51 protein-coding genes, 1 tRNA gene, 1 other RNA gene, 1 riboswitch and 2 other annotated features (2 of these 56 running past the window's edge) are annotated in these 57,671 nt (G+C 49.6%); of the genes, 50 read left to right on the top strand and 3 right to left on the bottom strand.

Annotated elements, in window-relative coordinates; translation table 11 throughout:
• From trmD to pgeF, 7 genes are all read left to right on the top strand, one after another.
• Positions 1-596, top strand: the 3' portion of a protein-coding gene (gene trmD, locus DW642_RS01570) for a tRNA (guanosine(37)-N1)-methyltransferase TrmD (protein ID WP_117509056.1). 529 nt of this gene lie to the left of the window's left edge; the window shows 596 of its 1,125 coding nt (coding positions 530-1,125); the start codon falls outside the window, past its left edge; it ends in the stop codon at positions 594-596.
• Positions 597-684: 88 nt separating this feature from the next.
• The gene (rplS, locus tag DW642_RS01565; protein WP_022461510.1) at positions 685-1,032 is read left to right on the top strand and encodes a 50S ribosomal protein L19; all 348 of its coding nucleotides are present in this window, start codon (positions 685-687) and stop codon (positions 1,030-1,032) included.
• 81 nt (positions 1,033-1,113) lie between these two features.
• Positions 1,114-1,674, top strand: a complete 561-nt coding sequence (lepB, locus tag DW642_RS01560; protein ID WP_055218369.1) for a signal peptidase I — start codon at positions 1,114-1,116, stop codon at positions 1,672-1,674.
• Between the two features lie 24 nt (positions 1,675-1,698).
• On the top strand, positions 1,699-2,541 hold the full coding sequence (gene ylqF / locus DW642_RS01555; protein ID WP_055226467.1) for a ribosome biogenesis GTPase YlqF: 843 nt from the start codon (positions 1,699-1,701) through the stop codon (positions 2,539-2,541).
• 36 nt (positions 2,542-2,577) lie between these two features.
• Positions 2,578-3,345, top strand: a complete 768-nt coding sequence (locus DW642_RS01550; protein ID WP_055266587.1) for a ribonuclease HII — start codon at positions 2,578-2,580, stop codon at positions 3,343-3,345.
• A 35-nt stretch (positions 3,346-3,380) separates the two neighbouring features.
• The gene (locus DW642_RS01545; protein WP_022461514.1) at positions 3,381-3,743 is read left to right on the top strand and encodes a YraN family protein; all 363 of its coding nucleotides are present in this window, start codon (positions 3,381-3,383) and stop codon (positions 3,741-3,743) included.
• Positions 3,744-3,756: 13 nt separating this feature from the next.
• Entirely contained in the window at positions 3,757-4,611 is an 855-nt protein-coding gene (gene pgeF / locus DW642_RS01540; protein WP_055226466.1) for a peptidoglycan editing factor PgeF, read from the top strand.
• A 97-nt stretch (positions 4,612-4,708) separates the two neighbouring features.
• Here the strand turns inward: pgeF and DW642_RS01535 are convergent, their stop codons facing one another.
• A complete protein-coding gene (locus DW642_RS01535) occupies positions 4,709-5,872 on the bottom strand; it encodes a ribose-phosphate pyrophosphokinase (RefSeq protein WP_117509055.1) in 1,164 nt (387 codons plus the stop codon).
• Between the two features lie 223 nt (positions 5,873-6,095).
• Between DW642_RS01535 and DW642_RS01530 the strand changes: the two genes are divergently transcribed.
• From DW642_RS01530 to DW642_RS01495, 8 genes are all read left to right on the top strand, one after another.
• Complete coding sequence (locus DW642_RS01530; protein ID WP_117509054.1) at positions 6,096-7,490, top strand: DUF512 domain-containing protein; 1,395 nt, start codon at positions 6,096-6,098, stop codon at positions 7,488-7,490.
• The gene (gene der, locus DW642_RS01525) at positions 7,444-8,772 is read left to right on the top strand and encodes a ribosome biogenesis GTPase Der (protein ID WP_022461518.1); all 1,329 of its coding nucleotides are present in this window, start codon (positions 7,444-7,446) and stop codon (positions 8,770-8,772) included. Before DW642_RS01530 ends, der begins: the two co-directional genes overlap by 47 nt.
• Positions 8,773-8,778: 6 nt before the next feature.
• Positions 8,779-9,426 carry a glycerol-3-phosphate 1-O-acyltransferase PlsY gene (plsY, locus tag DW642_RS01520; RefSeq protein ID WP_117509053.1) on the top strand — a complete coding sequence of 216 codons (648 nt, stop codon included), beginning with the start codon at positions 8,779-8,781 and terminating at the stop codon, positions 9,424-9,426.
• 3 nt (positions 9,427-9,429) lie between these two features.
• Entirely contained in the window at positions 9,430-10,443 is a 1,014-nt protein-coding gene (locus DW642_RS01515; RefSeq protein WP_022461520.1) for an NAD(P)H-dependent glycerol-3-phosphate dehydrogenase, read from the top strand.
• Positions 10,444-10,631: 188 nt separating this feature from the next.
• Positions 10,632-12,155, top strand: a complete 1,524-nt coding sequence (locus tag DW642_RS01510; RefSeq protein WP_117509052.1) for a 4Fe-4S dicluster domain-containing protein — start codon at positions 10,632-10,634, stop codon at positions 12,153-12,155.
• A gap of 25 nt (positions 12,156-12,180) precedes the next feature.
• On the top strand, positions 12,181-13,203 hold the full coding sequence (locus DW642_RS01505) for an ABC transporter substrate-binding protein (protein ID WP_022461522.1): 1,023 nt from the start codon (positions 12,181-12,183) through the stop codon (positions 13,201-13,203).
• On the top strand, positions 13,181-13,963 hold the full coding sequence (locus DW642_RS01500; protein WP_117509051.1) for an ABC transporter permease: 783 nt from the start codon (positions 13,181-13,183) through the stop codon (positions 13,961-13,963). Before DW642_RS01505 ends, DW642_RS01500 begins: the two co-directional genes overlap by 23 nt.
• Entirely contained in the window at positions 13,960-14,616 is a 657-nt protein-coding gene (locus DW642_RS01495; protein ID WP_070100780.1) for an ATP-binding cassette domain-containing protein, read from the top strand. The genes DW642_RS01500 and DW642_RS01495 overlap by 4 nt, the downstream gene beginning before the upstream one ends.
• A 48-nt stretch (positions 14,617-14,664) precedes the next feature.
• Here DW642_RS01495 and DW642_RS01490 read toward each other — a convergent pair whose 3' ends face one another.
• Positions 14,665-15,486 (bottom strand): aldo/keto reductase, encoded by an 822-nt coding sequence (locus tag DW642_RS01490; protein ID WP_117509050.1) that lies wholly within the window; start codon positions 15,484-15,486, stop codon positions 14,665-14,667.
• A 363-nt stretch (positions 15,487-15,849) separates the two neighbouring features.
• Here DW642_RS01490 and DW642_RS01485 point away from each other — a divergent pair, with 363 nt between their 5' ends.
• The 29 genes from DW642_RS01485 to ilvC all read left to right on the top strand — a co-directional run bounded on the left by DW642_RS01485 (position 15,850) and on the right by ilvC (position 51,437).
• The gene (locus DW642_RS01485; RefSeq protein ID WP_055218122.1) at positions 15,850-16,200 is read left to right on the top strand and encodes a hypothetical protein; all 351 of its coding nucleotides are present in this window, start codon (positions 15,850-15,852) and stop codon (positions 16,198-16,200) included.
• Positions 16,201-16,214: 14 nt separating this feature from the next.
• Positions 16,215-16,397, top strand: a complete 183-nt coding sequence (locus tag DW642_RS01480; RefSeq protein ID WP_117509049.1) for a CooT family nickel-binding protein — start codon at positions 16,215-16,217, stop codon at positions 16,395-16,397.
• A gap of 135 nt (positions 16,398-16,532) precedes the next feature.
• On the top strand, positions 16,533-17,465 hold the full coding sequence (locus tag DW642_RS01475) for a methylenetetrahydrofolate reductase (RefSeq protein WP_022462431.1): 933 nt from the start codon (positions 16,533-16,535) through the stop codon (positions 17,463-17,465).
• A gap of 38 nt (positions 17,466-17,503) precedes the next feature.
• Positions 17,504-18,274, top strand: a complete 771-nt coding sequence (locus DW642_RS01470) for an ATP-binding protein (RefSeq protein WP_022462430.1) — start codon at positions 17,504-17,506, stop codon at positions 18,272-18,274.
• 126 nt (positions 18,275-18,400) lie between these two features.
• On the top strand, positions 18,401-20,293 hold the full coding sequence (gene cooS / locus DW642_RS01465) for an anaerobic carbon-monoxide dehydrogenase catalytic subunit (protein WP_117509048.1): 1,893 nt from the start codon (positions 18,401-18,403) through the stop codon (positions 20,291-20,293).
• Positions 20,294-20,355: 62 nt separating this feature from the next.
• A complete protein-coding gene (locus DW642_RS01460) occupies positions 20,356-21,144 on the top strand; it encodes an ATP-binding protein (RefSeq protein ID WP_117509047.1) in 789 nt (262 codons plus the stop codon).
• Positions 21,145-21,159: 15 nt separating this feature from the next.
• Complete coding sequence (gene acsB, locus DW642_RS01455) at positions 21,160-23,289, top strand: acetyl-CoA decarbonylase/synthase complex subunit alpha/beta (protein WP_117509046.1); 2,130 nt, start codon at positions 21,160-21,162, stop codon at positions 23,287-23,289.
• A 297-nt stretch (positions 23,290-23,586) separates the two neighbouring features.
• Positions 23,587-24,528, top strand: coding sequence for an acetyl-CoA decarbonylase/synthase complex subunit delta (gene acsD / locus DW642_RS01450; protein ID WP_117509163.1), 942 nt, complete (start codon positions 23,587-23,589; stop codon positions 24,526-24,528).
• 37 nt (positions 24,529-24,565) lie between these two features.
• The gene (gene acsC, locus DW642_RS01445; protein WP_117509045.1) at positions 24,566-25,921 is read left to right on the top strand and encodes an acetyl-CoA decarbonylase/synthase complex subunit gamma; all 1,356 of its coding nucleotides are present in this window, start codon (positions 24,566-24,568) and stop codon (positions 25,919-25,921) included.
• 94 nt (positions 25,922-26,015) lie between these two features.
• On the top strand, positions 26,016-26,801 hold the full coding sequence (gene acsE, locus DW642_RS01440) for a carbon monoxide dehydrogenase/acetyl-CoA synthase methytransferase subunit (RefSeq protein WP_022462424.1): 786 nt from the start codon (positions 26,016-26,018) through the stop codon (positions 26,799-26,801).
• A 139-nt stretch (positions 26,802-26,940) separates the two neighbouring features.
• Positions 26,941-28,866: a corrinoid activation/regeneration protein AcsV gene (gene acsV / locus DW642_RS01435; RefSeq protein WP_117509044.1), complete on the top strand. Its 1,926-nt coding sequence runs from the start codon at positions 26,941-26,943 to the stop codon at positions 28,864-28,866.
• Between the two features lie 94 nt (positions 28,867-28,960).
• Positions 28,961-29,632, top strand: a complete 672-nt coding sequence (locus DW642_RS01430; RefSeq protein ID WP_117509043.1) for a DUF3786 domain-containing protein — start codon at positions 28,961-28,963, stop codon at positions 29,630-29,632.
• Positions 29,633-29,693: 61 nt separating this feature from the next.
• A complete protein-coding gene (locus DW642_RS01425; RefSeq protein WP_117509042.1) occupies positions 29,694-30,326 on the top strand; it encodes a cyclodeaminase/cyclohydrolase family protein in 633 nt (210 codons plus the stop codon).
• Between the two features lie 87 nt (positions 30,327-30,413).
• Complete coding sequence (locus tag DW642_RS01420) at positions 30,414-31,265, top strand: bifunctional 5,10-methylenetetrahydrofolate dehydrogenase/5,10-methenyltetrahydrofolate cyclohydrolase (RefSeq protein ID WP_117509041.1); 852 nt, start codon at positions 30,414-30,416, stop codon at positions 31,263-31,265.
• 171 nt (positions 31,266-31,436) lie between these two features.
• Positions 31,437-32,906, top strand: coding sequence for a stage IV sporulation protein A (gene spoIVA / locus DW642_RS01415; protein WP_022461834.1), 1,470 nt, complete (start codon positions 31,437-31,439; stop codon positions 32,904-32,906).
• 104 nt (positions 32,907-33,010) lie between these two features.
• Positions 33,011-33,205, top strand: a non-coding RNA gene (gene ssrS / locus DW642_RS01410) — 6S RNA.
• A 70-nt stretch (positions 33,206-33,275) separates the two neighbouring features.
• On the top strand, positions 33,276-34,319 hold the full coding sequence (locus DW642_RS01405; RefSeq protein ID WP_117509040.1) for an aldose epimerase family protein: 1,044 nt from the start codon (positions 33,276-33,278) through the stop codon (positions 34,317-34,319).
• Between the two features lie 575 nt (positions 34,320-34,894).
• Positions 34,895-35,095: riboswitch (cobalamin riboswitch) on the bottom strand.
• A 122-nt stretch (positions 35,096-35,217) separates the two neighbouring features.
• On the top strand, positions 35,218-36,636 hold the full coding sequence (locus DW642_RS01400) for a SpoIID/LytB domain-containing protein (RefSeq protein ID WP_158554952.1): 1,419 nt from the start codon (positions 35,218-35,220) through the stop codon (positions 36,634-36,636).
• Between the two features lie 78 nt (positions 36,637-36,714).
• Positions 36,715-37,692: a LacI family DNA-binding transcriptional regulator gene (locus DW642_RS01395; protein ID WP_022461831.1), complete on the top strand. Its 978-nt coding sequence runs from the start codon at positions 36,715-36,717 to the stop codon at positions 37,690-37,692.
• Between the two features lie 252 nt (positions 37,693-37,944).
• The gene (locus DW642_RS01390) at positions 37,945-39,789 is read left to right on the top strand and encodes an alpha-amylase family protein (RefSeq protein WP_117509038.1); all 1,845 of its coding nucleotides are present in this window, start codon (positions 37,945-37,947) and stop codon (positions 39,787-39,789) included.
• Between the two features lie 113 nt (positions 39,790-39,902).
• Entirely contained in the window at positions 39,903-40,772 is an 870-nt protein-coding gene (locus tag DW642_RS01385; protein WP_055226442.1) for a YihY/virulence factor BrkB family protein, read from the top strand.
• A gap of 72 nt (positions 40,773-40,844) precedes the next feature.
• Positions 40,845-41,097: a binding site (T-box leader), on the top strand.
• Positions 41,098-41,261: 164 nt separating this feature from the next.
• The gene (gene pheS, locus DW642_RS01380; RefSeq protein ID WP_022461828.1) at positions 41,262-42,308 is read left to right on the top strand and encodes a phenylalanine--tRNA ligase subunit alpha; all 1,047 of its coding nucleotides are present in this window, start codon (positions 41,262-41,264) and stop codon (positions 42,306-42,308) included.
• A gap of 31 nt (positions 42,309-42,339) precedes the next feature.
• Complete coding sequence (pheT, locus tag DW642_RS01375; RefSeq protein ID WP_117509037.1) at positions 42,340-44,784, top strand: phenylalanine--tRNA ligase subunit beta; 2,445 nt, start codon at positions 42,340-42,342, stop codon at positions 44,782-44,784.
• Positions 44,785-44,789: 5 nt separating this feature from the next.
• The gene (locus DW642_RS01370) at positions 44,790-45,437 is read left to right on the top strand and encodes a histidine phosphatase family protein (protein WP_117509036.1); all 648 of its coding nucleotides are present in this window, start codon (positions 44,790-44,792) and stop codon (positions 45,435-45,437) included.
• Between the two features lie 318 nt (positions 45,438-45,755).
• Positions 45,756-46,781, top strand: a complete 1,026-nt coding sequence (locus DW642_RS01365; RefSeq protein ID WP_117509035.1) for an aldo/keto reductase — start codon at positions 45,756-45,758, stop codon at positions 46,779-46,781.
• Positions 46,778-47,722, top strand: coding sequence for an AEC family transporter (locus DW642_RS01360; protein ID WP_022462279.1), 945 nt, complete (start codon positions 46,778-46,780; stop codon positions 47,720-47,722). The genes DW642_RS01365 and DW642_RS01360 overlap by 4 nt, the downstream gene beginning before the upstream one ends.
• 107 nt (positions 47,723-47,829) lie before the next feature.
• Positions 47,830-49,632 (top strand): glycoside hydrolase family 2 protein, encoded by a 1,803-nt coding sequence (locus DW642_RS01355; RefSeq protein WP_117509034.1) that lies wholly within the window; start codon positions 47,830-47,832, stop codon positions 49,630-49,632.
• Positions 49,633-49,753: 121 nt separating this feature from the next.
• Positions 49,754-50,260 (top strand): acetolactate synthase small subunit, encoded by a 507-nt coding sequence (ilvN, locus tag DW642_RS01350; RefSeq protein ID WP_055226439.1) that lies wholly within the window; start codon positions 49,754-49,756, stop codon positions 50,258-50,260.
• A 157-nt stretch (positions 50,261-50,417) separates the two neighbouring features.
• Positions 50,418-51,437: a ketol-acid reductoisomerase gene (ilvC, locus tag DW642_RS01345; RefSeq protein WP_055226438.1), complete on the top strand. Its 1,020-nt coding sequence runs from the start codon at positions 50,418-50,420 to the stop codon at positions 51,435-51,437.
• Between the two features lie 157 nt (positions 51,438-51,594).
• Here the strand turns inward: ilvC and DW642_RS01340 are convergent, their stop codons facing one another.
• Entirely contained in the window at positions 51,595-51,951 is a 357-nt protein-coding gene (locus DW642_RS01340; RefSeq protein WP_022462283.1) for a sporulation initiation factor Spo0A C-terminal domain-containing protein, read from the bottom strand.
• Between the two features lie 265 nt (positions 51,952-52,216).
• Here DW642_RS01340 and DW642_RS01335 point away from each other — a divergent pair.
• The 6 genes from DW642_RS01335 to thrC all read left to right on the top strand — a co-directional run.
• Positions 52,217-52,290 (top strand) — tRNA-Pro (locus tag DW642_RS01335).
• Between the two features lie 95 nt (positions 52,291-52,385).
• Entirely contained in the window at positions 52,386-53,414 is a 1,029-nt protein-coding gene (locus DW642_RS01330) for a LacI family DNA-binding transcriptional regulator (RefSeq protein ID WP_117509033.1), read from the top strand.
• Between the two features lie 300 nt (positions 53,415-53,714).
• Positions 53,715-54,176, top strand: coding sequence for an extracellular solute-binding protein (locus tag DW642_RS01325; RefSeq protein ID WP_158554951.1), 462 nt, complete (start codon positions 53,715-53,717; stop codon positions 54,174-54,176).
• A gap of 125 nt (positions 54,177-54,301) precedes the next feature.
• Positions 54,302-54,565: a binding site (T-box leader), on the top strand.
• A gap of 100 nt (positions 54,566-54,665) precedes the next feature.
• A complete protein-coding gene (locus tag DW642_RS01320) occupies positions 54,666-56,327 on the top strand; it encodes a 2-isopropylmalate synthase (RefSeq protein WP_199596428.1) in 1,662 nt (553 codons plus the stop codon).
• 15 nt (positions 56,328-56,342) lie between these two features.
• The gene (locus DW642_RS01315; protein WP_117509030.1) at positions 56,343-56,945 is read left to right on the top strand and encodes a hypothetical protein; all 603 of its coding nucleotides are present in this window, start codon (positions 56,343-56,345) and stop codon (positions 56,943-56,945) included.
• A 209-nt stretch (positions 56,946-57,154) separates the two neighbouring features.
• On the top strand, positions 57,155-57,671 hold the 5' end (the start) of the coding sequence (gene thrC / locus DW642_RS01310; protein WP_055266623.1) for a threonine synthase. It continues 968 nt past the right edge of the window; only the first 517 of its 1,485 coding nucleotides appear in the window; it begins with the start codon at positions 57,155-57,157; its stop codon lies off the right edge, out of view.

Raw genomic sequence — 57,671 nt, 5'->3', positions numbered from 1 at the left:
AGTATCCGCATTACACAAGACCGGAGACATGGCACGAGAAAAAAGTTCCGGAGGTGCTTCTTTCCGGTGACCACAAAAAGATCGAAGCGTGGCGTCATGAGGCATCCCTGGTGCGGACAGCCGAGCGGCGGCCGGACCTTCTGGAAAATGCATTCCAGATTTCCTGCGCATGCAATGAAAAAGAGGAATCGTCTGCCTGGGCGCACGATCTTTTGGCAGGCATGACACGCTATGGTGTAAGCCTTGATCTCGGACGAAAGAAGATCCGGAAACAGAAAAATCTGTTTGATGACCATGATCTGCTGATTCTGCAGCTTCCGGGAACGCTTGAGGAGGGCATGAAAGCAAAGAGCGAATATATCCGCAGCTTTGCCGGAAAAGAGACACCGCTGGTGTTTTTATGCCCGGACGGATTCTCAGAAGAGGAAGAAAAACTCGAAGAGCAGCTGGAAAAAAACGGTTTCCGTCTGGTCGCACGGCTTACCGGCATACCGTCCGCGGACGGCCTGCAGCGGTTTTCTTTCGCGCTTCGCAGTCTGCTGTACAGCGGCGAATGGAAAGTGAAAAAAATACTTGCATCTGCGGATGCATTATAGTATAATATATCTTGTTGTGAGTAAAGAGATGGTCCGCTGTTGCAAAAAGGCATTAAGAACATCCAGGGTAAAAAAAGGAGATAAAGAAATGAACGACATTATTAAGAAAATCGAAGATGCACAGTTAAAAGCAGAAGCACCGGAGTTCCGCGTTGGTGATACCGTTAAAGTTTACGGTAAAATCAAAGAGGGTAACCGCGAGCGTATCCAGGTATTCGAAGGCGTTGTCCTGAAAAGACAGGGCGGCGGAAGCAAAGAGACCTTCACTGTTCGTAAGAGCTCTAACGGCGTAGGCGTTGAGAAAACATGGCCGGTACACTCTCCGAATGTTGAGAAAGTAGAAGTTATCAGACGTGGTAAAGTAAGACGTGCGAAACTGAACTACTTAAGAGACCGTGTTGGTAAAGCAGCGAAAGTGAAAGAGCTGGTAAAATAATAAGTCGTTAAAAGGATGGCCGGAGGAACATGAGTAATTGTGTTTCTCCGGTTTTGTCTTACGGAGAATTACACTATGGGTATGAATACCAGATATGTAAAAGAATATTTCTACAAGAAAAAGATCCGTTCCATGTTTGTATGGAATCTGGAAATCATCGCAGCGATTCTTCTTGCGGCGGCATTTTCCTGGTTTTTCTGCAGAAGTGTCGTGGTGCAGGAGGGCTCGATGGAGCCGACTCTCGTGCCGGGGGAGCGTGTGCTGATGGACTCCGCCTGGTACCGCTTAAGTTCTCCGAAACGCGGGGATATCATCGCGTTCCGGACGAGTGAGGACAAGAAGGCGAGCATCCACATCAAGCGTGTGATTGCGCTGCCGGGCGAGACGGTACAGATCAAAGACGGACAGATCCTCATCAACGGGGAAGTCTATAATGAAAAAGATGAATTTCCGGCCATCACAAACGCGGGACTTGCCTCCGAGCCGATCACGGTCGGGAAGGGACAGTACTTTGTGCTCGGCGACAACCGGAACAACAGCGAGGACAGCCGCCACAACGGCATGGGACTCGTGGATTCGGACCGCATTGTCGGAAAGCTCTGGTTTACGATTTCGCCGTGGAAGAAAATCGGTTTCGTGTAAACGCAGCATAGAAGGAGAAGAAACATGAATTATCAGTGGTACCCGGGTCATATGACGAAGGCCCGCAGACAGATGCAGGAAGACTTAAAGCTCATCGACCTGATGATTGAGCTGGTCGATGCGAGAGTTCCTGCAGCGAGCCGCAACCCGGATATAGATGAACTTGGAAAGAACAAAGCACGGCTGATCCTGCTGAACAAATCGGACCTTGCCGATGAGCGCGGAAACGATGCCTGGATGGAATATTTCAAGGGAAAGGGATATTCTGTTGTGAAGGTCAATTCCCGTTCCGGAGCCGGCATGAAAGCGATCAACAGCGCCGTACAGGAGGCCTGCAAAGAGAAAATCGAGCGCGACCGCAAACGCGGCATCCTGAACCGTCCGGTCCGCGCGATGGTTGTCGGTATTCCGAACGTCGGAAAATCGACATTTATCAATGCGTATGCGGGCAGAGCCTGTGCGAAAACCGGAAACAAACCGGGCGTCACGAAGGGAAAACAATGGATCCGTCTGAGCAAACAGCTGGAGCTTCTGGACACACCTGGTATCCTGTGGCCGAAGTTTGAGGACCAGCAGGTGGGACTGCATCTTGCGATGATCGGTTCCATCAACGATGAGATCCTGAACGTGGAGGAGCTGGCGCTGTCCGTCATCGATTATCTGACGGCAGAGTATCCGGGAACGCTGGAGAAACGCTTTGGCTTTGAAGGCATGACGGATCGTGTGGAAATCCTGGGTGAGATTGCGCGTGTGCGCGGCTGCCTGAAAAAGGGAAATGAGCTCGATTACGAAAAAGCAGCACGGCTTCTGATGGATGATTTCCGGAGCGGAAAGCTCGGCAGAATCACGCTGGAAAAACCGGAATAAATGGATTTATCAAAATAAAAAATGCGGAGAACAACGATGACAGAGAAAAAACAATCGATATCCGCCATACGGGAAATTTTTGCGGCAGCTTCGGAGACGGAGCTGCCCGCCCTTTATCTGGAATATGAAGAGGATTCCCGTGCCGGCGTACAAAATCTGATTCAAAAATACCAGAAACAGGAAGAGGCCTTAAAAAAAGAGCGCGAGCGCACGGAACAGATGAAGATCTACGAACACAAATATGAGGATCTTGGCTGGATCTGCGGCATCGACGAGGTCGGAAGAGGCCCTCTGGCGGGCCCTGTGGTCGCAGGTGCGGTCATTCTGCCGCGTGACAGTAAAATCCTGTATCTGAACGATTCCAAGCAGCTGACGGCCAAAAAACGCGACGAGCTGTACGATGTGATCATGCGCGAGGCAGTGGCCGTCGGCATCGGCTATGCCTCCCCGGCGCGGATCGACGAGATCAATATTTTACAGGCAACGTACGAGGCGATGCGGGAGGCGATCAGCAAGCTTTCCGTGAAGCCGGATGTACTCTTAAACGATGCGGTGAAAATCCCGCAGGTGGACATCCGCCAGGTGCCGATCATCAAGGGAGATGCCAAGAGTGTTTCGATTGCGGCGGCAAGTATTGTTGCGAAGGTGACAAGGGACCGCCTGATGGAAGAGTACGACAAGGTGCTTCCGGGCTACGGTTTTGCATCGAACAAGGGCTACGGTTCGGCAGAGCATATCGCTGCTTTAAAAGAAATCGGCCCGTCACCGATCCACCGGCAGTCGTTTATCGGCCATTTCGTGTAAAGGCACTGCATCAAAAAAAGGAGAGGGTATCGCATTTGAACCAGCGGGAAGTAGGAACGAGACAGGAGAGCCGTGCGGCAGAATATCTGGAAAGCCTGGGATATCACATCCTAGTGCGGAATTTCCGGTGCCGCTTCGGTGAGATCGACCTGATCGCAAAACAGGACGACACATACATTTTTATCGAAGTAAAATACCGCACCGGCCGGACAGCCGGAGACCCGACAAGCGCCGTGGATGGAAAGAAACAGAAGAAAATTTCAAAAACAGCAGATTACTACCGCATGCTCCACCAGATCCCGATGGATGTGCCCTGCCGTTTCGACGTCGTGGCAGAGACACCGGAGGAGATCCGCGTCTATGCGAACGCGTTTTATTATCAGGGGAGCGGCTGGTAGGAAGGGAGTTTTTATGATACCAATTCAATGGAAACAAAACGATAAAAAAACGATGCATGTCAACGAGGCGGAAAACGGCGTGGTCTATCTGACCTGGCCGGCGATTGAGAAAATTGAGGGCATCCGCCATGCATTTTCCACACGGATCGGCGGGGTGAGTAAGGAACATCTTTCCAGCATGAATCTCAGCTTTTCGCGCGGCGACGATCCGGCGAATGTGCGGGAGAATTACAGAAGATTCTGTGAGGCGGCGGGGTTTGAAGTGGAAAACATTGTTACCTCCGATCAGGCACACACAACGAAGGTCCGTTATGTGACGAAAGCAGACTGCGGCAGCGGCGTGACAAGAGACCGCGATTTTCATGATATTGACGGTATGATCACTGACGAGCCGGGCGTCGTACTTGCGACATTCTATGCGGACTGCGTGCCGCTCTACTTTGTCGACCCGGTGCACCGTGCAATTGGACTTTCACATTCCGGCTGGCGTGGAACGGTCCACAAGATGGGACAGGCAACGCTCGATGCGATGCACGAACGGTTTGGAACAGAAGCAAAAGATGTGATCGCAGCCGTCGGCCCGTCGATCTGCCAGGACTGCTACGAGGTGAGCGGTGACGTGATCGAAGAGTTCCGGGCAGCATTCCCGGAAACACTGCATGAGAAACTGTTCTACGGAAAACCAGATGGAAAATACCAGTTAAATCTCTGGGAGGCGAATCATCAGATCCTTCTTGCAGCAGGAGTGCCGGAGAAGCAGATTCATCTGCCGAACCTCTGCACCTGCTGCAACCCGGATTTCCTGTATTCCCACCGTGCATCGAAGGGAAAAAGAGGAAACCTCGCGGCATTCCTTTCCTTGGTCTGAAAACAGGATCGAAAACAGAATAGAAAGCATCAAAAAACGGACCTGGAAAAAACAGATCCGTTTTTTTGCTGTATGCATCCGGCGGACACAAAATCGATTATCTGTGTTTTGCCAGCAGCTTATTGATTTTCTCTGTCGTAGACTGTACTTTTGCAACGGATACGTCGTGGTTAAGCGTATCGATGATGCTTGCCATATATTTGCTCATCTCAGCCGGCTCATACCAAGGACGGGAAACGAGTTCCGGTGTACGGTAGGTCAGGTCGGTGGTGATGACTTTGCTGATATAGCCTTTCTCATAGTAAGCATCGAATTTCTCCAGACCATCGGTGAAGAGGCCGAAGGTGGTGCAGACAAAGACGTGGTCAGCGCCGCGCTCTTTGACCTGTTTTGCAACGTCGAGCATACTCTCACCGGAGGAGATCATATCGTCGATGATGACAACATCTTTTCCTGCTACGGAATCGCCGAGAAACTCATGTGCCACGATCGGGTTCTTTCCGTTTACGATGGTGGAGTAATCTCTTCTCTTATAGAACATACCCATATCGACGCCGAGCACGTTGGAGAAGTATACGGCACGCGCCATCGCTCCCTCGTCCGGGCTGATGATCATCAGATGATCGTTGTCGATCGTCAGATCCGGAACGGAACGAAGAAGGGCTTTTAAAAACTGGTAGGTTGGCATGAAGTTGTCAAAGCCGCCGAGCGGAATTGCGTTCATGACACGAGGATCGTGTGCGTCGAAGGTGATAAAGTTGGAAACACCCATGTTCATCAGCTCCTGCAGAGCAAGTGCGCAGTCGAGAGACTCACGTTTGGTGCGCTTATGCTGTCTTCCTTCATAAATGAAAGGCATGATTACGTTGATCCGGTGTGCTTTTCCTGTTGCAGCAGCGATGATACGTTTCAGATCCTGATAATGGTCATCCGGTGACATGTGGTTCTCGTAGCCGCAGACCTTGTAGGTGATGCTGTAGTTGCAGACATCAACCAGGATGTAAAGATCGGCACCGCGGACGGATTCGTTGATCTTTCCTTTTGCTTCGCCGGAACCGAAACGCGGGCACTCGCAGTCAATCAGAAAAGAATCCTCGGAATATCCGGAAAAGGAAACCCCGTTGCGGCGCTCGGCGAGCTCTTTACGGAACTGAACCAGATACGCATCAACTTTTTTTGCCATTTCCATACTGCCCGGCAGAGCTGCGAGCTTTAACGGAGCAACCGGAATGGAATTTTCAAGTAAATCTAAATTAGCCATACAAACCTCCAGTAATCGACATTTTTTACAAACCATTTACTTCCTATTTATATCATCTTGGGAAAGGGCGCGTCAAGCAAAAAACGAAAGAATCCTTGCTTTTTGTGCAGGTTGTTGTTATTATAATGGATGAATGTCCGGAAGGTATGCAAAAAAAGCACGCTTTTTACTGGGCAAAGAGAAGTTATAAAGAAGTAAATGGAAAGGCCAAAACGTAAGATCTGTGAAAAACAAGACGAAACACATTATCAAGACAATAGAACCGGGCAGTATTGCCGAAGAACTGGAACTCGAACCGGGAGATGAACTGCTCCGCGTGAACGGGGAAATTATCGAGGACGTCTTCGATTACCACTTCCAGACCAACGACACGTATCTGGAACTCACGATCCGGAAAAAGGACGGCGAGGAATGGGACCTGGAAATCGAAAAAGAGTATGACGAGGAAATCGGCATCACATTCGAGAACGAGTTCATGGATCAGTACCGTTCCTGCAGCAACAACTGCATTTTCTGCTTCATCGATCAGATGCCGCCGGGAATGCGTCCCACCTTGTATTTTAAGGATGACGATTCGCGTCTGTCCTTCCTGCAGGGAAATTATATTACACTGACCAACATGAGCGACCACGATATCGACCGGATTATCCGCTACCATCTGGCACCGATCAATATTTCGTTCCAGACAACGAACCCCGAGCTCCGCTGCAAAATGCTGCACAACCGTTTTGCGGGCAATATCTTTCCGAAGGTCCAGCGCCTTTACGAGGCGGGAATCGAGATGAATGGACAGATTGTGCTCTGCAAGGGATACAACGACGGCGCAGAGCTGGAGCGCAGTATTTCGGATCTGTCAAAATATCTGCCGCATCTGAAAAGTGTTTCGGTTGTCCCGGTCGGACTTTCGAAGTACCGCGACGGACTGGCGCCTCTGGAACCGTTTACCAGGGAGGATGCAAAAGAAGTTCTTGCCACGATTCACAAATGGCAGAAAAAGCTGTATGAACAGTGGGGACTTCACTTTATCCATGCTGGTGATGAATGGTATCTGCTGGCGGGAGAGCCGATCCCGGAGGAGGAAAATTACGATGGCTATATCCAGCTGGAAAACGGAGTGGGAATGCTCCGGCTTCTGGAGGACGAGGTTGCGGAAGAACTTTCGAAACGAGAAGGGGACGACCGTCACCGCCATGTAACGATTGCGACCGGAAAAGCTGCGGCGCCGTCGTTGGAAAAACACATGCAGAAAATTCGTGAAAAATATCCGAATGTACAGGCGGAGGTTATCACGATTATCAACTATTTCTTTGGAGAATCCATTACCGTATCCGGTCTGATTACCGGAAAGGATCTGATGGAGCAGTTAGAGGGAAGAGATCTTGGCGACTGCCTGCTGCTTCCGTGCAACATGCTCCGTTCGGGAAAAAACGTCTTTCTCGATGATGTGACGGTGGAAGAGGTGGAAGAGCGCCTGAAAACACCGGTACAGATTATCGATGAGCCGGGCAGCGACCTGGTGAAAGCCGTTGTGGAGGAAAACCAGGAGACGATACACAGAAGGAGAACAATGTATGAGCAAGCCGATTGTAGCAATTGTGGGCCGGCCAAACGTGGGTAAATCCACCCTGTTTAATGTATTAGCCGGAGACAATATTTCGATTGTAAAAGACACACCGGGTGTAACCCGTGACCGTATTTATGCCGACGTGGAGTGGCTGAACCACAAATTTACGCTGGTAGACACCGGCGGTATTGAGCCGGAATCCAAAGATATCATTCTCTCCCAGATGAGAGACCAGGCGCAGATCGCCATTGATACCGCAAATGTCATCATCTTCATCACTGACGTCCGTCAGGGCCTTGTAGATGCCGATGCAAAAGTAGCTGATATGCTCAGAAGAAGCCGCAAGCCGGTTGTGCTGGTGGTCAACAAAGTCGACAACTTCGACCGTCAGATGATGGATGTTTATGAATTCTATAACCTCGGCATCGGAGAGCCGCACGCCATTTCCGCATCCGGAAAGCTCGGCATCGGCGATATGCTCGATGAGGTGACAGGATACTTTGATCCGGAGATGGAAAACGAGGAGGAGAGCGAGATTCCGCGCATCGCCATTGTCGGAAAACCGAACGTCGGAAAATCCTCCCTGGTCAACAAACTGCTGGGCTCGAACCGTGTCATCGTATCCGATATCGCCGGAACGACGCGCGATGCGATCGATACCACGATCATGCACAATGGAAATGAATATATTTTCATCGATACCGCAGGTCTTCGAAAGAAAAACAAGATCAAAGAGGAGCTGGAGCGGTACAGCATCATCCGTACAGTATCTGCCGTAGAGCGCGCAGATGTCGTCGTTCTTCTGATCGATGCAACCGAGGGTGTCACCGAGCAGGATGCCAAAATTGCCGGTATCGCCCATGAGCGTGGAAAAGGTATGATCATTGCGGTAAATAAATGGGATGCCTTGGAAAAAGATGACAAGACGATCTACCGCTTTACCGAAAAAGTAAGAAATACATTGGCTTACATGCCGTACGCAGAGCTTCTTTTCATCTCTGCGAAGACAGGACAGCGTCTTCCGAAGCTGTTCGAGACGATCGACATGGTTCTGCAGTACCAGAACCTGCGCGTACAGACCGGTGTCCTGAACGAGATTCTGACCGAGGCAATGGCAATGCAGCAGCCGCCGTCAGACCGTGGAAAACGACTGAAAATCTACTACATGACACAGGTTTCGGTCAAACCGCCGACATTTGTTATTTTCGTCAACGACAAAGAACTGATGCATTTCTCCTATGTTCGATATCTGGAGAATAAAATCAGAGAGTCGTTCGGCTTCCGCGGCACACCGCTGAAATTCATCATCAGAGAACGAAAAGAGAAGGAGCAGTAAAGAGTTATGGTACGGATCATATGCCTTTTGATCGGATACGCATTTGGCCTTTTTCAGACCTCATATATTTATGGAAGGACGAAGGGAATTGATATCCGGGAACACGGCAGCGGAAACGCAGGAACGACCAACGCGCTCCGGACTTTAGGGAAAAAAGCAGGCGCCATCACGCTTGCCGGCGACTGCATCAAATGCATTCTGGCGGTCCTGACGGTACGCCTGATCTTCGGTGCATCGCACCCGGAAATGCTGAAACTGCTGACGGTGTATGCTGCGGCTGGAACGATTCTCGGCCACAACTTCCCGTTTTACTTAGGCTTCCGCGGCGGAAAAGGAATCGCTGCGACCGCGGGTCTGATTATCTCGTTTGACTGGAGAATCACGCTGGTCTGTGCAGCGCTGTTTTTCCTGAATCTTGCAGTAACACACTATGTTTCCCTCGGTTCCATGATGGTTTACGTTGTCTTTTTTGCGATGGCCGTTATCATGGGACAGGCGGGCTGCTTTGCGCTGGAACCGCCGTATCTCTATGAGATGTACGTGGTGATCGCACTTCTTGCCGTGCTTGCCTTCTGGGAGCACCGTGCAAACATCAAGCGCCTCATCGCGGGAACAGAGCGGAAAACGTATTTATCCAAAAAGTCGGAGAAATAAAATATGGCAAAGATTAGTATCATCGGAGCAGGAAGCTGGGGAACCGCCCTCGGCCTCCTGCTCTGCAACAACGGGCATGACGTGACGATCTGCTCGGAAAATGAAAAGGAAATTGAGAGCTTAAAGGAACACAGAGAGCATCTGACGAAGCTTCCGGGCGTAAAACTGCCGGATGAAATGAAGTTCACCTGCGATGTGCGCGGCTCCCTTTCAGGACAGGACATCCTTGTGATGGCAAAAGCATCCCCGTACGTGCGAACCACATGTAAAAAGTATGCGGCGGATATTCCGGACGGCCAGCTCATCGTCAATGTGGCAAAAGGCGTGGAAGCCGATACCCTGATGACGATGTCTCAGATCATCGAGGAGGAAGTGCCGGGAGCGAATGTCGTTGTTCTCTCCGGACCGAGCCACGCAGAGGAAGTCGGCCGTGGCCTGCCGACCACGATCGTTGTCGGCGCGCATGACCGCGAGAGCGCACTGTATGTGCAGAATGTGTTCATGAGTCCGGTCTTCCGCGTTTACACAAGCCCGGACATCACGGGAATTGAACTTGGCGGAGCTCTGAAAAATGTCATCGCACTGGCAGCCGGAACGGCGGATGGTCTTGGCTACGGCGACAATACGAAAGCGGCTCTGATTACCCGCGGGATCGCGGAAATTGCACGGCTCGGTACGGCGATGGGTGCCCATGCGGAAACCTTCTACGGTCTTTCCGGTATCGGCGACCTGATTGTAACGTGTGCTTCCGTTCACAGCCGGAACCGGAAAGCCGGATACCTGATCGGCCAGGGCAGAACGATGCAGCAGGCGATGGATGAGGTTCAGATGATCGTCGAGGGCGTCTATTCCGCAAAAGCGGGTCTTACCCTGTCGAAAAAATTCGGAATCGAAACGCCGATCATTCAGGCAGTCAATCAGGTTCTGTTTGAAAACAAAAACCCGAAACAGGCTGTGGATGAACTGATGCAGCGTATGAAAAAAGACGAACTCGCCCCGGATCTCTGGGAGCGGTAAAAATAAGAAACCTGTCACTTCTGTGAAATGATACAGAGACGGCAGGTTCTTTTTTTGTGCAGACCGAAATTTTTCAGCAAAAATACGGGAAAAAGATGACAATACTTTCGAAATCAAGTATAGTAATAGAAAGCGGAATAATTTTAACTGAAAAGATGCGGAGGAAAATACAGCAGGAGGAAGAAAGAATGAGAGGAGTAGAAACAAGAATTCAGGAAATCCGCCATGCCATTTTTACGGAAGTTGCAAAAATGGCGTATGACGTGGACTCCCCGGTGGAAAAGACGATCGAGGAAATTCCTTACCGTGTAATTCCCGGTGAGGTCGGAAATTTTAGAAATGATGTGTTTCTGGAGCGGGCGATTGTAGGAGAGCGGCTTCGCCTTGCAATGGGACTTCCGTGCAGAAGCGCGGCAGAGCACGCCCCGATCTCGGACAATATCAAACTGGCGGACCAGGCGGAGACGTATTATACACCGCCGCTCATTAATGTCATCAAATTTGCATGCAACGCCTGTCATGAAAAACGGGTTCTGATCACGGAGGGATGTCAGGGGTGTCTTGCACATCCGTGCGTGGAAGTCTGTCCGAAAAAGGCCATTACGCTGGACCGCACCAATGGACGATCCTATATTGATCAGGATAAATGCGTCAAATGTGGTCAATGTGCCAAGGTATGCGGATACCAGGCTATTATCATTCAGGAGCGTCCGTGTGCGAGAGCCTGCGGAATGGATGCCATCGGTTCAGATGAGAACGGAAAAGCGGATATCGATTACGAGAAATGTGTATCCTGCGGCCAGTGTCTCGTCAACTGCCCGTTCGGCGCTATTTCGGACAAATCCCAGATCTTCCAGGTAATCCGTGCGATCCAGTCGGGAGAGCGCGTCTATGCAGCGCTGGCACCGGCGTTTGTCGGCCAGTTCGGACCGAAAGTAACGCCTGGAAAACTGCGTGCGGCGATGAAAAAGCTCGGTTTTGCGGATGTCTTTGAAGTTGCGATCGGAGCGGATCTCTGTGCGGCACAGGAGGCAGAGGATTTTGTGAACGAAGTTCCGGAGAAACTGCCGTTTATGGCGACATCCTGCTGTCCGGCCTGGTCTGTAATGGCGAAGAAACTGTTCCCGGATTACGCAAACTGTATCTCGATGGCACTGACTCCGATGACGCTGACGGCGCGTCTGATCAAGAAACACAATCCGAATGCGAAGGTTGTCTTTGTCGGACCGTGTGCGGCGAAAAAACTGGAGGCCATGCGCCAGTCTGTCCGCAGTGAGGTGGACTTCGTTCTGACGTTTGAAGAGATGTCGGGCATTTTCGATGCGCGCCAGGTAGATGTGAGTGCACTTGAGGAAGATCCGGACGGCGTCAGCGATGCATCGGTGGACGGAAGAAACTTTGCTGTCTCCGGCGGCGTTGCAAAATCTGTGGAAAATGTAATCCGTGAAAAATACCCGGACCGCGAAATCAAGATGGCAAATGCAGAAGGTCTGAAGGAATGCCGGAAACTGCTGACAATGGCGAAGGCCGGAAAGTACAACGGTTATCTTCTCGAAGGCATGGCCTGTCCGGGCGGATGCGTGGCAGGAGCCGGCACGATGCAGTCAATCAAAAAGTCGCAGGCGGCAGTCAACAAATATGCGGCGCAGGCAAAACACAAGATTTCCAGCCAGACAGAATATGTAAAAGAACTGGACAAGCTGGTAGACTAAAAAGAACAGCAAGGTGGAGACAAAAGTGAAAAAGAAAAGAAAGATGGGCTTTGCGGCAGCGATTCTTGCAATGGTACTTCTGTTTGCAGGATGCGGCCAGACAGAGACAAAGACGGAGAGCAGCACAGCGGCATCGGAAACAGAAGATGAGACACTGGTCCATGTGCTTGCATTAAAAGGACCGACCAGCATGGGAATGGTAAAAATGATGAGCGATAACGACAGCAAAGAATCACCTGCGGACACGTTTGAACTTGCCGCTGCCCCGGATGAGGTCAGCGCAAAACTGGTACAGGGAGAGGTGGATATCGCCGCGGTTCCGGCGAACCTTGCAAGCGTACTCTACAACAAGACAAACGGCGGCGTGCAGGTGCTCGCAGTCAATACGCTCGGTGTCCTTTATATCGTCGAGGACGGCGATACCGTACATTCCATTGCGGATCTGAAAGGCAGAACCATTTATGCGGGCGGCAAAGGTGCAACTCCGGAGTATGCTTTGAATTATATCCTCGAAAAGAACGGCCTCGTACCGGGTGAGGACGTAACGATCGAGTGGAAGAGCGAACACGCCGAGTGCGTGGCAGCACTTGCAGAAGATGCCGATGGAATCGCCATGCTGCCGCAGCCGTTTGTAACGACGGCACAGACGAAAAAAGAAACGCTGCGCACCGCACTTGACCTGACCGAAGAATGGAACAAAATCCAGGAGTCCGAAGGAACGGCGAGCACACTGGTGACAGGTGTTACCGTTGTGCGCACTGCCTTTGCCAAGGAGCATCCGGAAGCAGTTGCAGACTTCATGGAAGCTTACCAGGCATCCGTATCCTACGTAACCGAAAACACGGATGAGGCGGCAAAACTGATCGGGGATTATGACATTGTTCCGGAGGCAGTCGCAAAGAAAGCGCTTCCGGCATGCAACATTGTCTGCATCACCGGTGATGAGATGAAAGAGAAGCTTTCCGGTTATCTCGGTGTACTCAAAGACCAGAACCCGGAGGCAGTCGGAGGAGAACTTCCAGGAGATGACTTCTATTATTCCGAATAAAAACAAAAAAGAGAAACAGAGAAAAACGAAGCGCTGGCCGATCGTGTTCTGGCTTATGATCTGGCAGGCGGTAAGCGTTTTTGTCGGGCAGGAGATCCTTCTGGCATCTCCTGCTGCTGTTTTGAAACGCCTTTTTACGCTTGTAACAGAACAGGTCTTCTGGCAGTCCCTGCTGTTTTCCGGAGCACGCATCGGAGCCGGATTCCTTCTTGGTGCGGCGGCGGGAATTGCAGGAGCTGCACTTGCCGGTCGGTTTTCCATTGCAGAAGAACTCCTGACGCCGCTGGTTGCAGCAGTGAAAGCAGTGCCGGTCGCTTCTTTTGTGATTCTGATCCTGATCTGGGTTTCTTCGAAGAATCTTTCGGTTGTGATTTCGTTTCTGATGGTATTTCCGATCCTGTATACAAACACGCGGAACGGCCTACGGGAACTGGACACAGCGCTTTTGGAGATGACAGACGTTTTTCAGGTTCCGCGGCCGGTGCGGCTGCGCTGGGTGATCCTGCCGCAGCTGTACCCATATATCCGGACGGGATGTTCACTTTCCCTCGGCCTTTGCTGGAAGGCCGGAACGGCAGCAGAAGTAATCGGCATTCCGAACCGATCCATCGGAGAGCATCTGTATCAGGCAAAAATATATCTCGACACACCGGGACTCTTTGCCTGGACGGCAGCGATCGTGTACGCCAGCTTCTGTCTCGAAAAAGCTGTTTTAAAAGGAATGGATCTTGCAGAAAAAAGGATGCTGGTGATGAAATGAGAGAAGATACGATTGAAATCTGCCATCTGAAAAAAGCGTATGGAGAACACGTTATTTTTTCGAATCTTACGATGGAACTGAAAAAAGGAGCAGTGACCTGTCTGATGGCTCCTTCCGGGGCTGGAAAGACAACCCTGCTGCGGATTCTGGCAGGCCTGGAGCAGGCGGACGGCGGAAAAATCGGGGGACTGGAAGCCTTAAGAAAAAGTATGGTTTTTCAGGAACCGCGGCTGGCAGAAGAACTGACAGCTGCAGCCAATATCCAGCTCGCGGTAAGGCGCCGCATGTTTGGAAAAGAAAAAAGAAGCTCCCGTCATCTTGTGGAGGAGATGGAGGAACTCGGCCTTTCGGGCTGTGAAAACCAGGCTGTATCGGAACTGTCGGGCGGCATGCGCCAGCGGGTGGCGGTTCTGCGGGCCATGCGCATGGACGCAGATTTCCTCCTTTTGGATGAGCCGTTCCGGGGACTGGATGCGGGGACGAAAAAGAAAACGATGAACTATATCCGCAGAAAAGGAAAAGAAAAAACGATGCTTCTGGTCACGCATGATTTAGAAGAAGCCGAAGCAATGGGGGACTGGATCTGCACCTGCAGCAGACTGGATGGTATCCTCGAAATAAAGAGAAACAGAAAAAGCAGCACAGAAATCTGAAACGGAAAGAAACAGATTTTCTGTGCTGCTTTTGCTGTGAATCCGCAGTTACAGCAGGTCATCCGGTATGGAAGCAGAGCGGAGCTGTTCGTCCATCGTGTCGATGAGCGCCATGTCGGCTTCAGAAAGTTCGAAGTCGAAGACATCCGCGTTGGCAAAAATGCGGTCCGGCTGTGTCGATTTCGGGATGACACTGATGCCCTGCTGGACGAGGTAGCGGAGGCCGATCTGTGCTTCAGTGCGTACATACTTTTCTGCCAGCTGCTGCATAATCTCACGGTTCAGATAAAGACCTCTTGCGAGCGGCGCATACGCTTGAACGGCGATTCCATGTGAACGGCAGAAAGCGATGAGCGGTTTCCGGTTCCAGAGCGGATGGCATTCGATCTGGTTGACGGCCGGGATGACGCCGGAAAATTCAAAGAGGGCGGTAAGGTGCGGCTCCTCGAAGTTGCTGACGCCGATCGATTTTGCACGCCCGGATTCGCGGATTTTTTCGAGTGCGCGCCACGTCTCCGGGTAGCAGCCCGGCACCGGCCAGTGAATCAGGTAAAGATCAACGTAGTCGAGACGGAGACGGTCGAGGCTGCGGTTGAAGGCACCTTCGATATCACCGACCCGCTGCGCGGTATTCCATACCTTTGTGGTAATAAAAAAATTTTCCCGCGGAATTCCGCTTGCGCGGATCCCGCGGCCGATGCTGTCCTCGTTTTTATAGGAGGAGGCGGTATCGATCAGACGGTAGCCGTATTTTGCCGCGGTGACAATTGCTTTTTCTGCCTCTTTTTCTGTCGATTTGTAAGTGCCAAGCCCCAGAAGCGGCATCGCTCTGCCGTCGTTCAATGTGATGGTTGGAATAGAAAGTGCCATAAAAACCCTCCGTATCTTGAATCAAAAAAAGATTCTGCCGTATTTCTCTCATAATTATGTTTAGTATAACATGAAAATTTAAAGAAATCAGACCAAATATATTAAAAAAGTTTAACACAATCGGGAAATGAAAAAAAATAACAAGCCACGCAAGAAAAAAGAAGGATGCCAGGACGGCCAGTACGGCGAATTGTACAGAAATTTTGTGGAGGCTGTATTGATTTTGTGCATGAAATAGAGTATAATAAACTTGAATTGATATTTATTTATCATTCCCTGTACAATCTGCAGGATGTTTCAGGAAAACAAAAGCGGACGAAACGGACGGCAGAGGAAAATACCAGGGACAGAGGAGGCCATATTATGCATTTATTATATGACGAGAATGGAAATCCCATTCCGCACGGAGCTCACGACGAGCACCATCATCACCATGACCATCATCACGAGGGAGAAGACTGCGGACATGCCTGCAATGCATGCGGTTCCGAAGAAAAATGCAAGGACGAGAATCTTGCCCTTTTAACCTATATGCTGCAGCACAATGAACATCACGCAGCAGAACTCGACGAGATGGCCGACAAACTGGAAAAAGCCGGAATGGCGGACGCCGCAAAACAGATCAGGGAGGGAGTATCCGATTTCCAGAAAGGCAATATGCGCCTGTCCCTTGCACTGACGCTTGTAAAAGAGCATTTGAAAGAAGTTAAGTAGAGGAGGCGTAAGCTATGTGCCTTGCAACGGTATACAAAAATCCGGAAAACACAGTTGTCTGTAAAAATGTAAGCCGCATCGATGTCGATGGAGAATACGTTCTCATCCGTGACATCCTGGGCGAAGAGATCAGACTGCAGGGTAAGATCAAAATGGTAGATCTTGCAAACAGCATCGTAGAGCTGGACTGTGAATGATAATTGGTTGACGGAACCAGTTATTCTATAAAAGCGGTTTTAAGACCCCGGGGTCTGCGAATCGGAACAAACAGAACAGGCGAACCGGGACTTAGAATAGGAATATATCATATTAAAGCGGAGGTAAATTGAATTATGAAACTTTCAGAAGAGATGAAAAACAAGACCCTTCTGTCTTTTGAGCTGTTCCCGCCAAAGACAGAGAAGGGACTGCAGAATCTGCCGGGTACCATCGACCACCTGATGAAATATAACCCGTCTTACATTTCCTGTACATACGGAGCAGGCGGCGGAAACGTCGGAGCAAACCGTGAAGTATGTCAGATGATCAAAAATGCCGGAACCACACCGGTTACTCATTTCACCGTTATCAAAAACACAAAAGAAGGAATTAAAGAACAGCTGGATCAGTATCTGGCTGACGGCGTAGACCACATGCTGGCACTGCGCGGTGATATTCCGCTTGGCGAGACCACAACCTGCGGTGACTTTGACTACGCTACGGATCTTGTAAAATTCGTACGTGATACCTACGGCGACAAATTTGAAATCGCTGTTGCAGGTTCACCGGAAGGCCACATCTCCTGCAGAAGTCTGGAGTCTGATATCGCAGTTCTGAAACAGAAACAGGACAACGGAGCTGACTACATCATGACACAGCTCTGCTGGGATATGGAGCAGTTCAAATACTGGCTCGATGCAATCCGTAAAGCAGGAATCACCATGCCGGTAGACGTTGGAGTTATGCCGATCCTGGATCAGGCAGCTACCATCAACATGGCACTTTCCAGAAACGGCTGTGTGATGGACAGAGAGCTTTCCAGAATGATCTCCAGACACTGGCTGTTCCCGAACCCATTTGCAGCAAAAGATGCAGAGGGCAAACCGTTCGACGTATTCTACGACAAGAAAGTTGCAGAGTTCAAAGAAGAGGGTATCGAATATACCGTAAAACAGATTGATGCATACCGTGCACTCGGTGTCAATGGAATTCATCTGTATGCACTGAATAAATGGAAAGACGTATCTGAAATCATCGACAGATCCGGCCTTTGCACACTGGTTTAATGAATTAATTACTTGAATTTGGGAGGCATCCGATTTTTATGGCACACGTAATAGCTGTCGCCGGAAAAGGCGGCGTTGGAAAAACAACATTATGCGGCTTGCTGATCCAGTATCTCTGCGAGTCAGGAAAAGGTCCTGTTCTTGCGGTTGATGCGGACGCAAACTCAAACCTGAATGAGGTACTCGGTGTAGAAGTAGAAGCTACCCTTGGAGATATCCGGGAGGAGATTGCCCGTGCAGAGATGGCATCCAAAAACCCGATTCCGGCAGGTATGAGCAAGGCAGATTATGCGGAATTTAAATTTGCAGGCGCTCTGACTGAGGAAGATGATTTTGACCTGCTTGTGATGGGAAGAACACAGGGAAAAGGCTGCTACTGCTTCGTCAATGGACTTCTGCAGAATCAGCTTGCAAAGCTGTATCCGAATTACCCCTTCATGGTTGTGGATAACGAGGCAGGCATGGAGCATATCAGCCGTGGTATACTTCCGGGAATGGATACAGCTATTTTGGTCAGTGACTGCTCAAGAAGAGGAGTACAGGCCGCTGCGAGAATCGCGGAGCTGATCAAAGAATGCGATATGAAGCCGAAGCAGGTAGGACTGATCGTAAACCGTGCGCCGAATGGCGTGTTAAATGAGGGAACCCGTGAGGAGATTGAAAAACAGGGATTAACTCTCCTTGGCGTTGTTCCGCACGATGATCAGGTTTATGAATATGACTGTGACGGAAAACCAACCGTACGTCTGCCGGAAGACTCTCCGGTACGCGCGGCATTAAAGAAAATCGTAGAAAACCTTGATTTATAAAAACAGAGAATCTGCCCTCCGCTTTGTACACGCTGCAGACGGAGGGATATTTCAAAAGTAAAATATCCCCCATGGGAGGATGTTTTTACCATAAAAATATTAAAATACAATCTTGAGGAGGACAAGATGAGCGAATTCAAATTAACAAGCGTAGAAGAATTCGAACAGGCCACGAATGAGCTCCTGGAAAATGGTGCAAAGGTTGGCGCTGACGCATGGCAGTTTCGTGTAAAAAACCAGACCCCGCACTGTAAATTCGGTGAGCAGGGAACCTGCTGCCGTATCTGTACGATGGGACCTTGCCGTATTACACCAAAGGCACCGAGAGGAATCTGCGGATGCGATGTACACGGTATTGTAGGACGTAACTTCCTGCGCTTTACAGCAGGCGGTTCCGCAACACATTCCGATCATGGCCGTGAGATCTGCCACACACTGCATGAGGCTGATCCAAACGGAAACTACAAAGTAAAAGATCCGGAGAAACTGATCCGTATCGCAAAAGAGTGGGGCGTAGAGACAGAAGGAAAAGATATTTACGATCTGGCACATGAGATGTCCGAGCTGGCTCTGATGGAGTATGGTAAACCGTTTGGAACACAGAGATTCCTGAAACGTGCTCCGCAGCACACACAGGAAATCTGGGAGAGAGAAGAAATCGCACCGCGTGCGATTGACCGTGAGGTTGCATGTTCTCTTCATATGACTCATATGGGATGTTCTTCCCTTCCGGAAGCACTCGTTCGCCAGTCCCTTCGTTCCGGACTTTCCGATGGATGGGGCGGCTCCATGATGGGTACCGAGTTCTCTGACGTACTGTTCGGAACTCCAAAGCCGATCGAAACCGAGGCAAACCTTGGTGTTATGAAAGAAGATGAAGTAAATATCATCGTTCATGGCCATGATCCGTCACTTTCCGAGATGATCTGCGAATACGCAGACGATCCGGAGATGATCGCATATGCAAAAGAAATGGGAGCAAAGGGAATCAACGTGGCAGGTGTCTGCTGTACTTCCAATGAAGTAGCAATGCGCCGCGGCGTGCCGATGGCAGGTAACTTCCTGCAGCAGGAAAACGTGGTACTGACCGGTGCCTGCGAGGCCATCGTTGTTGACGTACAGTGTATTTTCCCGGCCCTTGGACCTTTAAGCAAATGTTTCCATACTAAATTCGTTACCACCAGCCCGATTGCGCAGATGCCGGATGCAGAATACATTCGTTTCAACGCAAAAACAGCAGGTGAGAATGCAAAAGCCATCGTAAAAATGGCAATTGAAAACTTTAAAAACCGGAAACCGGAGCTGGTACATATCCCGCATATGAAGCAGAAAGCAACCGTTGGATACTCTTTTGAGTCCATCATCAAGACTCTGGATAAAGTAACCAATTCCCAGGTTGACCAGACCGGAACTCTGATGCCGCTGTGGCAGTGTGTGGCATCCGGCGTTATCCGCGGTGCAGTTGCCATGGTAGGATGCAACAACCCGAAAGTCCGTCCGGACACCGCTCACATCGAGCTGATGAAGAAGCTGATCGCGCACGACGTTATCATCGTTGCTTCCGGATGCTCTGCACAGGCAGCAGCAAGAGCAGGTCTGATGGACAAACGTGCTAAAGATCTCTGCGGTGCAGGTCTGAAACGTGTCTGCGAGCTGGCTGATATCCCGCCGGTACTCCACATGGGATCCTGCGTTGATATCTCCCGTATGATGGTTCTTGTAGCAGAACTTGCTAAAATCGGTAATGTCAATATTTCCCAGCTTCCGGTTGTCGGATGTGCTCCGGAGTGGATGTCTGAGAAAGCAGTTTCCATCGGAAACTATGTTGTAGCAACCGGTATCGATACTTACCTTGGCGTAGAGCCGTACGTATCCGGATCCACTGAGGTAACAGGACTCCTGACCAACGGTGTCCGCGACTGGGTTGAGGCAGCTTACACAGTAGAAAAAGACATCGACAAGCTGGGCGATGCAATGCTCGCACGAATCGAAGAGAAACGTGCCGCACTCGGCGTATAAAAAGGACAGGGCGGTCCCTGACGTAAAAAGAGACCGCCCTTTTTGAAGTGAAAAGGTGTAAAATGAAAATAGCAGTAACTGGAAAGGGCGGCGTAGGAAAAACAACCATCGCAGCCACCCTTGCAAGACTTTATGCAGAAGAAGGCCATCCGGTTCTGGCTGCAGATGTCGATCCGGATGCCAATCTGGGCCTTGCGCTTGGATTTCCGGAAGAAATCCTCGATTCGATCATTCCGATTACCAAAATGAGAAAACTGATCGAAGAGCGCACCGAGGCAAGTGCAGACAACCGGTTTTACAAGATAAATCCGAGAGTAAGTGATATCCCCGATAAATACAGCAAAGAGTACAATGGAGTCAAACTCCTGACGCTTGGCACCGTGGAGACGGCCGGAAGCGGCTGTGTCTGCCCGGAGCATGTGATGCTGCGGAGAATCATCAACAGCCTGGTCCTTCACAGAGGGGATGTTGTCATCCTCGACATGGAAGCAGGCCTTGAGCATCTGGGAAGAGGAACGACGGAGGGCATGGATATGTTCATCGTAGTCATCGAGCCGGGTGCAAGAAGTATTCAGACCTATAAGAATGTCAAACGTCTGGCCGAAGAGCTTGGCGTTCATCAGGTTCATGTCGTGGCAAACAAAGTACGCGACGAAAAAGATGAGGCATTCATACAGGACCGTATCCCCCCGGAGGATCTTCTGGGCATGGTCCACTACAACCCGGAAATTATGGAAGCGGACAGGGAAGGTTCGTCTCCATATGATTACAGCGCGGCTGCAGTAGAAGAGATACGGAAAATAAAAACAAAAATCGATAAGTCAAACATGCCTGGCATGGAAAAAGTGTGATAGGAGGAAAAACACATGACATTATTCGAGAGAGTATTTGGCGGAAATGATGCAGTATACGGTCTTACCGAAGCTGCCATTGATGCCGCAATCGCAGCAAACGGAGAGGAAAAAGCAGTCAGCTTCCCGGACACTGCTTACGCACTTCCGTGTTACTATGCTGTAACAGGAGTAAAGGTTACCAACTTAAAAGAGATGAAAGAGGCTCTTGGCGTGGTAAAATCTCTGATGACAAGAGAAAATCAGCTGAATGATGTATTTATGTCCGGTGTTGCAACTGCACTCTGCGCAGAGTTCATCGAGGCAATTAAATACATCGACGGTGCAAAACCATATGATGAGCCGTGCTACGGCCATTTAAGCGATGCCATCATCCGTGAGCTTGGTGTGCCGCTTGTAACAGGCGATATCCCGGGCGTAGCTGTTATCCTTGGAAGCGCTCCGACCGCACAGGAAGGCGTGGATCTGGTTAAGAGCTATCAGGCACAGGGTATTCTTGTAACACTGGTTGGCGGAATCATTGATCAGTGTCAGGAATTAGGATACAAGACCGGCGCAAACGTACGTGTCATCCCGCTTGGAAAAGACGTAACATCTGTAATCCACGTTGTATCCGTAGCAATCCGTGCAGCCCTGATCTTCGGTAACGTAACTGCAGGCGATGCAGGCGCACTGATGACCTACACCAAAGACCGTGTACCGGCATTCGTAAATGCTTTTGCTCCTCTGGATGATGTGATCGTTGCATGCGGCGCTGGTGCGATTGCACTTGGTTTCCCGGTTATCACAAACGATGACAAAGACGTTCCGGCTATTCCGAAGAGTCTCATTATCCAGAAGGACGTTTCCAAATTCAACGCAACTTCTCTGGAAGCCCGCGACATCAAGATTAAAATTACAAACATCGATATCCCGGTTGCATTCGCATCTGCATTTGAGGGCGAAATCATCCGCCGCGGTGATATGCAGGTTGAGTTTGACGGTTCCCGTGTAGACTGCTGCGAGCTGGTTCAGACAAAAGATGCTTCCGAAGTAGAAGATCACAAGATCGAGCTGATCGGACCGGACATCGACGAGTTCGAGGTAGGTTCCAAGCACAGCATTGCATACGTTGTTGAGGTTGCCGGAAAGAGCATGCAGCCGGATTTCGAGCCTGTATTTGAGCGTAAATTCCACAGCTACCTGAACTGCATCGAAGGTGTGATGCATACCGGACAGCGTGATATGATCCGTATCCGTGTCAGCAAAGAAGCTTTCAACGCAGGCTTCCGTGCAAAACACTTCGGAGAAGTTCTGTACGCACAGGTGAAGAACGAGTTCGAGGCTGTTGTTGACAAATGTCAGGTTAAGATCTACACCAATCCGGAAGACTGTACCAAGATCCGTCACGAAATTGCAATTCCGGTATTCGACAAACGTGATGAGCGTCTGTCTACCATGACAGATGAATCCGTACCGGTATACTACAGCTGTATCATGTGCCAGGCATTCTCCCCGAGCCATGTATGTGTTGTTACACCAGAGCGTCTCGGACTTTGCGGTGCTGTTTCATGGCTGGATGCAAAAGCTACCAACGAGCTGGATCCGAACGGACCTTGCCAGGTTATCACAAAAGAAAAAGTAATCGATGAGAGAATCGGTGAGTACGAGGATGTTAACGAGGCTGTTCGTAAACTTTCCCAGGGCGCTCTTGATGATGTATCTTTGTACTCCATCATGGAAAAACCAATGACATCCTGCGGATGCTTCGAGTGTATCTGTGGTATCGAGCCGTTCTCCAACGGTGTCTGCATCGCAAACCGTGAGTACGCAGGCATGACTCCTCTGGGAATGACCTTCTCCGAGCTGGCTTCCATGACAGGCGGCGGTGTTCAGACTCCTGGATTCATGGGACACGGCAAACACTTTATCGCTTCCAAGAAATTTATGAAAGCAGAAGGCGGCGTTGCCCGTATCGTATGGATGCCGAAAGAGCTGAAAGAGCAGGTTGCAGAGAAACTGAATGAAACAGCAAAAGAGCTGTACGGTATCGACAACTTTACCGATATGATCGGTGACGAGACCATCGCAGAAGATCCGGAGACACTGGTTGCATTCCTGACCGAGAAAGGTCATCCGGCACTTGGCATGGATCCAATGATGTAATTCGTATTTTACAGGCTTATCCTGTGAAAGAATAAGCAGACCGGCATGGCTTGGGAGGGGATTCCAAAGCGGAGGAGGAAGCCCTTTCCGGCACATGCCGGCAGCTGTAAAGTGATTTTCTGGAAAAAAACGGCTGACGAAGAGAAAACGGATACTTTTTGTCAGAAAATCTTGGAAAATATCCTGGTAAATCTTGCATTCTCCGGGAAAAAACGTTAAAATAATAACAGGTGTGTCCATGAAGCGGAATCATGGAGATATGCCTGTATGGAATTTATTTTTAAGGAGGCTTTTTTTATGCCGTTTAATCGCAAACCACAAAAGTTTAATGCAGCAATTAAATCCGTTGTAATCGGCAGCGGAGACAAAACCGTAACTCTTGGCGGAGAAAACGTATTACCATTCTATGCTTTCGACGGTGAAATCAAAAACGGACCGAAGGTCGGCGTTGAAATCACAGACCTTGGTATGGAAGGAGAACCGGAAAGCGTAAAAGCATACTATGAAGGTGCAGCTACCATGGGCGAGATTGCAAAAAAAGCAGCAGCTATGGAAGGTGCAGATTTCCTCTGCCTTCGTCTGGCAGGCGGAGACCCGAACGGTCTGAACAAATCGGTAGAAGAACTCATTGAGACAGTCAAAGAGGTTGCTGATGCCGTTGACGTGCCGCTTGTTGTAGAAGGATGTAAAAACGTTGAGAAGGATTCCGAACTGCTCACAAAAGTAGCAGAGGTCCTTCAGGGAAGAAACGTTCTTGTTATGTCCGCAAGAGAAGAAGATTACAAGGCAGTTGGTGCAGCCGCAGGTCTGGCATACAGCCAGAAAGTCGGCGCTGAGTCCGCTGTAGATATCAACCTTGCAAAACAGCTGAATGTTGTTATGACCCAGCTTGGTGTCAGCGCGGACAGCATTGTTATGAACGTAGGTTCTGCAGCAGTCGGATACGGATATGAGTACGTAGTATCTACACTGGACCGTATCAAAGCAGCAGCATTATCCCAGGACGATAAAATGCTGCAGATGCCAATTATTACTCCAATCGCTTCTGAGACATGGAATGTAAAAGAGGCAATGGCAACAGAAGAGGAATCTCCGGAATGGGGAAATCAGGAAGTACGAGGAATCTCTATGGAGATTCAGACAGCAGCCGCATCTCTGGCTTCTGGTTCTGATGCAGTTATCCTCAAACATCCACAGTCTGTTGCAACCATTTCCAAAATGATTCAGGAACTGATGTAATCAGTACGTAAGGAAGAGATTAGGAGGATAAAGAATTATGGCATTATCAGGTATTCAGATTTTTAAAATGACCCCAAAGAAAAACTGTAAAGAGTGCGGATGTCCGACCTGTATGGCATTCTCCATGAAGGTTGCACAGGGCGCTATGGATATTTCAGCGTGCCCATATATGTCTGACGACGCTATGGCACAGCTTTCCGAAGCTACCGCACCGCCAATGAAGACCATCAAAGTCGGAACCGGCGACAGTGAGTACACCCTTGGCGGAGAGACGGTTCTCTATCGTCATGAGAAAACATTTGTAAGCAAAACCCGTTATGCAGTATCTCTCTGCAGCTGCATGTCTGACGAAGAGATCGACGCAAAACTGGAAGAAGACAAAAAAGTTGATTACGACCGTATCGGTGAGCGTATGTGCGCAGAGATGCTGTATGTAAACTATGCCGGAAATGGCGTAGACAAATACGTATCTCTTGTAACGAAAGCAGCAGCAACCGGAAAAGTTCTGGTACTTGGCTGTGAGGACGCAGAAGCTGCAAAAGCTGCTCTGGAAGTATGCAAAGCAGGCAAACCGATCCTGAATGGTGCAAATGCATCCAATTATGAAGAGATGAGCAAACTTGCCACAGAGGCAGGCGTTGTTCTCGGCGTAAGTGGCGCAAACATTGATGAGCTTCACGACACCGTAGAAGCAATCGAGAAACTCGGCAACAAGAACCTTGTTCTTGATACCACAGAAGCGACCATCAAAGAGACCTTTGCTACTACCGTACAGGTAAGACGTGCATCCTTAAAGGATACAGACCGTACCTTTGGTTATCCGTCTATTGTAAATCTGGCAAAAATTGCACAGGGCGACAGATATATGCAGCAGGCACTGCTTTCCCTGTTCACCATGAAATACGGTTCCATTATTGTTCTTGAGGAAATGGGATACGCAGAGGCACTTCCGGTATTCGGACTTCGCCAGAACGTATTTACCGATCCGCAGAAACCGATGAAAGTAGAGCCGGGCATCTACCCGCTGAACGGCGCAGATGAAAATTCGATCTGCCTGACCACAGTAGACTTTGCTCTGACCTATTTCCTGGTATCCGGAGAGCTCGAGAGATCCGGAGTTCCGGTAAACCTTGTAATCAACGACGCCGGCGGACTTTCTGTACTGACATCCTGGGCAGCAGGTAAATTCTCCGGTAACTCTATCTCCAAATTCTTCAAAGAGAATGTAGAAGATAAAGTAAAATCCAGAAAAGTTATCATTCCTGGTAAAGTAGCCGTATTAAAGGGCGACATTGAGTCCAAACTTCCTGGATGGGAAGTAATCGTTGCTCCGCTTGAGGCAGTTCAGCTTGTGAAATTCATGAAAGATCTGCAGGCAAACGGAGAACTGTAATACATAAAAATTCCGGGAGGAACTCCAGACAAGCGGAGTTCCTTCCGTGAAAAAAATAATTATGGGGGATTCCCAAAAGAAAAGGAGAAGAGATATGGCAAAATTTGTAACCATCGGCGAAAGACTTTCCGTTACAGCTCCTACTGTAAACAAAGCATTCGCAGCAAGAGATGAAGAGCCAATTTTAAAGAGAGCAAAACAGCAGCTGGATGCTGGTGCCGTTTACCTTGATGTAAACATCGGACCGGCTGAGAATGATGGAGAAGACATCATGAAATGGGCTGTTGAGCTGCTGCAGAGCAATTTTGACAATGTTCCGCTGGCTCTGGATACATCCAACAAAAAAGCAATTGAGGCTGGTATCTCTGTATACAACCGTTCCAAAGGAAAACCGATCGTAAACTCTGCAGATGCTGCAGGAAGAATCGAGTACGTTGACCTTGCGGCTGCAAACGATGCAATCGTTATTGCACTTTGCAACGGCGAAGGAATTGCAAAAGACAACGACGAGCGTATGATGTACTGCCAGACCCTTCTGGAAAGAGGTATGGAGCATGGTATGGAGCCGACCGATCTGTGGTTTGACCCGCTGTTTCTGGTTGTAAAAGGAATGCAGGACAAACAGATGGAAGTTCTTGAGTGCATCAAGATGTTCAGTGATATGGGACTGAATTCTACCGGCGGACTTTCCAACAACTCCAACGGTATGCCGAAAAACATCCGTCCGATCATGGATTCCGCACTTGTAGCTATGGCTATGATGCAGGGTCTGACCAGCGCCATCGTTAACCCGAATGACCTGAGACTGATGGAGACCATTAAATCCTGTGACGTATTCAAAGGCAACACTCTGTACGCAGATTCTTATCTGGAGCTTTAATCTTTAAATCTCGCAGGTTTTCCCCTGATGGTGCCGTAGCGTTTGCGAAAACCTGAGGCACCATCAGGGGTTTTTCTATCTAAAAGCGGAAAAATAAAAAAACAGCGGAGAATATATACGACTGGGGGATTTACAGATTATGGCAAAAGTAACCTTTCGATTTGAAGAGGGAGAACCGGTAGTCACCTACGCAACCGAGGGTGAGCGCCTTCTTGAAGTAGCGCAGAAGAGCAATGTGCCGATCGATGCACCGTGTTCCGGAAACGCATCGTGCGGTAAATGCCGCGTTCGTCTTGTGAGCGGTGAGCTGGATTCCAAAATAACCCGCCATATTTCTGAGGAAGAATATCAGAATGGCTGGAGACTGGCGTGCGTCAGCACCGTCAAAGGCGATGTTGAAGTGGAAGTGCCGGACATTGCATCCGCTTACCGGAGCCGCATGAAAGTGGCAGACCTTAGTTCACCGAGTGAAATTGCAATTTTTGAAGATACGAAAAAGAAAATTACAGACGCCGGTCTGGAGCTGAAAAACAGCATGCAGGTGATTACAATCTCAATGGAAGAGCCTACTCTGGATGATACGATGCCGGATAACGAGAGAGTAACCTGGGCTGTACAGGCAGCGACGGGGCTTGACCGGGTACGGATTCCGTACTCTGTACTGAAAAAAATGCCGGATGTCCTTCGGGAATCCCATTTTCAGGCACAGTGTGTCGTCCGGGTTACGCCAAATGACGTCTTTTTATACGATATGCTTCCAATGGAAGCAAAAGCAGTTGTCGGCGGTCTCGTTGTCGACATTGGAACAACGACAGTTTCTGCACTGATCGTGGATATGCTGAGCGGAGAAATCCTGGCAAAAGCCTCTTCCGGAAACGGACAGATCCGGTATGGTGCGGATGTTATCAACCGTATCATTGAATCCCAGAAACCGGGAGGCCATGAAAGACTGCAGAATGCAATCATCAAAGAAACCTTAAACCCGATGATCTCCAACATGTGCCGTGCAGCGAAAATCAGCAGTCAGCAGATTTACCGTGCGGCGATTGCCGGAAACACTACCATGGAGCATCTGATGATGGGCATCAATGCAGATCCGCTTCGGATGGAGCCGTATATTCCGGCCTTCTTTAAGACAAACTCACTGTTTGCATCGGATGTCAATCTTGCGATTCATCCGGACGCCCATATCATTCTGGCACCGAACATCGGAAGCTATGTGGGCGGAGATATTACTGCCGGCGCGTTGGTCAGCATGATCTGGAACCGGCCGGAGATGAGTCTTTTTATTGACCTTGGTACCAATGGCGAGCTTGCATTTGGAAACTCTGACTTTATGGTAAGCTGTGCCTGCTCGGCCGGACCGGCCTTTGAGGGCGGCGATATCAGCTGTGGCATGCGTGCGACCGACGGTGCGATTGAAAAATGTACGATTGATCCGGAGACGATGGAACCTTCGTACCATGTTATCGGAGATGAGGGTACGAAACCGATCGGCCTTTGCGGTTCCGGTATCATCGATGTGATTGCGGCGCTGTTCCGCGCGAAGATGGTCAATCCGAAGGGTAAATTTATCCGTGAGGGAAAACGGATCCGCCACGACAAATATGGCATGGGAAGCTATGTCATTGCGTTCGAGGAGGAGGCTGGAAGTGTCCGCGATGTTGAGATTACCGAGGTCGATATCGACAACTTTATCCGCGCCAAGGGCGCGATTTTCTCAGCGATCCGTACGATGCTGAACTATCTGGATATGGATGTTTCCATGATCGAGGAGGTTTACGTAGCGGGCGGTATCGGAAGCGGCATCAACATGAAAAATGCCGTTACCATCGGTATGTTCCCGGATATTCCGCTGGAAAAATTCCATTACATTGGTAACTCTTCCCTGACCGGTGCGTATTCAATGCTTTTATCGACAGCAGCAGAGAAGAAAACGTATGAGGTTGCCCGGAACATGACATATCTGGAACTCTCTACGGTACCAACCTATATGGATGAATTTGTAGCGGCGTGCTTCCTGCCGCACACAGACACGACGATGTTCCCGTCTGTGGAAGCATAAAACGGAAGCAGAACTTTCTGTTACGATTCAAGGTGAAACACATGTGGTTTTGCTTTGAATTGTGGCGAACCTTTTTGAGAGGAATTGGATTTACATGGCAGTAGACTTAAATTACGAAAAAGACAGCAAAGAGCGTATTCCGTATGAGCATTATCTGGAAGTGTATCAGAATGCAGATCCAAGAGAGATTTCCAGCCGGTGCGACGTTCCGTATGATGCGGAAAAACAGGAGTTTACCGTTTCCCTGATGGGTGTTTCCTACCGGATTTCGTGGCCGGAGTACAACGTATTTCATATTGGAGATGATGGAAGCGTTTCGCCGATAATTGGCTGGTATCCACTCGAGAAAAAACCGAATGCAAAAATTTTGGTATTGCGTTATCTGACAGAGGGCGGAGCTGCTCCGTCTACCGGAAAATTTTTGACGTACCGGGAGATTCCGTGGGGAGAAGTTTATTTTAAACAGTTCCAGGGAAGATGCCTGTTCCGTCTTGCGTTTGGCTTTGGCGGAAAGCTGGATGCATTCCGTGAGATCATGGAACGTGTCGGCGCTCAGGCGATTTCATCCGGTGATGTCGGATATGAGCTGGAGTTTATGAAAGGGCTTTTTGTACGACTGATTTTATGGGCAGGAGATGATGAGTTTCCGCCGTCCGCGCAGATCCTCTTTTCGGACAATTTCCCGGCTGCATTTACGCAGGGAGAGGATATGGCGGTTGTGGGAGATGTCACAATTGATATGCTGAAGGCTCTGGCTGCAAAATAGTTATGGTTTGAGGCCATCAGGATGGCTTCTGGATCGAAAAAAATAAGCGGAGGAAAATAACATGGGATTTTCAACAGTACCTTGCAATGAGTTTGTAGACGTGCTCGGTTCCAAAGCACCGGTTCCGGGCGGCGGCGGAGCTTCTGCACTGGTTGGCGCTGTCGGCACAGCGCTTGGCAACATGGTTGGTGCGCTGACAGTAGGTAAAAAGAAATATGCGGATGTCGAAGAGGAAATGAAAGAGCTGATGGCGAAAGCAACCACGCTTCAGGACGAACTGCTTCACCTGATCGAGCGCGATGCAGAAGTGTTCGAACCGCTCTCCAAAGCATACGGCATGCCGCGCGAGACAGAGGAGGAGAAGGCAGAAAAAGCAAGAGTCATGGAGATTGTGCTGAAGGATGCCTGCTCTGTTCCAATGGAAATTATGGAAAAATGCTGCGAAGCAATCGACCTGATCGTAGAATTTGCAGCAAAAGGTTCTGCACTTGCGATCAGTGACGCAGGTGTTGGCGCAGCATTCTGCAAAGCAGCCTTAGAGGGTGCTTCCCTGAATGTATATATCAACACGAAATCTATGAAAAACCGGGAATATGCAGAAGAACTAAATCGAAAATGTGATGAAATGCTTGCGGTCTATACCGTAAAAGCAGACGAGATTTTCCGGAACGTACTGGGAAGACTGAAAGCCTGAAAACAAACGGCCAGAGAAACTTCCCGGCAGCAAGCGGGTTGCAAAAGGAGTTCTCTTTGACCGAAAAGAAAAGCGGAGGATAAAAAAATGGCAAAACAGTTATTAGGAAAAGAAGTAACAGCAGCATTAAATGAGAAGATCAAAGCAAATGTAGCAGAGCTGGAAGCAAAAGGAGTAAAACCGACTCTCGGAATCATCCGTGTCGGAGAGAGAGAGGATGACCTTTCCTACGAAAGAGGAGCAACCAAACGCTGTGAGACCTTAGGCGTTGCATACGAGAAATTCCTTCTCCCGGCAGACGTTACCCAGGAAGAGCTGATGGCTACCATCGATAAAGTAAACAAAGACGATTCCATCCACGGCGTTCTGATTTTCCGTCCGCTTCCGAAACATCTCGATGAGGCAGCAGTCATCAAAGCACTCTCCCCGGAGAAGGACGTAGACGGTATCACAGACGGTTCCATGGTAGGCGTATTCGCCGGAACAAAACAGGGCTTCCCGCCATGTACTCCGCAGGCCTGCATGGAGATCCTCGACCACTACGGCATCGACTGCACCGGTAAAAAAGCCGTTGTCGTAGGCCGCAGCCTCGTTGTAGGAAAACCGGCAGCCATGATGCTGTTAAAGAAAAACGCAACCGTAACCATCTGCCATACCAGAACGAAAGACATGCCGTCTGTAGTTAAAGAGGCAGATATCGTGATCGTAGCAGCAGGCCGTGCAGGTGTTGTAGATGATACTTACCTGTGTGCAGGCCAGACCGTTATTGATGTCGGAATCAACGTAAACGAAGAAGGAAAACTCTGCGGAGACGTTGCATACGCAAAAGCTGAGCCGATCGTTGAGGCAATCACACCGGTTCCAGGCGGCGTAGGATCCGTTACCACATCTGTTCTGGTCGGCCATGTGGTAGAGGCTGCCATGAGAAAAAACAGCTGATCATAGGCTGAAGATAAGAAAGTGACAGAAAAAAGGCACTGTGCGTCCGAAAAAAGGGCGGCGGTGCCTTTTTTGCGTGCGCGGCAGTGCAGTTTTGGTGATAGGAGAGGGGGCCGGCTCATAGAATATAACAGTACATAGCAACAAAGATCAAAAGGGGGACAATAGCGCATGGATGCATATTCAGTATACCGCGATATTCAGAAACGAACGAAGGGCCAGTTCCTGATCGGAGTGGTGGGGCCTGTACGGACGGGAAAGTCCACCCTGATCCGCCGTTTCCTGGAGGTGCTGGCACTGCCGTATCTTTCGGAAAAGGAACAGGCGGAGGTACGGGATGCCCTGCCTTTAAGCGGGGAGGGAAAGACGATCACAACGGTGGAGCCGAAATTTGTGCCGAAAGACGCCGTGGAGCTGCAGCTTGGGGAGGGCGATCCGATCCGGCTGCGACTGATCGACTGCGTCGGCTTTCTGGTGCCGGACGCGGCGGGAAATCTGGAAAATGAGAAGGAGCGGATGGTGAAAACACCGTGGTCCGAGCAGGCGATTCCGTTCCGGGAGGCGGCGGAGATCGGTACGAAGAAGGTGATCGCAGAACATTCCACGATCGGTCTTATGGTGACGTGCGACGGATCGTTCGGCGAGCTGCCGCGGGAGAATTTTCTGCAGGCGGAGGAACGGACCGTTGCGGAGCTCAAAAAGCAGGGAAAGCCCTTCCTGATTCTTGTGAATGCGAAAAAACCGTACCGGGAGGAGACACAGCGGCAGGTAAAGGAGCTTGAAACAAAATTCGGCGTGGCAGCGATGGCGGTGAACTGCGACCAGCTCCGCAAAGAAGATATTCTGCATATGCTCGAAAAGGTGCTGTATGAGTTCCCGCTTCAGCAGATGGAATTTTATATTCCAAAATGGGTGGAGCTTCTTGCCGATGACCATCCGCTGAAGGCAGAGCTGCTGCAGAAGATCCGTGAGATGTGCAGGGAAAAGACGCGCCTGAAGGATGCAGTGGGCGGAAAAACAGCGATTGCCAGTCAGTATGTCAGCCAGACACTGCTGCAGTCGATGGATCTTGCGAGCGGTACGGTGAAGGTGCGGATTGAGGTGAAAGAGCAGTATTATTATGAAATGCTGAGTGTACTTGCCGGCGTGGAGATCAAAGGCGAGTATGATCTGGTGCAGACGATCCGCGAGCTGTCGGCACAGCGGGAAGAGTACCGCAAGGTAGAGGACGCGATTCATGCGGTGCGCGGATGCGGCTACGGCGTCGTGATTCCGGGGAGGGAGGAGATTCAGCTGGAGGAGCCAGCCGTGATCCATCAGGGAAACAAATACGGCGTGAAAATTAAATCGGTGAGCCCGTCGATTCATATGATCAAGGCCAACATCGAGACGGAGATTGCGCCGATCGTCGGAAGTGAGCAGCAGGCGGAGGATCTGATCGCCTATATCAAAGAGAGCGCAAAGAGCCCGGAGGGAATCTGGAATACCAACATTTTCGGCAAATCCGTCGAGCAGCTCGTTGACGACGGCATCCGCAGCAAAATCGCCCAGATCACCGAGGATGGCCAGGCAAAACTCCAGGATTCCATGCAGAAAATTGTCAACGACAGCCGGGGCGGAATGGTGTGTATTATCATTTAATACAAAAGCTGTTCGAATATTTTTGAGTAATTGTGCAATAATACTTGAAAAGCGAACCAAAATAGCGTATAATCCGAATTGTGAAAAGAAAAGAAGAAAAATGTAACTTCCTGGAATGTTCGATGATCTCATTATTTTGAACCTACATTTACTTTAAACGGGAGGCTTATTATTGTCATGTGGATGTCAGGCCACCCTGGAAACAGACGTCAGTGGAAGGCAGAAATGATGACTGCGGCTACCCACCTAGCTTGCGTTGCTAGGAGTCAAAGTATGGGAAACGGCATTCCGGGGTTACAAAAGAGAAAAAAGAGAATCATGAAAATGGTTCTCTTTTATACGTTACATACAACCAAAAGGAGAAGGAACATGAAAAAACAGGGTTTTGGAACAACAAAAGACGGAAAAGAAGCATTGCTCTACACGCTCTCCAATAAAAACGGAATGGAAATCAGCGTAACCGATTACGGCGCACATCTGGTATCGGTTCTCGTTCCGGATAAGGATGGAAAGAAGAGAGACGTTGTCCTTGGATTTGACTCCGTAACCGGCTATGAGACCGACGGAAGCCATTTTGGAGCCACCATCGGAAGAAACGGAAACCGTATCGCGGGAGCAGCATTTGAACTGCACGGAAAAACATACCAGCTGGCAAAAAATGAGAACAACAACAACCTGCACAGCGGCCCGGACGGATACGATTACCGCCTCTGGAACGTAGAAGAGGCGGATGACAGCGCCGTTACTTTCGTTCTGATGAGCCCGGACGGAGACCAGGGATTCCCGGGAAACTTTGAAGTGTCCGTTACGTATACCCTGACCGATGAGAACGCCGTAGAAATCCACTATGAGGGAAGCTGCGATCAGGATACCGTTGTCAACATGACAAACCACAGCTACTTCAACCTGGCAGGCCACGATGCCGGATCTATTGAGAACCAGACACTTGTCTTAAAAGCGGAGCAGTTCAGCCCGGTGATCGATTCTGCATCCATCCCGACCGGCGAGCATGCACCGGTACAGGGAACCCCGATGGATTTCACCAGAGAGAAAGCAATCGGAGCAGAGATCGAAGCAGATTTCGAACAGCTCAAACTGACCGGCGGCTACGACCACAACTTTATCCTGGACAAGGCTGTCGAGGGAAGCATTGAGCTGATGGCAGTCGCATCCTGCAAAGAGAGCGGCATCACCATGGAAGCCTTCACGGATCTGCCATGCGTTCAGTTCTACGCCGGAAACTTCATTGCTCCGGTTACCGGAAAGAATGGGGTATTCTATGACAAACGCAACGGCTTCTGCCTGGAATCTCAGTATGTGCCGAATGCCGTCAACCAGGAGGGCGAGGAGAAACCGATCCTCGAGGCAGGCGATACTTACGACACCACAACCGTATACAAATTCATTTTCTAAGATTCTATTTTATAGCAATCCCCGAAAATAATGCAAAAAATTCAGCACCGCAGAGTGTGAATTACTGCGTCACAGATTTTCGTCGTACCTCGGTACGCCTTCAAATCTGTTCCTTGCAATTCGCGCTCTGTAGCACTGCCTTTTTTGCATTATTTTCGGGTCTTGCTATAGAAACAGCATAAAAAAGCTCCCTTCCTGCAGCGTCCTGTGAAAACAGGAGCGCAGGCGGGGAGCCTTTTTATGGGAAAATATGCAGAAAACGAATTCTGAAAAAACAGAAAAAGAAAAGACCCTGTTTTCGAATCCAACAGAATCTTACCAGTTATGTCATATTCTTTTCAGAGGTGGGTAACCGCTTCGCCATCTGAATCAACCTGCAAGCGGAATAGCAGACACCTTTAAGCGGAGGATGGCGCCTGACTAAGAACAGGCGAAACCAGAATCTGAAACGGTTTACCCGGCCGTTTAATGCAATGCATAAATCTCGCTCGAAGGTTTCTAAAAATCTAATCGAAAATTTTCAGACATTCCATATCCCATAATAGTCTTTGAATGGAAGCTTTCATCGGAAGCATCAACCCTATGCATACAGAGCAGGTTTCCTGACTTACAGATCATCGTTCCACATTCCTTCTCATATGTTGCGGACATACAATGGATTTGTTATGCTTCACTCCCTGATTACAGTGACCGGATCGCCCAGGAATCTCACCTGAATTCCCTCTCTCACCAAAAGACGGATCTTCTTTTGATGCACTCTGGATGTTGATATGAAATTTATACACAACCGTACTATATACCATAGGGCGGTATTTGTCAAGGAAAAATCGCAAAAAGAAAAGGAATCAGACAAAAAGCCGTGTGCATAGAATGAGATATGAAGAGAAAAAATGATAAATTGGAACTGATACTGTTAGGAGTGGGGATTCTCCTGCTGCTGTTATTGTTTGTTGTGAAGCGCCGTCTGGATGCGCCGGAAGAGACAGCGACAGCAGAAAGCAGGACGGAGACGATGGAAGGCAAAAAGCAGGAGGAGACGATACAGAACATGGAACAGGAAAACGCGGCTTTTCTGAACAGTAAAAAGGAAGAACAAAAAGAAACAACGGCAGCCGGACCGGTGCAGATCCGTGTCCTTCTGACAGACTGCGGAAAGCTGGGATACGCACAGAAACAGGTGTCCCTGCGTGGAAACGCAAGCCTTTCCATGAACGACGGCGCATACATAGCTTCCCCGCAGGAGACGATCTGTGTGACGGAACAGGAATGCGGGGAAGTTGTGCATGTGGTGCCGGCCGATGAGACGGCGGGAACGGCGGTTTCCCTTACGGGAAAGCCGGAGGACGAGACGGTTTATCCGGGAAGTTTTATCATCTATAAAAGCGAAGAGGGACTTCTCGTTGTAAATGAACTTGATCTGGAAATGTATCTTCGGTATGTCGTGCCGAGTGAGATGCCGTCCTCCTATGAAAAGGAGGCATTAAAAGCACAGGCGGTCTGTGCGAGAACGTATGCGTGTGCCAGGATTCGTGAAAAAACGTGGGAGAACTACCACGCGGATGTAGACGACAGCGTGGAAAGCCAGGTCTACCACAATATGGAAGCGCAGCCGGAGACAGACGCTGCGGTGGCGGAGACAGAAGGAAAAATCATTACCTGCGGCGGGGAACCAATTCAGGCGTATTTTTTCTCAACCTCCTGCGGGAAGACGAGTACGGATGAAGTGTGGAATACGGCGGAGACGGCAGAATATCTGAAGAGCGTGACGGTAGGCGGGGAGAAGCAGGAACCGGAGACGGAGGAGGCGTTTGCATCGTTTATCACCAAAAGGGACAGCACAAGTCTGGAAGTGGAGGACGGCTGGTACCGCTGGCAGGTGACGATTCCGGCGGATGTGCTGTCAGAACGGGCAGCGGATCAGAAAATCGGGGAGATCACGGGGATTGAGGTGCGGCGGCGGTCAGAGGGAGGTGCGGCAGAAACCGTCCGTATCGAGGGAGAAAAAGGATCCATGGAAATCGAGGGAGAGTATCAGATCCGAAAGTTCCTCTCGGCGAAAGGCTGGCCGATTCAGAAAAATGACGGAACTGTAAGCTGTGAGATGGAGCTGCTTCCGAGTGCCTGCTTTATCGTGGTTCCGGAAAAAGAAGGGGAAACGGCTGTCTCCTTTACATTTTACGGCGGCGGCTACGGCCACGGCGTCGGCATGTCACAGAACGGTGCGAAACATCTGGCAGAGCAGGGAAAATCGTATGAGGAGATTCTCCGCTATTTTTACCAGAACATCGAAATCGGCGACTGCCGTTCCCTTTTTTAAAAAAATCACCGAAAACAGATTTTTTGTGCTATAATGGGCGAAAGTGAAAAACAGTTAGAAAATGACGAGGAGAGAAACATGGCGACAATCAAGGACATAGCGGCACGCGCCGGCGTTACGGCGACGACGGTTTCCCGCGTGATCAACAACCGCGGATACATCAGTGAAGAGACAAGAAAAAAAGTAACGCAGGCGATGCAGGAGATGAATTACCAGCCGAATGAGCTGGCGCGTTCCCTGGCAAAAGCGCATTCCAATACGATCGGGGTTATCGTTCCGCACATCTCGCACCCGTTTTTCAGTAAAATGATCAGTGCACTCGAGAGCGCGGCGGCAAAGCGGGGCTACAAGATTCTGCTCTGCAACTCGAAAGATCAGCCGGAGAAAGAAACCGAATATCTCGATATGTTCATCTCCAACCGTGTAACCGGCGTTGTGATGGCAAGCCGCGATGTGCAGATTGAAAAGTTTCATGATCTGAAAATTCCGATCGTCAATTTCGAGCGAGAGGAAAATACGGAGGCCATTACAATCCAGTGTGACAACGAGCAGGGAGGAGCGCTTGCAGCATCGCATCTTGCGGACTGCGGCTGCTGCCATCTGCTTCATTTCGGCGGAATCGTCGGAAGAGATATGCCGGCGGACCGGCGTGCGGATGGATTCCTGCGCGTCTGCCGGGAGCGGGGGATTGAAGGGGAAGTTCTTTTGAGTGACCGCTTAAGCTACGGCTCCATGCACTATGAATCCTATATTGAAAAGGGCCTTCTGGAGCACCCGGAGACGGACGGCATTTTTGCAAGCAGTGACCTGATTGCCGCACAGGTACTCCAGCGCCTTTACGCCATGGGAAAACGGGTGCCGGAGGATATTAAAGTTGTCGGGTTTGATGACACTGTGATCGCCGGGATTACCACGCCTTCCATCACGACGATCCATCAGCCGATTGAGGAAATGTCGGAGCTTTCCATTGCGTATATCGACCGGAGAAGAAAGGGAGAGATGGTGCCGAATGTGACGACCATGCCGGTGAGCCTTGTGGTGCGCGATTCGGCGTGAAACAAAAACGAAAAGAAAACTCTGCGGAAAAAAGAAACCGCGGAGTTTTTTTCTGCCCTGCGGTAAACGATAGACAGAAAAATAGCAAAAAAGACAAAGAAGAAGCCGGAAATTTGTTGAAAAATATGGTATGTAAACGGTTGACATATAATTCACACAACGGTATACTGCAAGAGAAGAAACGTAACACAGAATTACCGTTACCGGAATGATGTGACAAAATAAAGAATAAGATAAAGGAGAATAAACAACATGACAGTGGAATATCAGAGAAGACTCGAAAAACACTACGACGAGCTGAAATGGCTCTACTGTGAGCTGTATCCAAACGGCCAGGGACGCTTTGAGGAACTCTGTGCAGCCATGGAGCAGTGGTACAAAGAGCGGAATAAAAAATGGAAAGCGCTGGATCGGAAAAGAGAAAAACAGAAAGACTGGTACAAGAGCCAGAAAATGCTCGGTATGATGCTGTACATCGACGCATTCGCAGATAACATCAGCGGCCTTGAGAAAAAACTGGATTATTTAAAAGAGTGCAACGTCAACTACCTGCATCTGATGCCGTTCCTTGCAACGCCGAAGGGAAAAAGCGACGGCGGCTATGCGGTTGCCGATTACCGCACGGTACAGCCGTCCCTTGGAACGATGGAAGATCTGGCTGCCCTCTCTGAAAAATGCCATGACCAGGGCATGAGCCTTTGTATGGATTTCGTTATGAACCACACTTCCGAGGATCATGAATGGGCAAAACGTGCACTTGCCGGTGAAAAAGAGTACCAGGACCGTTACTTTTTCTTCGACAACTACGATATTCCGTCCGAATATGAAAAGACCTGTCCGCAGGTATTCCCGACAACGGCACCGGGCAACTTTACCTGGAGAGAGGACTGCCATAAATTTGTCATGACGACGTTCTATCCATACCAGTGGGATCTGAACTATGCGAACCCGGTTGTCTTTAACGAGATGGTAAACAATATGCTCTATCTCGTCAACCAGGGAATCGATATCGTCCGCATTGATGCCGTTCCATACATCTGGAAACAGCTCGGCACCACCTGCCGTAACCTGCCGCAGGTACATACCATTGTCCGCATGATGCGTATGATCACCGAGATCGTCTGCCCGGGCGTTCTGCTGCTCGGCGAGGTTGTCATGGAGCCGGAAAAGGTTGTTCCGTACTTCGGAACACTCGAGAAACCGGAATGCCATATGCTGTACAACGTAACGACGATGGCATCCACCTGGCACACGGTTGCAACGGCGGATACCCGCCTGCTGAAACATCAGATGGATATTGTGACGAGACTGCCGAAGGACTATGTCTTCCTGAACTATCTGAGATGCCACGATGATATCGGCTGGGGCCTCGATTACGAATGGCTGAAACAGTTCGGCATCGCCGAGGCACCGCATAAGAAATATCTGAATGACTATTTCCGCGGTTATGTGGAGGGAAGCGACGCAAGAGGAGAGCTCTATAACGACGATCCGGTGCTGCAGGATGCGCGTCTCTGCGGAACAACCGCTTCCCTGTGTGGACTTGAGGCGGCAGGCTTTGAGCAGAATGAGGCGAAGACCGAACAGGCGATCCAGAGAATTGAGATGCTGAACGCATACCTTTTCATCCAGTCTGGTATTCCGGTTATCTACAGCGGCGATGAGATCGGCCAGGTCAACGATTATTCCTACAAAGAGAGTGAAGATTCTGACCGCGCAGCCGACAGCCGTTATCTGCACCGCGGCCACTTCCGCTGGGATCTGGAGCCCCAGAAGGAGAAAAAAGGAACGGTTCAGAATCAGATTTTTGCTTCGATGAAAAAGATGGAGGAGCTGAAATTCAAATACCGTCCGTTTGAGGGTGAGGCGGATGTCTGGACCGAGGAAACGTATGATACGGCGCTTCTCTGTGTCTGCAGAAAATCCGGCAATGAGATGGTAACGGGTCTCTTTAACTTCAGCAATGAAGACCGCACGGCCTGGATCAATATGGGTGAGTTCACCTGGAAGGATCTGTTTACCGGCGAGAAACGTGTTCTGCGCGGCGTTCCGGTTCCGGCACGCGGTTACGCATGGTATTACCGGAAATGGAATTAAATCCCTTGCGAAGGAAAGAAAAGTATGATATGCTTTGTAGGCTATCCTGAAGTACGATATATGTGCAAGAATGGGATAGATTCACGAAAACAAAGAAAAGGCGGTTTTGCCAGATGATAAAAACAATCCGCGGTTTTATGAAGCGCCTGAATGAGGACCATGTCGGTGCTTATGCAGCGCAGAGTGCGTATTTCATTCTTCTTTCCTTTATTCCGTTTGTTCTTCTGGTTGTTACGCTTGTAAAATATACGCCGCTGACGCGCGACGATGTTTACAGCGTTCTGATCAATATGCTGCCCACGGAGTTTCAGAGCTACGTGGGCGGTATTGTAAATGAGATCTTTTATCAGTCCGTTGCTTATATGCCGATTACGATCATCACAACGCTGTGGTCGGCGGGAAAGGGCATTGCGGCGCTGACAAATGGGCTGAACAGCATTTATCACGTAACAGAGACACGTAATTACATCATCAACCGGCTGCGGGGCATGGCATATACCTTGATATTTGTCGTTGCATTCCTCACCAGTCTGGTGCTTCTGGTCTTCGGAACCCGCATTCAGAATAAGCTGACGGAACATCTGCCGATGGTGGCGCGTGTGACATCCTCTATCATGGGAATGCGTACCCTGATCACGACAGGCGTGCTGGCTCTTCTGTTTCTTGTACTGTATAAATGTATTCCAAACCGGAAGGCGAGCTTTAAGAGCCAGTGCCCGGGCGCACTGATCTCATCCCTTGCCTGGTCTATTTTTTCCCTTGCATTTTCCATGTACCTCGACATCGCGCTTGCGGCGTCCAATATGTACGGCAGTCTGACGATGATCGTGTTTATCATGATCTGGATGTATTTCTGCATGTGGATCCTTCTGATCGGCGCGGAGATCAACGCGTATTTTGAGGATAAACTGCGGAAACTGCAGAACGCGGCGATCGAGCATTTTATGGAAAATAAAGAGACGAATAAAGAAGCGGGAAAATAATGGCTTGACATCCGGGGGTCAAGACGGTACAATAAATATTGTTTATGAAAGTTTTATAAATAATCTAACAGGAAAAATGCTGTGAAGATGTTCAGAGAAATATTTTTTCCGCCAGAGAGAGGGAGTCATCGGCTGCAAGCTCCTTCAGGTTCAGGAATATTTCAAATTTCGCATTGGAGCAGATGTCCGGAACGTATAGCAGGATACTGGAAATGCAAGTAGGGACAGACGTTTGGTGTACGTTACAGCACCGGTTATGAGTGTCTGCAGGAAGTATCTGCAGAAATCAGGGTGGTACCGCGAAATTTCAGATCTCGTCCCTTTGTGGGGCGGGGTCTTTTTTTGTGAGCAACGAGCCAGACAGCCATGCTTGCATGGATATTTGGCGACTGCCACGAAAATCAGATGCTCCGCTGTTTGCAGCGGGGTATCTGACTGTTTTTCACATTTACCATCAAACAAGCAAGAAAAAGAAAGTAGGAGAGTCAAATGCAGGAAAAAAGTGTATTAACCGGCCATCTGTCTGAATTAAAACAGAAGATTGAAAATGGACTGGAAGAGCTGAAAAGCTCCAAAGAACTGTATGAATTTAAGAGCGAGTATCTGGAAGGAAAGAAAAGTAAGATCAGCGGGCTGATGAAAGAAATGAAAAACATTGCCCCGGAAGAGCGCGCAAACTACGGTAAATCCGTCAATGAGTTAAAAGAGTGGGCGCTTGGCCGCTTCCAGAAAGTGGAAGAGGAGATGAAAGAGCGCGAGCTGCAGAAGAAATATGAGTCCGAGAAAATCGACCTGACCCTTCCGGCAGAAGAGACAGCGATCGGAAACCTTCATCCGGTTACCCTGATCCGCAAACAGCTCATCGACATCTTTGCAGGCATGGGCTTTGAGGTATACGAGGGAAGAGAAATCGAGACCGATTACTACAACTTTACTGCACTGAATACACCACAGGATCACCCGGCAAGAGATATGCAGGATACTTTCTATCTCTCCCCGGAATTCCTGCTTCGTACCCAGACATCGGCAGGCCAGATTCATGTCATGGAAAACAAAAAGCCGCCGATCAAGATCCTTTCCCCGGGACGTGTTTTTCGGTCTGATGACGACGCAACCCATTCTCCGATGTTCCATCAGATGGAGGGACTCGTTGTCGACAAAAACATCACCCTCTGCGACCTGAAAGGAATGCTCGACGTACTCGTACAGAAGATCTACGGCGAGGGAACCACAACCCGTCTTCGTCCGTCTTACTTCCCGTTCACGGAGCCGTCCGTTGAGGTAGACTGCAGCTGCTTCGCCTGCGGCGGAAAAGGATGCAGCCTCTGCAAGGGAACCGGCTGGATCGAGGTCCTTGGAGCAGGTATCGTAAACAAACGTGTGCTGGAGAACTGCGGCATTGATTCAGAAGAGTACAGCGGCTTCGCTTTTGGTATCGGCCTGGAGCGTATCGCCATGCTGAAATACGGAATCAACAACATCAAACTGTTATTCGGTTCCGATCTGCGGGTTTTAAATCAGATTAACGAGAAATAAAGACGAAACAGTTTGAATTTGGAGGTTTAATATGTTAGTACCGTTAAGTTGGCTGAAAGAATATGTAGATATCGATGTTACCCCGGAAGAACTGGAGAAAAAACTGTTCGACGGCGGTTTTGAAGTAGAAGAGCGTTATCAAGTGGGAAAAGACATCAGCAATGTTGTTGTCGGTCTGGTGGAGGGCTGCGAGCCGATTCCGGAGACCCATCTTCATGTGTGCCAGGTAAATGCAGGAGAACACGGCGCCATGCAGATCTGCTGCGGCGCAGACAACGTGCACACCGGCGGAAAATTCCCGGTTGCCCTTCCTGGCGCTTCTGTTTATGCAACAGCAAAGGATCATAAGACCATCGAGGGTGTTATGACCATCAAAAAAGGAAAATTAAGAGGATATGAGTCCTGCGGAATGCTCTGCTCCGGCGTGGAGCTCGGCCTTACCGAGGATTTGTACCCGGGCGCAGGCTACAACGGACTGCTTGTTCTGCCGGAAGATGCCGAGCTTGGCGCAGATGTCAAAGAGCTGACAGGTCTTGACGACTGGATCTTTGATATCTCCCTGACTGCAAACAGACCAGACTGCCAGAGTATCCTCGGTATCGCAAGAGAAGTATCGGCGATGCTGGAAAAACCTTTAAAAATGCCGGCAACCGATTACACCGAGACGGATGTGGAAAAAGAAGGCTTCTCTGTCCGCGTGGAAGCTCCGGAACTCTGCCCGCGTTACAGCGCTCATTACGTATATGACGTAAAAATCGGAGAGTCCCCGGCATGGATGAAACGCCGTCTGGCACTCGTCGGCATGTCCGCGATCTCCAACGTGGTTGATATCACAAACTACGTCTTAAAAGAGATCGGCCAGCCGATGCATGCTTTTGACTGCTCTTATCTGGAAGGCAATGAAATCTGTGTCAGAAGAGCAAAAGAAAATGAAAAGATTGTGACCCTCGATGAGCAGGAATACACAATGAATGAGAACAACCTCGTGATCTGCGACGGCGTAAAACCGGTTGCACTTGCCGGTGTCATGGGAGGATTAAACTCCGAGATCCGCGACACGACAGAGGCCGTTATGTTTGAGTCCGCAAAATTCGCACGCGACAACGTCAGAAAGACAGCCCGTGCACTTGGAAAAGCAACGGATGCCAGCGCAAGATATGAGAAAGGCGTAGATGAGTATTCTGCCGTTCTTGGTATGAAACGTGCGCTGCACCTGATGGAAGAGCTCGGCTGCGGTAAAGTTTCCCGTACCCATTTCGATGTGAACACCGGAAACTCCATCGATCCGACTCCGATGACCGTCAGTGTCAGCAAAGTAAACGGCGTACTCGGTATCGAAGTTCCGGAAGCAGAGATTCTCCGCATTATGAAAAATCTGAACTTTGCACCGGAAATCAACGGCGATGAGCTGACCATTCAGGTACCGGCTTACCGTGAGGATATGCTGCCGGAGGGCGAAAACGATGTAGAGCGTTACCCGGATGTGGCAGAGGAAGTCATCCGTATGTACGGCTACGACCACGTAACAGATACCTTCCTTTCCGCTGCACAGGTAACGATGGGCGGCTACAATGAAGAGCAGAAAGGCGAGCTGGCACTGAAGAATACCTTATGCACCATGGGTATCTACGAGTGCATGCATTACTCCTTCTTCTCTCCTGCAGATCTGGATCTTTTGAAACTGCCTGCAGACGCAAAAGAGAGAAATGCCATCGAGATCATCAACCCGATCAACCAGGATCTGTCCCTGATGCGTACCACACTGGCAGCTTCCATGCTGAATGCCATTTCCAGAAATGAGAAACAGGGTACTCTTGAGGGAAGACTGTTCGAGGTAGCAAGCATCTATATTCCGGAGTCCCTGCCACTGACATCCTACCCGGATGAGAGAAAAGTTCTCTGTGTCGGAACCTTCGGAAACAACGAGAGCTTCTTCACTATGAAGGGCATCGCCAACACCATCGCCGAGAGCATGGACATTGAGTTCACCTACGAGCCGGTTCAGAAATCCTTCCTGCATCCGTATCAGGCAGTGAAAGTACTCTGCGAGGGTACAGAAATCGGATACTTCGGAAAAGCAGCATATGATATCCAGAACGAGCTGAGCATGCGTGCTTCCGCTTACATCATGGAGCTTGACTTAAAAGAGCTCTCCAGATGGTACGGCAAAAAACGCACCTTCCAGCCGATCTCCAAATTCCAGGAGGAGAAACGTGACCTGGCATTTGTCATGGACAAAAACATCAGCTGCGGCGATGTAGAGAACTGTATCCGCGAGGCAAACAAATACGTAAAAGAGATCCGTCTGTTCGATGTTTACGAGGGCGGCCAGATTCCGGAAGGCAAGAAGAGCATGGCGTTCACCGTCACCTTTGCACCGAAGGAAGAAGCATTTGACTTCGAAAAAGTACAGAAATTTGTCGAGAAGATCTGCAAGAAACTGCAGAATGAGTTCAACATCGAACTGAGAGGCTGATTTTTATGAAACTTTATATCATGCGCCACGGTGAAACCGCGTGGAACGTAGAAGGCAGACTGCAGGGCCAGACGGACACCGAGCTGAATGAGAACGGTGTCCGTCTGGCGAAAGTGACGGCGGAAGGACTGAAAAATATCCCGTTTGACCTTGGAATTTCCAGTCCACTGCGCCGCGCAAAGCACACGGCAGAGCTCGTCCTTGCGGGCAGAAATGTGCCGCTTACGACCGACGACCGCCTGATGGAGCTTTCCTTTGGCTCCTGGGAAGGGCTTGGATGCCGGGCAAACAATTTTGAGATTCCGTCTGAACACTTCGACGATTTTTACAGAGATCCGTTCCACTTCCGCCCGGCGGGAGACGGAGAGACGATCCAGGAGGTCTGCGACCGGGCAGAAGCGTTCTATCATGAGCTGACTGCAAAACCGGAGTTCCAGGACAAGACGATCCTGATCGCCACCCACGGCTGCTGCATGCGCGCGCTGCTGCGCAATGTCTATGAAGACAAGAACGACTTCTGGCACGGCGGCGTGCCGTACAACTGTGCGGTCAGCATCATCGAAGTACAGAACGGTGTTTCCACGCTGCTTGCGGATAATAAAATCTATTATGATCCGTCGGACTGCGTAAACTTTTATAAAGAAGTAAAATAAAAAATGATATTCAGAGGCAGACATAAAAGGAAAGTATTTCCCTTTGTGCCTGCCTCTTTAAATCGCGTTTGCCGTCTGATAGAAAGTGTGATACTATAGAAATAACGGATTTTAACACCAGTAGACAAGAAGTCCCCCGTTTCTGAAGCGGTGGGATGAATTGCTAAAAGAAACATAACGGCAGTGGCGGGCGGAGAGAAATCGGTATTCTCCACTGACATGATGCAAGTCACAGTCGAACTATTTTCGATATGTCAGACTCCGTGAAATACCGACTATGAGTTGAAACAATGAAAGCGAAAAAGGAGGAACATAAGTATGTCCATGGTAACACTGGGAAGTACAGGAATCTGTGTAAACAAGAACGGCTTCGGCGCGCTGCCGGTACAGCGTGTCACGAAAGAAGACGCTGTTTATCTGCTGCGCAAAGCGTATGACGGAGGCATCCGCTTTTTTGATACCGCGCGTGCCTACAGCGACAGCGAGGAAAAATTAGGCGCAGCGTTTGAGGGAATGCGTGAGAAGGTCTTTATCTCTACGAAGACGATGGCAAAGGATGTGGAGGGCTTCTGGAAGGATCTGGAGACAAGCCTTTCCCTTTTGAAGACGGATTACATCGATATCTATCAGTTCCACAATCCGTCCTTCTGTCCTAAGCCGGGAGATGGAACCGGCCTGTATGAGGCGATGCTGGAAGCAAAAGCACAGGGAAAAATCCGCCACATCGGTATCACGAACCACCGCATGAGCGTGGCAGAGGAGATCATTGAGTCCGGTCTTTATGAGACGCTGCAGTTCCCGTTCTGCTATCTGGCAACGGACCGTGAGAAAGCACTGGTACAGGGATGCAAAGAGAAAAATATCGGCTTTATCGCAATGAAAGCGCTCTCGGGCGGGCTGATCACAAACTCCGCGGCTGCATATGCTTTTGAAGACCAGTACGACAACGTGCTTCCGATCTGGGGCGTCCAGAGAGAAAAAGAGCTGGACGAGTTCTTAAGCTACATTGCCTGTCCGCCTGCCATGACGGATGAAATCAAGGCGATCATCGAGAAAGACCAGAAAGAGCTCTCCGGCAACTTCTGCCGCGGCTGCGGTTACTGTATGCCATGTCCGGCAGGCGTTGAGATTAACACCTGCGCGCGCATGAGCCTGCTTCTGCGCCGTTCCCCGTCCGCCAACCAGCTCACCGAGCGCGGCCAGGCGATGATGAAGAAAATCGAAGGTTGTCTCCACTGCGGCGCCTGCATGAAGAAATGTCCCTACGGTCTGAATACGCCGAAGCTTCTCGAAGAGAACTACGAAGATTATAAAAATGTACTGGCAGGAAAAACGCTGGTATGAGTAATCTGATCTTCAGCCTGAACGCGACGATGCCGATCTTCCTGACAATGATTTTGGGACTTTTCTTTCGAAAGGTTGGTATTCTGGACGAATCGTTCACAAGCAAAATGAACAAATTTGTGTTTAAAATCGCACTCCCGGTGCTGCTGTTCCAGGACCTGTCGGATTCTGATTTCTCCGCTGTGTGGGATATCAAATTCGTTCTGTTCTGCTTCTTTGCAACACTGCTCTCAATTCTTGCGGTATGGGGACTTTCCCATCTCTTAAAAGAGAGAAGTGCAAGAGGCGAATTTATCCAGGCGGCGTACCGGAGCAGTGCGGCGATCCTTGGTATTGCCTTTATCCAGAATATCTACGGAAATTCCGGCATGGCGCCGCTGATGATCATCAGCAGTGTGCCGCTGTATAATATCATGGCGGTTGTCGTTCTTGCAGTATTCCGTCCGGAACGGGAGGAGATCACGGCAGATTTTGTGAAAAAGACGGCGAAAAATATCGTGACAAACCCGATTATCCTCGGGATCGCTGCAGGACTTCTCTGGTCGGTGCTTCGCATTCCAAAGCCGGTGATTCTGCAGAAAACGGTGCAGAATATTGCGGTACTTGCAACGCCGCTCGGCCTGATTGCGATGGGTGCGTCGTTTGAGGCAAAGAGCGCGGCAAAGAATATCCGGCCGTCGATTGCTGCAGCTGCGATTAAGCTGGTCGGTCTTGCAGCTGTCTTTCTGCCGATCGCCGTGATACTTGGCTTCCGTCAGGAAAAATTGGTGGCAATCCTTGTGATGCTGGGTTCCGCAACGACGGTGAGCAGTTTTATCATGGCGAAAAATATGGGTCATGAGGGAAGTCTGACGGCAAACACCGTTATGCTCACAACGTGCGGCAGTGCCTTTACGCTGACGTTCTGGCTGTATCTGATGAAAACGCTGGCGTTTATCTAACCGGATTGCGAATATCCGCGTTGATTTTCAGTACACCAAAAGCGTGTCCGGGATTTTGTCCGGGCACGCTTTTATCAATCATAAAAATCAGAAAAAGAGGGAAAAGAATGGACTTCAAAAATGCGGTCAAAGCATTACAGATTGGAAAAAAGGAAGGAAAAAAATTCCGCCTTTCTACGGAATTTGGGAAAAATCCAGAAGAAGAGCTCCCGTTTCCGGAATATCCGCGTCCGCAGATGCGCCGGGAAAACTGGACAAATCTGAACGGATGGTGGGAGTATGCGTTCACGGAAACGCAGAAAATGCCAAAACAGCGGGACGGAAAAATTCTCGTTCCGTTTTCCCCGGAGTGCGATGCGTCCGGCGTGAAGCGGCAGCTGCTTCCAAAAGAATATCTGTGGTACTTCCGCACGATTCAGCTTCCCAAAATTCCTGCCGGAAAACGGCTGCTGCTGCAGTTCGGCGCCGTGGATCAGGATGCGGTAATTTACTGCAACGGAAAGCGTGCCGGAGGCCATCTCGGCGGGTATCTTTCTTTTTCAGTGGATCTTACGCCGTATCTCAAAACGGGAGAGAACGAGCTTGCCGTCAAGGTGCGCGATGAGACGGACACGGACTGGAAGGGCCGCGGAAAGCAGAGCCTTACCCCAGGCGGCATGTTTTACACCGCGCAGAGCGGCATCTGGCAGAGCGTCTGGATGGAATGGGTGCCGGAGACGTATCTGGAACGCATCGTGATCACGCCGGAATATGATACGGCGAGCGTAAAAGTACGGGTTTTCCTCAACGGACCGGATGCGGGACTGACGAAAAAAATTACGGTGCGGGAGAGCGAAGCGCCGGATGCGAAGGTGATCTGCGTCCGGGAGACGAGAGAAAACGAGGCGGAGCTGATTCTCGGTAATTTTGCAGGCTGGAGCCCGGAACATCCGCATCTCTATGGGGTTTCCATTGAAGCGGGAGAAGACCGCATTGAGAGTTATTTCGGCATGCGCAAATTCGGCATTGGAAAAGATGAGAAAGGAATCACGCGTCTTCTCTTAAACGGAAAGCCGTATTTCCAGAACGGTGTCCTCGACCAGGGTTATTGGCCGGAAAGCCTCTACACGCCGCCGTCCGATGAGGCGATGGTTTATGACATTAAGACGGCCAAACGCCTCGGTTTCAATATGATCCGGAAACACCTGAAAGTTGAGTGCGCAAGATGGTATTCCCACTGCGACCATATCGGTATGCTGGTGTGGCAGGATATGATCAACGGCGGCGGCCGGTCGATCCAGACGTTCCTTTTGTACCTTCCGACCGTACTGCCGTTTGTGACAACGGAATTCAGGGATAACTGTTATCCGCTCTTTTCGCGGACCTCAAAAACGGGAAGAGAGTGGTGGAAGCGGGAGTGCCGCGAGACGGTTCATCAGCTTTACAATGCACCGTGCGTGTCGCTCTGGGTTCTGTTCAACGAGGGATGGGGACAGTTTGATGCCAGGGAGATGACAGAAATGGTGCGCACTCTCGATCCGACGCGGCAGATCGACCACGCGAGCGGCTGGTACGATCAGGGAGCGGGGGACATCAAGAGCCTTCACAATTACTTTCGTCCGTTAAAAGTAAAACCGGAGGAGCGCGCGTTTGCTTTTTCTGAATACGGCGGCTATACGTATCCGGTACAGGAGCATCTCTACTCCGAAAAATCGTTCGGCTACCGCACATACCAGAACCAGGCACAGTACCAGAAAGCGATGGATGCACTGGCAGAAAAGATAAGAGAACTCACAGAACAGGGACTTGCCGCAGCAGTCTACACACAGCTTACCGATGTCGAGGAGGAGTCGAACGGCATCCTTACGTATGACCGGAAGGTGCGCAAATGGGAACCACAGGAAGCAAAAGATTTTTGCCAAAAAGAATAATTTGGTAAAATTTTTGTTGACAAAGCGAGGATAAGTTGCTAATATATTGGATAAGGCGTTGGAAGTTGTAAGAAATTGCTGAAAATCCGCGGCGCCTGCGGATGGAGGAAAGTTGGTGTTTATGGAACAGAAAAGAACATTATCCCTGCTGGTGGATAATACGCCGGGACTTTTAAGCAGAGTAGCTGGTCTTTTCAGCCGACGCGGATACAATATCGAGACGATCACCGCCGGTGTGACAGCAGACCCGCGATACACAAGAATGACTGTTGTTCTGTACTGCAGTGATGAAATGATTCTGGAGCAGATCAAAAAACAGCTGGCAAAACTTGTCGATGTGCGGGATATCAAAGAGCTGAAGCCGGACGAGAGTGTCAGACGAGAGCTGATGCTGGTCAAAATCCGTGTGAATGAAAATGAACGCCGCAATGTCATCGCCATCTCCGATGTCTTCCGTGGAAGAATCGTGGATGTGGGACAGGAAAGCCTGATTGTAGAGCTGACCGGAAACCAGTCAAAGCTCGAAGGGTTCCTGAATCTGGTACAGGGATACGAAATCCTGGAACTGGCCAGAACAGGAGTGACAGGACTCTCCAGAGGAGTCCACGATGTGCGTTACCTCGATTAACGCAGATCACATTACATACGTTTGCTAGAGGAATGAAATTTTTGTATAGAAAAGTTCATTTCCCTGACAAACAGCAAAAGGCAGAAATGCTTTTCGCTGTATAAATTGACCGACCTGCCGCCGGTCAATACATTCTATATATATGGAGGAAAATAAAATGGCAGCAAGACTTTTTTATCAGGAAGATTGTAATCTCTCTTTACTGGAAGGCAAAAAAATCGCAATTATCGGCTACGGAAGCCAGGGACATGCTCATGCACTGAACCTGAAAGATTCCGGCTGTGATGTTATTATTGGACTTTATGAAGGCAGCAAATCCTGGGCAAAAGCAGAGGCACAGGGATTCAAAGTATATACCGCTGCTGAGGCTGCAAAACAGGCTGATATCATCATGATCCTGATCAACGATGAGAAACAGGCTGCAATGTACAAAAAAGATATCGAGCCAAACCTGGAAGAGGGCAACATGCTGATGTTCGCTCATGGTTTCGCTATCCACTTCGGACAGATCGTACCTCCGAAGAACGTAGATGTAGCTATGATCGCTCCGAAAGCACCTGGCCACACAGTAAGAAGCGAGTATCAGGCTGGCAAAGGAACTCCTTGCCTGGTTGCTGTTGAGCAGGATTACACCGGAAAAGCTCTGGACAGAGCACTGGCTTACGGCCTTGGAATCGGCGGAGCAAGAGCTGGTCTTCTGGAGACAACCTTCAGAACAGAGACAGAAACAGACCTGTTCGGTGAGCAGGCAGTTCTCTGCGGCGGTGTATGCGCCCTGATGCAGGCTGGATTTGAGACTCTGTGCGAAGCCGGATACGACCCGAGAAATGCATATTTTGAGTGTATCCATGAGATGAAACTGATCGTAGATCTGATCTACCAGTCCGGATTCGCAGGAATGAGATACTCTATCTCCAATACAGCAGAGTATGGCGATTACATCACCGGACCGAAGATCATCACAGAAGAAACCAAGAAGACCATGAAGAAGATCCTTTCCGATATCCAGGATGGTACTTTCGCAAAAGACTTCCTTCTGGATATGTCCCCAGCAGGCGGACAGGCTCACTTCCGTGCAATGAGAAGAAAAGCTGCAGAGCATCCGTCAGAGAAAGTCGGAGAAGAAGTCAGAAAACTGTACAGCTGGAGCAACGAGGACAAACTGATCAATAACTAATCGGTTTGCTGTCAAATGATCCATATCGGGAGGCTGCCTTTGCGGGCAGTCTCCTTTTTTGTTCTATCGTTTTATCATAGAAAAAACACTTCCGCGCCATGCATATCCCCCAATATGATAGGGCGCGGAAGTGTTATCTTTTCTGTATTCGTTTTTTTTATGCCTCCTGACGACAGGCAGGAAAAGCACGGTAGTATTTGATATAAGAACTTAAAATATCAAAAAATTCGGAATTGGTCGGTTTTGTCAGAACCGGATGCACAGAAAGCGAAAAGAGCAGATCACGGTTTCCGCGGGTCCAGCAGACGGAAATAGCGGTGCGGATGTCTCGTTCGACGCAGGAGGACGATACCTGAAACGTTTGCGCGATCTTTGGGTACAGCGTTTTGCTGACCCGAAGGAGATAATCTTCGTCTTCCATGCATAAAGCGATACCATAGGCGAGATAGCGAAATCCGCGGTATTTTGCACCAATTCCTAAAGAGTGTAGTAGAAAGTAAATTTCAGTTTCCATTACGATGTCTCCTTTTATTCAGTTTTTACATAGTCTTTGCAGACGGGCATGCCAGAGGTGAAAGTTTGTATGGCATACGATTTTCCCCTTTCACTTATGATACGTGGAAAACGTCGAAAAATTACATATTCAGAAAGAAAAAGTGACAATATAGTAAAATAAAAGAGAATATGACACGAAATAAAGAAATAAATGTAATGAAACGGGAGAGGGAAAAATAACATTGATTTTTCAGAAGTTCGCTGGTATAATGAAAACATGATTACGGGGTATGGCGTAGCTTGGTAGCGCGCACGGCTGGGGGCCGTGAGGTCGCAGGTTCAAATCCTGTTGCCCCGATCGGTAAGAGTGTCGTTTTACGGCACTTTTTTTCTTACGGACAAAGACGTGTGCGGAAGAAAAATGAATTGCGCAGAAAAAACAGGGAGGAAGTTATGGGGAAAGTAACGATACAGAGTATGGCAAAGGAGCTGGGATTGTCCCGGAATACGGTTGCCATGGCATTAAAGGATGATCCGAAGGTAGCTCCGGTGACGCGGGAGAGAGTTCTTCGGATGGCGAAAAGAAATGGCTATCTGGGCGAAAATGTATATGTGGAAGAAGTTCGGGCACCGCAGGAGAAGCATTACAATATTATGGTTCTGCGTACGCGGGATGCCGCTGTTTATTGGGACCGTGTCGTGAGCGGCATCTCCGAGGAGGCGAGCCTCAATAACTGTCAGACGCGCGTTGCGGTCGTGACGGAGCGGGAGGAGGAGAACGGCATTCTGCCGCTCGGCCTGAATGAAAATATCGATGCGATCTTCTGCATTAAAATGCTGCCGCCGGAATATATGCAGAAACTGGTAAATCTGGGTTACCGCATCTTTCAGCTCGACCATTACTGCGGCATCGAACAGCGGTCAATGGGCGATATCGTGCGTGTGGACGGTGTGCAGCCGGTGAGTCTTCTGACGTCCCATCTGATCGGGCAGGGCATGACGCGGATCGGTTTCCTAAGTGAGCACAGCAGCACGTATGAGTCGATGCATGACCGGTATGTCGGTTTCCTTGCAGCGATGGAACAGGCGGGCATTCCGCTCGATGAGGAGCTTGTGCGCCCCAATATGGAGAGCGATCATTTTTATTACCCGGAAAATTTTGACAAGATTGTGGCGAGCTACGATACACTGCCGGAAGCGATTGTCTGCGGCAACGATATGATCGCCAAAAGATTGACAGAATCCTTCCGGAAAATCGGCGTGCGCGTGCCGGAGGATGTGGCACTGACCGGATTTGATGATGATGAGGACCGGATGCTGTATCCGTTCTTCTCAACCGTTCATGTCGATACGAAGTGGCTTGGCCGCCGTATGGTGCATGAATTTTTATGGCGGGAGGAGCACCCGGAAGCGCCGAAAGAACGGATTCTCGTTTCGGGGGAGGTTGTGGTGCGCCGTTCCTCGTGCAAGCGCCAGGGATAGAAAGAAATAGAAAAAACAGGAAAAAGTGAACAAAGAAAGAAAGCCAGGGACGCCCCGGCGGACGAGAAGAAAAACCGTCTGCCGGGGCGTTTCCGGCTCCCTTTTTGCGATGATTCAAATTCGTGCATAAATGCCATGTAGAAAAACACTAATTAATAATGCAAAATGGTGCATTTAAGGAAAGCTAAACTGAACAAAAATGACAAAAACGCAAGAATAAAAACCTCGTTAATATCACACATTAAAAAATAATAGTGCAAAATAATGCATTATATCGCCGGAAGGAAGGGAGAGAGCGAAATGCAGGAATGGACGGAGGACCGCTGCAACCTGGATATCGATATCATCGCACTGCCGGGCTGGTCGGATGCAACATCCAAAATTTCCCTTCTGATGGGCGATGAGACACAGCGACCGGACATCATCTGGTGGTGGAACATGGAAGCTGACTATACGAAATGGGTAGACGCAGGCCTTCTGATGGATGTTTCTCCGTATATGAAGAAATACACCAACATGGTTGACTACTACAACAGCGTAGATCCTGGCGTTATGTTCTATGCATCCGGAGACAACGGAATTTACCGTATCCCGGGCGACGTTGCAGAGCCGGCATGTGAGACTCTGTGGATCCGGAAAGACTGGCTGGACAACTTAGGACTGGCTGTTCCGACTACACTGGATGAGCTGGATGAGCTCAAGGAAATCCACGGAAAACAGGTAGAGGATTACCAGAAATACCTGGAAGAGTACAACAAATAAAACAACGAAATCATGTGTTAGAGCACCCGCCGGAGCCTCCTTTCCGGCGGGTGTATTTTTACGGAATCCTGCGTTTTGCGCTTGACAGAGATGGAGAAAAATGGTAACATAAGAGCCAAGTTAGGAAAAAGGCAAAGAAGAGGAATACTACATGGAGCTTCCGAATCCAGAAAGCTGTTGGGTGATGCGAAACAGCAGACGAATTCCGTGGAACTGACCTCAGAGCCGCTGCTCCCAAATTTAGAATAAAAAGAGTAGGTGCAGACGGAAACCCACCGTTAGAGGGGCAGGATATGCAGATGTTTCATCCGTATCCGCAGAGTGTACAGAGAAAATCTCTGTAAAACAGGAGTGGTACCGCGTAAGATAGCAAGTCTTTCGTCTCTTGTGTCAGAAGCCGACACAGAAGATGAGAGATTTTTTTATGCTTTCATCCCGAATTTATGTCGGCAGAATAAATTATATTTCACTTTCTGAGAGGAGAAAATCATGATGAATGTAAAGAAGTATCAGAAACAGTACTATATGCCGCCGGTTCCGTGCATGGACTGGGCAAAAAAAGACAGCATCGAGAAAGCACCGGTATGGTGCAGCGTTGACTTGCGTGACGGAAACCAGGCGCTTGTCATTCCGATGAGCCTGGAACAGAAGGTAGAGTTCTTCAAACTTCTTGTGGAAGTTGGTTTCAAAGAGATCGAGGTTGGCTTCCCGGCAGCATCCGAGACCGAATATGAGTTTCTCCGCACCCTGATCGAGCAGGATCTGATCCCGGAAGACGTAACCGTTCAGGTTTTGACCCAGGCGAGAGAGCATATCATCCGCAAGACCTTCAAGGCATTAAAGGGCTGCAAGAATGCTATCGTTCACGTTTACAATTCCACTTCCTATGCACAGCGTCAGCAGGTCTTCAAAAAGTCGAAAGAAGACATCCTGAAAATCGCCGTTGAGGGAGCGAAGCTCTTAAAAGAGCTGACAGAAGAGGCCGGCGAGAAATACCGCTTCGAGTACAGCCCGGAGAGCTTTACCGGAACCGAGCCGGAATATGCGCTTGAGGTGTGCAACGCCGTTCTCGACGTATGGCAGCCGACTGCAGACCGCAAAGCCATCATCAACCTGCCGAGCACCGTGGAGCTTTCCATGCCGCACGTTTATGCAAGCCAGGTGGAATATATGAGCAAAAACCTGAAATACCGCGATAATGTCGTTCTTTCCCTTCATCCGCACAATGACCGCGGCTGCGGCGTTTCCGATGCAGAGATGGGTATCCTTGCCGGAGCAGACCGTATCGAGGGAACGCTGTTCGGAAACGGCGAGAGAACCGGAAACGTGGATATTATCACGGTCGGCATGAACATGTACATGCAGGGCGTCAATCCGGAGCTTGACTTCTCCGATATGCCGAAACTCTGCCATGCATTTGAATCCTTCACCGGTATGAGCATCAACCCGAGAAGCCCGTACTGCGGATCTCTCGTATTTGCAGCCTTCTCCGGTTCCCATCAGGATGCGATCGCAAAAGGCATGCACTGGATCGAGGAGAAAGCACCGGATACCTGGACCGTTCCGTATCTGCCGATCGATCCGACCGATATCGGAAGAAACTACGATGCAGACGTCATCCGCATCAACAGCCAGTCTGGAAAGGGCGGTGTCGGCTATATTCTGGAGACGAAATACGGCCTGAATCTGCCGGCGAAGATGCGCGAGGCTATGAGCTATACCGCAAAATCCGTTTCCGATCATCTGCATAAAGAGCTGCGTCCGGATGAAATCTTTGAACTCTTCAAGGACAGCTTCGAGAACGTAACCACACCGTATAACATCAACGGCGTTCACTTTAAACAGCTTGATGCGGGCAGAATTGAAGCACAGGTTACTTCCAACTATGAGGGCGGCGAGTATACAACCGTATTTGCAGAAGGAAACGGCCGTCTGAACGCAGTCAGCAACGCGCTGAAACAGCAGTACAATCTGCAGTATGATCTGGTCAGCTATACGGAGCATGCTTTAGAGCAGAGTTCCAAATCCCGTGCGATCGCCTATGTCGGCATCAAGAAGCCGGACGGAACACTTTCCTGGGGTGCAGGCGTAGACCCGGATATCATCCGTGCTTCCATCGATGCGCTGGTAACTGCAATCAACAACCGATAAGAAAAGAGAGAGAATATGCTGTTTAAAAACAAAATCGAATATACCAAAGAGCTGTTTGTGGAGATTTACCGCACCGAAATGAAAAAAGTGCTGCTCGTGCTGCGGATCATCACCGGTCTTGCTGTTGCGGCTGCCATTCTCTTCATGATCTACGGTGCAGTGACCCGCGGATCCGTTCTGCCGGGCGATTTCTTCAATCTGGGAATTTCTGTCCTGATGGCACTGCTGTGTACGTTTCTGCCGAATCTGATGGCCCGTTCGCAGATGAAAAAATGCAAAAAGAAAGGCCTTCTCGGAGAACGTACCCTTCGTTTTACGGAGCATGTGCTCACGATGACATACGAAAAAGAGGGCAGAAGCACCGATATTCCGCTGGAGCAGCTGGCAAAGGTCACGGAGTTTGACAACTATATCCGTATCACCATCGGCGGTAGAAGTACTTTTCTTGACAAGAAACGCTTTGAGATCGGAGAAGCAGCAGCGTTTGTGACCTGGGCGGAAGACAAAATCGCAGAAAATGCGGAAAAAGAGGAAGAGGCGCTTGCCCTGGAAGAAGCAGCAGAATCCCCGGCCCTGGAAGAAGGCGAAGCAAAAACGGAGGAGTCCGACGAAAATTAAATCATACATTCTGACAAAAAATATTTTGGCAGAATGGTGGAAAATGGCTGTGCATTTTTGTGCACAGTCATTTTTTGTATATTTTTGTTGTTTTTTCATACTTCATCCATTATAATAAAAGGAAGCGTACAGGTAAAACTAATCTGAAACGTATCCGGCCGGGAGTCAGAGAGGCTCTGCCGGGAGTCAAAGTGAAGGAGAGAAAGAGCATGGAAGTATTATACAAAAGTACCAGAGGCAATGGAGAAACCGTAACTGCATCCCGGGCAATCTTAAAGGGTCTGTCCGACGACGGCGGATTATTTGTACCGACCTCCATTCCAGCACTGGATGTTCCCATGGAAAAACTTGCGGCTATGAGCTATCAGGAAGTAGCATACGAGGTAATGAGCCGTTTTCTTACCGACTTTACAGAAGATGAACTGAAAAACTGTATTGCAAACGCATACGATGCAAAATTTGACACAGAGGAAATTGCACCGCTGACAAAAGCAGACGGTGTTTACTATCTGGAGCTGTTCCACGGCGCAACGATCGCGTTCAAGGACATGGCACTTTCCATTCTGCCGCATCTGATGACGACCGCCGCAAAGAAAAACGGCGTGAAAAATGAGATCGTCATCTTAACTGCTACATCTGGAGATACCGGAAAAGCAGCAATGGCAGGCTTTGCAGATGTGCCGGGCACCAGAATTATTGTATTTTACCCGAAGAACGGCGTAAGCC

Source organism: Blautia sp. AM23-13AC, assembly GCF_003435675.1.
GTDB lineage: Bacteria > Bacillota > Clostridia > Lachnospirales > Lachnospiraceae > Fusicatenibacter > Fusicatenibacter saccharivorans.
This window is presented reverse-complemented; position numbering and strand designations above follow the sequence as displayed.

What these genes read in the sequence shown, in the direction of transcription:
- rplS (WP_022461510.1), top strand. Translation starts at nt 685, where the DNA reads ATGAACGACATTATTAAGAAAATCGAAGATGCACAGTTAAAAGCAGAA.
- lepB (WP_055218369.1), top strand. Translation starts at nt 1,114, where the DNA reads ATGAATACCAGATATGTAAAAGAATATTTCTACAAGAAAAAGATCCGT.
- ylqF (WP_055226467.1), top strand. Translation starts at nt 1,699, where the DNA reads ATGAATTATCAGTGGTACCCGGGTCATATGACGAAGGCCCGCAGACAG.
- DW642_RS01550 (WP_055266587.1), top strand. Translation starts at nt 2,578, where the DNA reads ATGACAGAGAAAAAACAATCGATATCCGCCATACGGGAAATTTTTGCG.
- pgeF (WP_055226466.1), top strand. Translation starts at nt 3,757, where the DNA reads ATGATACCAATTCAATGGAAACAAAACGATAAAAAAACGATGCATGTC.
- DW642_RS01535 (WP_117509055.1), bottom strand. Translation starts at nt 5,872, where the DNA reads ATGGCTAATTTAGATTTACTTGAAAATTCCATTCCGGTTGCTCCGTTA.
- der (WP_022461518.1), top strand. Translation starts at nt 7,444, where the DNA reads ATGAGCAAGCCGATTGTAGCAATTGTGGGCCGGCCAAACGTGGGTAAA.
- plsY (WP_117509053.1), top strand. Translation starts at nt 8,779, where the DNA reads ATGGTACGGATCATATGCCTTTTGATCGGATACGCATTTGGCCTTTTT.
- DW642_RS01515 (WP_022461520.1), top strand. Translation starts at nt 9,430, where the DNA reads ATGGCAAAGATTAGTATCATCGGAGCAGGAAGCTGGGGAACCGCCCTC.
- DW642_RS01510 (WP_117509052.1), top strand. Translation starts at nt 10,632, where the DNA reads ATGAGAGGAGTAGAAACAAGAATTCAGGAAATCCGCCATGCCATTTTT.
- DW642_RS01500 (WP_117509051.1), top strand. Translation starts at nt 13,181, where the DNA reads ATGACTTCTATTATTCCGAATAAAAACAAAAAAGAGAAACAGAGAAAA.
- DW642_RS01495 (WP_070100780.1), top strand. Translation starts at nt 13,960, where the DNA reads ATGAGAGAAGATACGATTGAAATCTGCCATCTGAAAAAAGCGTATGGA.
- DW642_RS01490 (WP_117509050.1), bottom strand. Translation starts at nt 15,486, where the DNA reads ATGGCACTTTCTATTCCAACCATCACATTGAACGACGGCAGAGCGATG.
- DW642_RS01485 (WP_055218122.1), top strand. Translation starts at nt 15,850, where the DNA reads ATGCATTTATTATATGACGAGAATGGAAATCCCATTCCGCACGGAGCT.
- DW642_RS01480 (WP_117509049.1), top strand. Translation starts at nt 16,215, where the DNA reads ATGTGCCTTGCAACGGTATACAAAAATCCGGAAAACACAGTTGTCTGT.
- DW642_RS01475 (WP_022462431.1), top strand. Translation starts at nt 16,533, where the DNA reads ATGAAACTTTCAGAAGAGATGAAAAACAAGACCCTTCTGTCTTTTGAG.
- DW642_RS01470 (WP_022462430.1), top strand. Translation starts at nt 17,504, where the DNA reads ATGGCACACGTAATAGCTGTCGCCGGAAAAGGCGGCGTTGGAAAAACA.
- cooS (WP_117509048.1), top strand. Translation starts at nt 18,401, where the DNA reads ATGAGCGAATTCAAATTAACAAGCGTAGAAGAATTCGAACAGGCCACG.
- DW642_RS01460 (WP_117509047.1), top strand. Translation starts at nt 20,356, where the DNA reads ATGAAAATAGCAGTAACTGGAAAGGGCGGCGTAGGAAAAACAACCATC.
- acsB (WP_117509046.1), top strand. Translation starts at nt 21,160, where the DNA reads ATGACATTATTCGAGAGAGTATTTGGCGGAAATGATGCAGTATACGGT.
- acsD (WP_117509163.1), top strand. Translation starts at nt 23,587, where the DNA reads ATGCCGTTTAATCGCAAACCACAAAAGTTTAATGCAGCAATTAAATCC.
- acsC (WP_117509045.1), top strand. Translation starts at nt 24,566, where the DNA reads ATGGCATTATCAGGTATTCAGATTTTTAAAATGACCCCAAAGAAAAAC.
- acsE (WP_022462424.1), top strand. Translation starts at nt 26,016, where the DNA reads ATGGCAAAATTTGTAACCATCGGCGAAAGACTTTCCGTTACAGCTCCT.
- acsV (WP_117509044.1), top strand. Translation starts at nt 26,941, where the DNA reads ATGGCAAAAGTAACCTTTCGATTTGAAGAGGGAGAACCGGTAGTCACC.
- DW642_RS01430 (WP_117509043.1), top strand. Translation starts at nt 28,961, where the DNA reads ATGGCAGTAGACTTAAATTACGAAAAAGACAGCAAAGAGCGTATTCCG.
- DW642_RS01425 (WP_117509042.1), top strand. Translation starts at nt 29,694, where the DNA reads ATGGGATTTTCAACAGTACCTTGCAATGAGTTTGTAGACGTGCTCGGT.
- DW642_RS01420 (WP_117509041.1), top strand. Translation starts at nt 30,414, where the DNA reads ATGGCAAAACAGTTATTAGGAAAAGAAGTAACAGCAGCATTAAATGAG.
- spoIVA (WP_022461834.1), top strand. Translation starts at nt 31,437, where the DNA reads ATGGATGCATATTCAGTATACCGCGATATTCAGAAACGAACGAAGGGC.
- DW642_RS01405 (WP_117509040.1), top strand. Translation starts at nt 33,276, where the DNA reads ATGAAAAAACAGGGTTTTGGAACAACAAAAGACGGAAAAGAAGCATTG.
- DW642_RS01395 (WP_022461831.1), top strand. Translation starts at nt 36,715, where the DNA reads ATGGCGACAATCAAGGACATAGCGGCACGCGCCGGCGTTACGGCGACG.
- DW642_RS01390 (WP_117509038.1), top strand. Translation starts at nt 37,945, where the DNA reads ATGACAGTGGAATATCAGAGAAGACTCGAAAAACACTACGACGAGCTG.
- DW642_RS01385 (WP_055226442.1), top strand. Translation starts at nt 39,903, where the DNA reads ATGATAAAAACAATCCGCGGTTTTATGAAGCGCCTGAATGAGGACCAT.
- pheS (WP_022461828.1), top strand. Translation starts at nt 41,262, where the DNA reads ATGCAGGAAAAAAGTGTATTAACCGGCCATCTGTCTGAATTAAAACAG.
- pheT (WP_117509037.1), top strand. Translation starts at nt 42,340, where the DNA reads ATGTTAGTACCGTTAAGTTGGCTGAAAGAATATGTAGATATCGATGTT.
- DW642_RS01370 (WP_117509036.1), top strand. Translation starts at nt 44,790, where the DNA reads ATGAAACTTTATATCATGCGCCACGGTGAAACCGCGTGGAACGTAGAA.
- DW642_RS01365 (WP_117509035.1), top strand. Translation starts at nt 45,756, where the DNA reads ATGTCCATGGTAACACTGGGAAGTACAGGAATCTGTGTAAACAAGAAC.
- DW642_RS01360 (WP_022462279.1), top strand. Translation starts at nt 46,778, where the DNA reads ATGAGTAATCTGATCTTCAGCCTGAACGCGACGATGCCGATCTTCCTG.
- DW642_RS01355 (WP_117509034.1), top strand. Translation starts at nt 47,830, where the DNA reads ATGGACTTCAAAAATGCGGTCAAAGCATTACAGATTGGAAAAAAGGAA.
- ilvN (WP_055226439.1), top strand. Translation starts at nt 49,754, where the DNA reads ATGGAACAGAAAAGAACATTATCCCTGCTGGTGGATAATACGCCGGGA.
- ilvC (WP_055226438.1), top strand. Translation starts at nt 50,418, where the DNA reads ATGGCAGCAAGACTTTTTTATCAGGAAGATTGTAATCTCTCTTTACTG.
- DW642_RS01340 (WP_022462283.1), bottom strand. Translation starts at nt 51,951, where the DNA reads ATGGAAACTGAAATTTACTTTCTACTACACTCTTTAGGAATTGGTGCA.
- DW642_RS01330 (WP_117509033.1), top strand. Translation starts at nt 52,386, where the DNA reads ATGGGGAAAGTAACGATACAGAGTATGGCAAAGGAGCTGGGATTGTCC.
- DW642_RS01325 (WP_158554951.1), top strand. Translation starts at nt 53,715, where the DNA reads ATGCAGGAATGGACGGAGGACCGCTGCAACCTGGATATCGATATCATC.
- DW642_RS01320 (WP_199596428.1), top strand. Translation starts at nt 54,666, where the DNA reads ATGATGAATGTAAAGAAGTATCAGAAACAGTACTATATGCCGCCGGTT.
- DW642_RS01315 (WP_117509030.1), top strand. Translation starts at nt 56,343, where the DNA reads ATGCTGTTTAAAAACAAAATCGAATATACCAAAGAGCTGTTTGTGGAG.